The sequence below is a fragment of the Paenibacillus sp. P4_A9 genome (assembly GCF_056402415.1).
Genome location: NZ_JBFUHL010000012.1, coordinates 57,672 through 113,090, shown reverse-complemented (window position 1 = coordinate 113,090; position 55,419 = coordinate 57,672). Strand labels below are relative to the sequence as shown.

The window sequence follows — 55,419 nt, the reverse complement described above, 5'->3', positions numbered from 1 at the left end:
GTACCCTTGGGATTGCAATTGTTGTTTAATTTTCTCAATCCTTGCTTCCATATGCCTCCCCCTCAGAAAGGTGGGCATCCTAGCCCATTTTTAGCCACTCTTTTCATTATAGGGGGAGCGAACTTACAAAGTCAAACAGAAACACAATTCATTTCATTACCCATAAAGCCCCACCAGCATTGGGGTTACCCATTTCATCATGTATTGGGAGAAGTAACCCTCTAATAACGCTGCCGCAAGCAGGAAGCCCCCCATGGCTAAAGTGATCGTTGTATATCTCATGAAAGGTTGGTAAATGTTACCACTCCGACTCATGATTCTATGCTTGATCATATAAATGGAGAATGACATCGCCGCTACGCTGCAAAATAATATGGCTGGAATCACAATTAAATTCTGAGGAACTACGGCCACAAGCGCAAAAAGCATACCTTTCCACGACATCTGACCAACAAGGTATCCGACTGTGAAGCCAATCAGCACCCCTTTTAGAAAATCTAATACTAAGATCAGAGGCAAGCCTATTATCGACAAGCCAAATAGCCAGATCAATAAGATCCACTTCATATGCATGCCAAAAGCTTGACTAAACGATTGCTGGCTGTCAATTTCAACGCCATTATTAATTTCATGAAAAAAGCTTCCTAAATGGCGGGTCATTTCGGTCCTCTGTTCAAAAGAAAGGGCGTTAACCATGACGGCACCGAAAACAACGCCAATAACGAAGAGCACAGCGACGAATATAAATAACGGCAAATTATCCTTCATATATTGTTTCATCGTTAAGTTCCTATTCACACTCGCCGCTCCCTTCTTTGTACAACCTCTACAAAGACAAGCTTATGAGCGAAAAGAAGAAATTATGAATGATTTTTCACTTTGCCATACTTTCCGCCGCCCCCAACTTCAAGCGTTAAAGACCCTTCTCGTGCTTTCACAATGTATGCTGCAATTTCTTCTCCAACCGTTGCAGCCAACTCTTCAGGCGTCGCGCGATGTATGACATGCATCTCAGTTCCGAACCGGTTTAGGAGCTGTTCCAGCTTCTTAGATCCTAAACCAGGGATGTACTCTAATGGGATTTGAAAATGGTAAGGAGGACGATGCGCTGGTTGATAGGATTGATCGCGATCCGCGATCGCCATGATGCGATCCATGACACCACGAACAATTTTGGGACTGCCGCAATTCACGCAGCGCTCGACAGCCGAATCGCAGTCGTCCAGTACTGCTTCGCACAAACTGCAATACGTACGATGATATTTGCCTAATCGCGAATTCAAACCATAGTTGGCTGTGACACCACGTCCTTCTAGGCGCTGAAGCGCTTTGACCAGTTCCTCGTATGTCGGTGCAGCAAGCCTTATTTGGTTGTATTCGCGACCTATTTTCGCTAAGGAATGTGCGTCTGAATTTGTCACGTAGGTGAAATCATCCAACTCCGAAATGTATCCAGCCATGTCGGAATCCGCACTTAAACCAAGCTCTACTGCCGGGATTTGCTTCACATCCAGCAGATCGTTCATGCAACTAACTGCACTGCCGTACACGCTTTTGTGCGGCGTAAAGATGTGCGCAGGGATAAGAATGCCTCCCCTACCTATAACCTCTTCCTGAAGCGTACGCGCAGGCACATAAATACGTTGTGAGCTTAGCTCCACATTTTTCATATACCGCTTCATCCATGTCGTAAACTCCTGCATGACCTTCAGTGTAGGCATATAAGCAAGCAAGTGCGCAGGACCCATCCCAGGGTCTCTCACTTCGATTTCGCTGCCTAGGATGATCGACGTATCCCGATAGCGAATTCCCCCGCCTTCGAGCTCCACCATGTCTCCCTTTTCCAAATACATCATAATCTCCTCTTGGACAGAAGGAGAATGGGTATCGATGATGGAGATCATCTCCATCCCTTTCCGGTTCGCAGCTTCATGAGCAATATTGAAAAATGTGAGATTGTTGGCTGCGCTAATTTTCACAGCTTGACCTTTCTCCGTTCGGCCAATGTGAATATGAAGATCAACATAATATTCCTTCAACATCTAGATTTGACCAGTTAATTTATATAGCTGCCACGCATAAACGGCCATAATCGTTTTGGCATCACTGATGAGCCCATCACGCATATACTGCTGCGCTTGCTCCAACGTAATAGCTTCACAGTCCAAGAATTCGTCTTCGTCTAGATTCGCAGTTCCCTTTACTAAATCCTCCGCGATATACATGTGGATAATCTCATCAGCGAATCCCGGTGATGTATAAAAAGAACTCACCAAACGGATGTTATCTGTCCGATAGCCTGTCTCTTCCTCAAGCTCACGTAAGGCCGCTTTCAATGGCTCCTCACCGCTGTCTAGCTTACCAGCAGGGATTTCTACCTGGCTCTTCTCGAGCGGCTTACGGTACTGCTCAACAACGATCATTTTGTCACCTAGAAGCGGGATAACTGCTACCGCACCGGGATGCTTAACGATCTCTCGAGAAGCTGTCCCTCCATTCGGCAACGTCACTTGATCCACTTGCAGGGAAATGATCTTCCCTTTGAAAATCATCTCACTACTCGTTGTCACTTCTTCAAATTTCTTATGGTCTGTCATTTGAGCACCTCGTCTTCATTTAAGTTGGTCTAACTTGTCCACCTCTCGCATATCGTTGATTATATCAAATATTTCCTGAAAAGAGGGTCTCCGATATGAAGAGCTATATGAGCGATAAGCAAATTCGACTTGTGGGCAAAGCCTGGGAGGTCAGACATCAGCTTCAGCAAATGCTTCAGCAAGCCGGTCCATCGGTCACTGTCGCTGACTATTTAGCTGGCCTGAACACCCCTATGAAGTCTATAGCACACGGATCACATAGGCATTCAGCTCGAATCCTCGCTTTTCCAATGGCAGCAATCTAAATCCATTAAACGAAGCAGCTCAAATACAACGAAAACCGATTAGCCGCGCCATGAGGCGGACGAATCGGTTTTTTTAATGTGTTCGAAGGCTTACACCTTCGCTGCTTCTTTCACAAGCGCAACAACGAGTTCTGCCGTTTTGACGAGATCACTAATCGCGATACGCTCTTTGACCGTATGAATTTCTAGATATCCAACAGCCAAATTCACAGTAGGAATGTCCATTCCGTTGAAAATATTTGCGTCACTTCCGCCACCGGAGTGGAAGGTATTCGCTGTTAGACCTATTGTGCTCATCGCGCGAGATGTCAATTGAACGATCGGCGCTGAATCATCGTGCATGTACGAGGCATACACAATATCCGCATGGAACTCACAGGTTGTGCCAGCATCGGCTGCAGCTGATTCACATGCCTGTTTCATCGCTTCAATCTGCGCTTCCAGCTTATGCTGTACAATACTGCGCGCTTCCGCTTCCATCTTCACCTTATCGCATACCACGTTTAGCGGTCCTACACCAGAAAAGCTTCCGATGTTTGCAGTCGTTTCATTATCAATTCTGCCCAATGACATCCGCGAAACGGCTTTGCTTGCCACTTGGATGGCCGAGATGCCATCTTCCGGATTCACACCAGCATGCGCTGATTTGCCATGGAAAATGATTTCAATTTCTGCACGTCCAGGTGCTGCTGTTGCAATAGCGCCTAGGTTACCGTTAGAATCTAGCGCGAAGCCATATTCCGCTTCCATGCTGCTGCGTTCCATCGCGCGCGCGCCTTTTAAGCCGCTTTCTTCACCTGCGGTAATGACGAACTGAATGCGACCATGAGGAATGTTTTGCTCTTTCAAAACTCGAATCCCTTCAAGCATTGCAGCGATTCCTGCTTTGTCATCGCTGCCAAGGATCGTGGTTCCATCCGAGCGAATGTAGCCATCTTCGCCTATTTGCGGCTTGATGCCATTCCCAGGAGCAACCGTGTCCATATGTGATGTGAAGAAAATGGTTGGGATCGCTGGGTTGCTGTCCGTAGCTTCTAACGTACAGATGAGATTCCCTGCTCCATGACCGCTTTTGGCCATTGACTCATCCTCAACAACTTTCAAACCAAGCTGTCTGAACTTTTCTTGAAGAACAACTGAGATGTCTTGTTCAAATCGCGTCTCACTATCCACCTTAACGAGGGTGATGAACTCTTGGATTAAACGATCTTGTTGAATCATGTACTTTCCTCCGATACACACTTTGAGTTACAATAAAACGGTACAAGCTTAGACGAAAAAGGAGTGAATCCCGTGCTACAGAATAAAAAATGGTTTAAAGTCGTTATTTACATTATGCTCTTCGTTATGCTGTTATCCAGCTTATTGTTTACAGCCGGATTATTTTTCACCTCATAAGAGCCTTTAGTAAATTTTAGTATCCGCGTTGTAGCTTTCTAAATTTTCTTTCACTCTTTGTAGGAACCTTCCACAGATTACACCATCGAGAATACGGTGATCCAACGATAAACAAAGGTTAACCATAGAGCGTACCGCTATCATATCTTGAATCACGACAGGCCTCTTCACGATCGATTCGAACGACACAATCGCCGCTTGCGGGTAGTTAATGATTGGGTTGGAGAGAATCGAACCGAAGGAGCCTGTATTATTTACGGTAAACGTACCACCAACCATATCGTTCAGCGATAGCTTCCCCGCACGTGTCTTCTTCGACAACTCATCAATTTCTCTAGCTAGGCCTGCGATATTTTTTTGATCGGCTTTCTTAATTACTGGTGTCATGACGGAGTCTTCCGTCCCGACGGACAAGGAAATATTAATATCACGTTTCACGATAATCTTATCAACAGCCCAAACCGAGTTAATAATTGGATAGTCTTTGATTGCGTTGACGACAGCCTTCAGCATAAACGCCAAGTATGTCAAGTTAATGCCCTCGCGGCGCATGAACTCGTCCTTCACCTTGTTACGTAGAACAACAAGATTCGTCACATCAACTTCGATCATGGTCCAAGCATGCGGAATTTCAGTCACGCTTTGACGCATCTTCGAAGCAATCGCATTTCGCATTGGGGTTACATCAATGAAATGTTCATTTTGCGCATCAAGATTGTGCCCTTCCGCTTCAATTAGCGGTGTTTGAGGGCTTGATGACAAATGAATGCCAGAGCTGCGTACAGGCTGATTCTCTGGTTCTTCAGCGGTTACAATCGCTGCTGGTGCTGCTACTGGCGGTACCGTCGCTTGTACGGCCGCTGGTGCCGCATTAGCACCACCGGATGCGATAAAGATCTCCACATCCTTGCGGGTAATCCGCCCGCCAAGGCCTGTCCCTGCAACGCGTGCCAAATCCACACGGTTATCTTGGGCAAGCTTATGGACCGCAGGTGAGAAGCGGCCACGCATACTTTGATCTGTGTCTTCAGAGTCAGCCGACACAATTGGAGCAGCGATAGGTGTCGCTGCAGCGTCTGCCGAAGAGCCAGCTGGCTCTTCAATGACACAAATCGCTTCGCCAACGGCCGCTGTTTGGCCGTCGCCGACTATAATTTTGATAAGTCTACCTTCAATAGGGCTAGGCATTTCTGTATTTACTTTCTCTGTGAACATCTCACAAAGAACGTCATATTGTTCAATATAATCGCCTGGCTTCTTCAGCCATTTGCCAATTGTAGCCGAAACGAGACTTTCCGCCAAATGCGGAACAGTTACCTCGGTGAGGCGGCCGGTTGTGTTCATACAAGTACCTCCTAATTTCGGAAAAGATCAACGGATAAGAACTATTTAGAACAAAGCAAGCTGGCGCATAGCTTCCTTCAGCTTATCAGCATTCAGTAAGAAGAACTTCTCCATCGGTGGATTGGAGCCAACTGCAGGAACATCAGGGCCGCACAGTCTGGCGATTGGCGCATCCAGTTCAAATAGCATCTCTTCTGCAATGATCGCGGATACTTCCGCACCGACGCCGCCCGTTTTGTTATCTTCATGCGTTATAAGCACTTTGCCTGTTTTTCTAGCGGCTTCTAGAATCGCATCGCGATCCAGCGGTTGCAAGGTACGCAAATCAAGTACGTGTGCCGAAATGCCTTCCTTGGCCAATTCCTCGGCTGCTTGAAGCACAAAATTCACAACCATGCCATAAGCGATGACCGTAATATCCGTACCTTGACGCTTCACATCAGCTTTGCCGATTGGAACGATATAATCTTCTTCCGGAACTTCGGCGGATAAGGCCAGATAGCATTTCTTATGTTCAAAATAAAGCACAGGATCCCCATCGCGTATGGCTGCTTTTAATAATCCCTTGGCATCATACGGATTCGATGGTGCTACGATCTTCAGACCTGGCGTGCCGAAGAATACCGATTCTGGACACTGTGAATGGTATAAGGCACCTGCGCCAGTTGCACCATATGGAGCACGAATGACAATCGGGCAGCTCCAGTCATTGTTCGAACGATAGCGAATTTTCGCTGCTTCGCTTAGAATTTGATTCGTTGCCGGGAAAATAAAGTCGGCAAATTGAATTTCAGCGATCGGCTTCATGCCATACATCGCCGCGCCGATAGCTACACCAACGATCGCCGATTCTGCTAGAGGCGTATCCAACACGCGTTCTTCGCCAAATAGATCGCGAAGTCCTTTGGTCGTGTTGAGAACGCCGCCTTTTCCTACGTCCTCACCTAGGACGAATACATTGTCGTCCTTTTGCATTTCCTCCTGCATCGCAGAACGGATTGCTTCCAAATACGTAATCACTGCCATATTTATTTGCCATCTCCTTCCGCATAAACATGAAGAAGCGTATCTTCCGGCTTCGGATAAGGGGCAAGATCAGCATACTTCGTTGCTTCATTGACTTCTTGCTTCTGACGCTCCTGCAGTTCTTTATCTTTGTCCTCGCTCCAGAGATCACAAGCGATTAAATATTCTTTAAATTTCAAAATACCGTCCTTTTGACGATTCTCTTCAACTTCTTCCTTCGTCCGGTACAGCATGTCATCATCCGAAGTGGAATGCGGCATAATGCGATAGCACACCATTTCGATCAATGTTGGACCTTCCCCAAGAACAGCTCTTTCTCTTGCTTCTTTCGTTACGCGGTACATTTCCAAGACATCGGTGCCATCGACTTGAACGCCTGGGAAACCGTATCCAATCGCCCGATCAGCGATTTTGCCCGCTACTTGCTTATGAAGTGGTACCGAAATTGCGTATTGATTATTTTCACAAACGAAAATTACCGGCAGCTTATGTACACCCGCAAAATTACAGCCTTCATGGAAATCCCCCTGATTGCTGGAGCCTTCTCCGAAGGAGACATATGTAACGAAATCTTGCTTTTTCATCTTCGCGGCTAACGCAAAACCTGTTGCATGCGGAACTTGCGTAGTAACCGGGGATGACCCTGTTACGATATGATTTTTATGATCACCGAAATGACCAGCCATTTGTCTGCCGCCGCTATTAACGTCTTCAGCTTTACAGAATATGGAAAGCATAAGATCTCTGACCGTCATCCCAACCGAAAGAACGAAAGCATAATCACGATAATAAGGTAAAAAGTAATCCTTTTGTGCTTGCATAGCGAATGCAATTCCTACTTGCCCTGCATATTGCCCCATCCCTGAAACATGGAATGGAATTTTACCTGCGCGTTGAAGCATGAATGCTCGCTCATCAAATTTAGCAGTAAGGCTCATAACCGTATACATACGTAGGGCTTCTTCATCAGTTAATCCTAAACTTCTGTGCTTATATAGCTGACCAATGGACATGGAGTTTGCCTCCTTAGTGAGATTTAATAAAGACTAAAACTTATTACCTGGTCCTAGTACTTGACTCTATAAGCATATTATAAACGCAAATGTTTATGATTACAATTTTTATCCGCTAATTGCTATCCCATCAACGGCTAGCATAGCCTCACCTAATGCCTCCGAAAGTGTTGGATGCGGATGGATCGTTTGTCCAACTTCCCATGGTGTTGCATTGAGCACTTGGGCCAGAGCAGCCTCCGTGATACTGTTTGTTACTTGAGGACCAATCATATGAACACCCAGAATATCATTCGTGTCCTTATCTGCAATGACCTTAACGAAGCCGTCTGAATCCCCATAAACTAGAGCTTTCCCTATTCCTTTGAAACTAAATTTGCCAACTTTCACTTGGTGACCTTTTTCGATTGCTTGCTGCTGGGTCCAACCAACACTGGCAATTTCAGGTCTAGTATATGTGCATTTGGAAACAAGATGCGTTTGCAGCTCATCTGGCTGATGGCCAGCAATATGCTCCGCTGCGACAATGCCTTCGTGGCCTGCCATATGCGCCAACATCAGTCCGCCGATGACATCTCCAACTGCGTAAATATGCGATTCCGTCGTTTGCATAAAGCGATTGACGCGAATGACACCTTTATCGATTTTGATATCTGTATTCTCCAGCCCCATAGCTTCAACATTCGCCATGCGACCAACTGAAACAAGAACTCGCTCCGCGGATAGCTCCTGCACCTCACCCTGCTTGTCCACTTGCATAGTAACCATGCCATCTGTCACCTTAACAGACTCCGGAAGCAGCTTCGTACCTGTCTCCAGCTTAATGCCACGTTTCTTGAATAAACGCTCCAACTCTTTGGAAACATCCTCGTCTTCCAGGCTGACTAGACGCTTATCAACTTCTACGATCGTTACTTCCACGCCAAAATCATGCAACATCGATGCCCATTCTACGCCAATAACGCCACCGCCAACAATGATAATGGACTTCGGTAGACTTTCCATCCGCAGCGCATCTTCACTTGTGATTATGGAAGTACCATCGATTTCTAAATCTGGCAAGCTGCGAGGTCTAGAACCCGTTGCAATGATTAAATTACTTGAGAGAAGCGTTTCGATATCGCCGTCTTCCTTCTCAACTGAAACAGCACCGCTGCGTGGCGAGAAAATGGATGGTCCGATGATTCGTCCATTCCCATGGTGAATCGTAATCTTATTCTTTTTCATCAGAAACTGAAGTCCTTGATGTAATTGATCAACAATGCGCTGCTTACGACCTAAAACCTGATCAAAATTCAACGTGATTGACTGTGCCGAAATGCCATAATCCTCACTATGCTTCATCGCGGCATAAACTTCTGCACTGCGCAGCAAGGCTTTACTTGGTATACAGCCTTGATGTAAACATGTACCGCCCATTTTATCACGTTCGACGATTGCCACCGTTTTACCTAGCTGTGCAGCCCTAATAGCAGCGGTGTAGCCACCAATGCCTCCACCTAATACCACAACATCATATCTATGTTCACTCATGCATGGGTAGCCTCCTGTAGCAACAATTACTTGTTATATGTATACGTGCGTCTCTATTATATTACCCTTTTTTGGGATCAAAGTCATAGTCTTATTTGTGAATTAGACACGCTAGCAGATTCAGAGTATGATGTAGAATAAACGGTTACACCGTCCTTTTAGGACAGGTGCGTTTGTCCAGATAAAGTTAGGTAAGGAGTTAGTATGAAAGCACCCTTTTATCGATTTATTGCCATTCTTCTTCTCGTTATTCCTGGTATTACCGCTACTTATGGTTTTCTCGCGATGAAAGATGCCTTTTTCGCTCAATTCGATACGGCTACCAATAGCGGTATGTTATGGGGGAAATTCTTCTTAGGCTTGATTTTGTTTCTGATCGGTGTTGCCTTTATTGGTGGGTGGACCTTTTTCAGAGATCGTAAGCGGAACTACCTCGCCCCCAGATTTAAACCTAAACGCAACAAATAGACCGGACAATGCGTCCGGTCCTTTTTCATTCCATAGCCTTCATTCTGCCCCAACAAGCTTCCATACAACATGTGCCGCGCGCTTCACGATCCAATGAAGTTGGAAAAGACTAAGCCCGATAAAAACACACGAAAGAACAAGAGTGGATACCGCTTCTTTTCGCCTTTGATTGGGCTGAATAGTCAAAGCTTGTAAGCTTTTTATATCCACAAGACGTGCACCGATCTTCATTCGTACAAGAAGCGCGCTCCCCATATCCTCACTTCCTTTAGCGAGAAAATCACTCATATGCGATTGTACGCCAACCGTAATAAGCCATTCCCCGCCCTTTTCATAAGCTAACAATAAAGCTGCATCCTCACTATTCCCAATACATGGTAAGACGTGATGTGTTTCGCGTCCACAAGACTCAAGCTCCTCAATGATACCTTGATCGCCCGGATACGTATGGATAATAATTTCCGCACCGCTATGCCATACTCGATTCGAAATTTGATTTGCATCACCCATGACAATATCCGGTTGATAGCCACATGCTAGCAGCGCATCCGCCCCTTCACCAACCCCGAGTAGAATCGGCTTAAACGCAGTAATAACCCCGCTCGCAGCTTGTAAATCCTTCTTAAACCCTTTCCCAGCAGAAACCACCAAGATGTGTCTACCTTCTAGTTGGGTACGCAGCATTACGTTAGGTAACGGCTCTTTAACAGCTTGCTTTTCTCGCATAGCAACAGCTAATGTGTGTTCAATGAACGGCTCCCATCGCTCCGTGGCCCGCTCATTCGCAGCCCGCTGTGCTAGCAGCCAGTCTTCACGTGTAAACATTCTACAGGGCACAGTTTGCCCAGACATTTGGATGGTATCCTGATAAATGTTCATCTCTGCTTCAGGTATAAAGTTCTCGAAATGACCTGGATTTAGTTCACATATCTGGATATGATGCTGTAAAAGTAAGAGCGGACCTTGTGTCGGAATTTCACCACTCATAGCTTGTCCACAATGAACCACAGCCCTCACTCTTCGATCTATAAGCTCCTGTGCATATTCTTCATCGATGTCACCCTGTTTGAGCACAACAATGCGACTATGCGGGAGCTGATGAAATGTCTCATATGTACCTGTTACGATAGCAATTTTTCCTTTGCAGAGCAGGTTAGGCTTCGCGGCAAATAATGATAATGATGACCAAATCATAGTTAGACACCTGACTTTCCTAACAACGTCTCATGGCCTACCTAATTTGCCCGATTCCACAAAATTCTATGTATATTTTAAGTCCTGAATGGCAAGCATTGGTTTATATTCTTAAAAGAAAGGAGGAGGAAACATCTATGGAGCTAAACATGAGCGCAGACGAAGTGTTAGGCCAAATTGTGCAGCTTCACAGCACAGGGKAGTCACTAGCCAAAAAAAATGTGAAGAAGCTGCATCCTGATCTTATGAAAAACGCCCTGTATTACTACCCAAGTTGGGAACATGCTTTACAGAGGACAGGAGTTAACACCATTGTTCACTAAACATACATAGGTTGTACAATGATGCTCCGTTGGGTATACCCCTTCGGAGCCGTTTTTATGACTTGGACTTTCCGCTTATTCGTCGATAACTTCCCACTCCACTTGAACCATTCGATCTACCCAGGTTCGGATGTTCACTTCGATGGCTTGTTCGATCTCTTCATCCGTCATTTCGCCAAGCTTATGCTCTGCTATTTCGAGCACATCCGTCTTCTTCGTTTCGCCATCTATCGCTAATTGGATTTGTATGCGCAACCCGATCACCCTTTTTCATTTTATAAAAACTTTCCATTGCCTCTTCCCCAACACCTGATGAGAAAAACTTTCATCGGAGTAATTCGAAGAAGAGCGACCGCGTTTTAGTTGTAGTTTTTATCGCCAATAAGAATTTGTTTTTCCGATTGATTACAGTAAACTTTTAAATTCTTATGTGGTAAAATAGAAGTAGAAACTAATATTGAAATGAGGGAATCAACATGTCACGATCTCAAGCTCAAAAGTTGCGTCAACGCTGTTTACGTGAAGGAAAACTAGATCCCGCTATGAATCGTTTGCATTGGTTCGGAACGAACCCTGTCACCAAGACAACACCTACACGTATAGAACTGCAAACCAAACAACAGAATAAACACAAGTCAAGGAATTTGAACCATTCTGTATATGGCGATAATTCCTTTTCTATTTCTCATTCATTCCTCTCGTGAATGGTAATCCCCTGTAGAGCCGCGTAATGAATCATTTCTTCTTTTTCCGATGGGCGAAAGTTATATTTGCAATCAAAACCGTTGAAGAATAATTGCCAACTCTTGACAACCCCTAGAACGTCCACCTCTAGCTCCGCTACGTATAAAGAATCAGGCTCATCCTCAAACTGCAGACCGATGTGTATAAGCGTCTGATCCTCCGATATTTCCTGTTCACAATAGTCCATGATCATGTCTAGATGACCTCCTATTGAATTAAATCTTTTTTATTTATATAATATACTAATGCAACTGAGCAAACAAAGTGAAAAGCATGTTAATTTATGAATTTGCGATGTAGTACGTTTTGCTGAGCAAACTCTTAGGAGGAAATACATATGGCCTACGATCCGCAGGTAGTTGATGCAACAATAGTTAGTGATAATAAAAAGAATGGTCTATTCGAAGTTGTTGTTTCCTTGAAAGACCGCAACAAATGTCGCCTTTTCTTCGAAAGAGATGCTGAAACTGGCATTGGACGCGTAACAGATTTGAACCGATTGATGAAAGAGCCTTGCCCAATTTGCCGCAAAGATTATCTTTGCAATTGCCTTGATCGCTACAAGTTCTCCATCGCTGATCAAGCATTAACATTTATTAAGTAATTAGATACACATGACGAAACCCCTTAGCCACATCGGCTGAGGGGTTTCGTCATGTGTATGGGTAACTCGTTAGTTATTCATAGATAGCTCGATAGAGCCCTTCTAGTAAGCTCTGGTAATTCCTCGGATCATAGGCAATCTCTGCAAAAGATACATGGATGACCTTATTACTGGTTTTGACAATAAAAAAGCTATCCAAACTATTTTCTGCATCAATATAGGTATAACACTCCAACTGATTGCTACCTGTTTGCTTACGTAGAAATGTCGTCGCTTCCTCACTCGCATTCGCGAACTTTGGCATACCGCCCACCTCCCAACCACAATTCACTCGTTAGACTTTTTCCTCTTGAGCGCTACATATCCGCCTAAGAGTGCCACTGGCACGATAGCAACTAATCCGACCAACTCATACCATAATGGGATAACATCTTGTGTTAATATCGAATCAAATCCGATCCCTGCCCCGATGACCCCAATGATCGCTGCATTGAAAAGTTCTGCACGTTTGGCCACCTTAGCTGTGAAATAACTGCCTAGAAACGTCCAGAACAAGCCAACGACCAGAAATAATAGCAAAAGAGCTGCGTTCGAATATATCGCATTTAGATCTTGATCCTGCGTGGGACGGTTTGCAAAATACAAGCTGCCAATCAAACCTGATGATAACATCGTCCCGATATTATCAATAGCTACTCCCAGCACAACGGCCAGAAAATGAAATTTCCGCACTTTTTTTTGTTCCGACATCGCTCTTCTTCTCTCCTGATCACTTCCATTTATGAACCTTATTCATAATAACATGTGGAAACCCTTGTAGCCAGTTCAGCTCGAACTAACACTGTACCCACCAATCCGCATTCCGGTAGCTCATAACATCTGACCCTTTCAAGGTAATGGTTTGTCCGATTGGCGGAGTGATCATCATTACCCCTTTCAACTTTGCTGCCTTCGCGGCACGAGCAACAGGATCATTCCAATCATGAATAGCTAACGTGAATGCGCCCCAATGAATGGGCAGCATAACCTTCCCTCTCACATCGAGATGTGCTTGAACCGTTTCTTCGGGCATCAAATGGATATCTGCCCAACGCTCGTCATATTGACCACATTCCATCAATGTCAGGTCGAAAGGTCCGTATTTATCACCAATTTGCTTAAAATGAGGCGTATACCCGCTATCGCCGCTGAAGAAGACGCTAGACTGCTTTCCTTTGATCACCCAAGAGCACCATAAGGTTGCTCCGCGATCATTGACACTACGCCCAGAGAAATGGTTAGCAGGCGTACAAGCCAGTTGCAGTCCTTCGAACGTAAGTTCTTCCCACCAGTCGTGCTCCTCAATCGTGGCTTCTGGAACCCCCCAACGGATTAAGTGAGCGCCAACGCCAAGCGGCACGATAAACCTATTCACTTTGTGTTTAATTTTCAAAATTGAGCCATAGTCCAAATGATCATAATGATCATGGGATAAAATGACGGCATCGATCCGCGGGAGCTCTTCGATCTCAAAAGGTATGCCGCCGCTGTATCTGTTTTTCCCCAACCAAGGAAAGGGAGAAGGCGTTCTTCCAAACATCGGATCAAGCAGCAAGGCTTTTCCATCGATCGTCAGCAAACTCGCCGAGTGTCCAAACCACGTAACACTTGTGTCCCCATCTATCCTGAACTGGGTCGTTTCCATCGGTAAGTTGGATGCTGGACGACGATGAGGGCTTCCCTTGATCATATCACGCAAGATTCCTAGCGTTGTAGTAAAGCTCATATTCATCATCGCTGGAACTGGATTGTCGAACTTATCCTGAGCATACTGGGGAGACTTGATAAACCTCTTCCTATCATCCTTGGAAGGTCTTCGTCCGAATACCGGATACACATTCATAAATAGAAAATAAACACCAACCACAACCACTACAATCCCTAACGTCAGTAACATCCTCATTGCCTCCATGCGATCTCTTAGTTCTGCCTATACATACTTACCTTAGAAAGAATAAGCTACTTTGTAATAACGTAACAAACTCATCCTTGGTTCCAAGTTTTCAAGAAGCACCTTACATGACACAAAATTATTTAAACGGACAGGGACAGTAGCACAATCAGTCGTTTCGCCCAAACATTCCACAGAAATAGTCATAAGCTATCTCGAAACACAAACCATATATCTAATGGAGGTTGATTCGAATGAGTTGTGGAACAGGTTATGGAACTTCTGCAGCAGCTGTGTTGGTACTTTTCATCTTATTGGTTATTATCACTAGCGCTTTTGTTTGGTAATTCAAAACAATACAGAGGGACTACCTAGACCTTCTAGGTAGTCTTTCTGCTTCCTAGGCATGCGATGCAGCTGGTGAAAACAAAAAAAGAACGCTCTCTATGAGAAGCGTCCTTTTTTCTATACGTTTACAAAGATACTAACCGTCTCAAGAAACCTTATGCTCGATACGCAATTTATCCGCGACCATGGCAATAAATTCGCTATTTGTCGGCTTTGACTTGGAGATGTTAATCGTATATCCGAAAATAAAGGAAATGCTGTCGATGTTGCCGCGCGTCCATGCGACTTCAATCGCGTGACGGATGGCGCGTTCGACGCGGCTAGGCGTTGTTTTGTATTTCTCAGCAATAGCCGGGTAGAGCGTTTTGGTGATTGCGCCAAGAATTTCGATGTTATTATAAACCATCGTAATGGCTTCACGCAAATATTGATAACCTTTAATATGTGCAGGTACGCCGATTTCATGAATGATACTCGTGATATTAGCATCCAAATTTTTACCTTTTGGCATGTGCACAACATTAGCGCGAGGCGATGATGTTGTAGTAGTTGTTGATGACGAATTGCCAGCAAGCTGACGAATTCGATTCGTAAGGGTTTCCATATCAAATGGTTTTAATATGTAATAAGAAGCACCAAGCTGCACGGCTTTTTGTGTAATATTTTCCTGACCAAAAGCTGTAAGCATAATGATTTTGGGCTGTGAAGGAAGATTCATTTCGCGCATTTTTTCCAGAACACCAAGGCCATCAAGATGAGGCATAATAATATCTAAAATTAGAACGTCAGGCAGTTCACGCTGTTGCTCCAGAAAACGAAGGACCTCGTTTCCATTATACGCAACACCCATAATTTCCATATCCTCTTGCTCACCAATGAACTCTGACAATAAGTGGGTAAACTCTCGATTATCGTCTGCAAGTAATACCTGAATTTTTTGCAACTGAATTTCCTCCTTTAGCTACTAAAACAAGATGGTATTTTCTCTCTTAAGTAAAGGTATTCGACAGCTACTTTTAAAATCCTTCTGTCGAATATTATTTTTCTTTTCTTTTGTTTGACTTTCTTATATAATATAATATTTATCTTCTGATTCCAACATTTTTCGACATGAAGTCACTAAACTCGCTATTCTTATGTAAAATGAGGTTAAAAAGAAACAAAGAACTAAAGGCTATTAACTCGCCTTTAGTTCTTTGTTCGTGTTTCCTGTTGTAGGACGAAGGATAATTCCAGAGTCCTGCAACATCCATTCAATGAAGCAGCCATAGCCGCTTGTCGGGTCATTCACAAAAACATGCGTGACGGCCCCGATCAATTTACCATTCTGGATAATTGGACTACCGCTCATCCCCTGAACAATGCCACCTGTTTTATCTAATAAACGTGGATCCGTGATTTTGATAACCATACCTTTCGTTCCCGGAACGTCTTGTTTGGATACGTGAACGACTTGGATATCAAATTTTTCCACCTTCTGCCCTTCGAGCACCGTATAGATTTGCGCCGGCCCTTCCTTCACTTCTTCCGCGAAAGCAACGGGAATCGCCTCTTTATATAAGCTATGATCCGGGGCTGCATACATTTTCCCGAATATACCAAATGCCGTATTACGTTCAATATTGCCAATCACCTTACTGTCCTTGTAAAGGGTCGCATGCTTCTCGCCAGGATCTCCGTTATGACTTTTCGAAATCGAAGTCACATTCGAATATACAATGTCTCCATCGCCTACAATAATGGGTGTCTGAGTGTCCATATCCGTTATGACATGTCCCAGAGCCCCATAGACGCCTTGATCGGGTGCGTAGAAGGTTAATGTCCCMACACCTGCCGCGGAGTCACGAATGTACAGCCCTAAACGGTAAGACTTATCTACAACGTCATAGACCGGCTGCAGCTTTACAGTGAGTTCTTGATTATTTCGTAAAATTTGCAGTACAAGCGGATTCTTACTTTCGCCTGATTTGGCTACTAGCTCTGCTACCTTGCTAACATCCTTAGAATCCTTGCCATTGATTTTGGTAATTAAATCGCCAACTTGAATTTTGGCTTCTTCCCCCGGTGAAACTTTTTGTTCAGAGGCAACCGTCACCAAATGATGACCTACCACCAAAATACCGGCAGACTTAATTTTCACACCGATCGTCTGGCCTCCTGGGATTACTCTTAAGTCTGGTACGACATTCACTTTGACAGTCTTAATTGGAATGGCTCCGAATAGTTTGAGCTTCATTTCCGTTTGTCCGGAATGATCGGATTGCAGAGAAATAGGTTCGTTCAAATTAACTTGAAATGAGTGCTCGGCGTTGCCATTTACCTTCACAATATCCGTATCCTTGACCGTCACTTGGGCATTGACCGGCATTGTTAACTGAAGCTGCTTCCCTTGTCCGCTGAATAAGCGGAGTTCTTGTGGAAAGGAGGCAAAGCTCTGAAAAGGCGGGGACACACTGACCAAGCAAACGAAGAAGACGAGCAAAAGTCCGAACAATCTTTTTCTTTTGTTGGATTGCACTATCAACACGCTCCTTCAAGATTCCTTGAGCCCTGACGAATAACCTCGTCAATTGCGTACCTATAAGTTAACCCCAGTCCCCTTCTTTTATAACTGTAAATGATGACTATCTATACTTTCATACCCTTGCTTTCTTATTTTTTGCCATGGTAAGCATTTCTCCGGCATGATGCAGCGTTGTTTCTGTCACTTCTACACCGCCAAGCATCCTCGCAAGCTCTTCAATCCGGCCAGCATCTGGCATATCTTGAACCCGCGTGAACGTGCGCTCATGATCCACTTCTTTCCGAATAAAGAAATGAACATCAGCGAAGCTGGCAACCTGTGGTAAATGCGTAATGGAGAATACTTGACAGCTTTGCGAAAGTACGGACATCTTCTCAGCAATCGCTTGCGCCGCGCGTCCGCTAACCCCCGTATCGACCTCATCAAAAACAAGCACAGGAATTTGATCGATGCGTGCAAAAATAGCTTTCATTGCGAGCATAATACGAGAGAGCTCTCCGCCTGAGGCAATTTTGCTAAGTCCGCGCAACGGCTCACCAGGATTAGGCGCCATCAGGAATTCAACCTGATCAATCCCTTGTCTGTTAAAACGTACCTTATTTCCATCCACCTCTACGCCGCGATCATCGATGATGTGCGCGATTTGAACACGGAATTGTGTCCGTTCCATTTGAAGATCACGTAATTCATGTTCGATTTGTGCAGAGAGATCACTCGCAATACCTTTACGCAGGTTGGACAGATCCAACGCATGAACACCAACTTGCTTCTCAGCAAGTACTAGCTTTTCTTCTAATTTACGAATAATTTCATCTTTATTTTCAATCGTATCGACTTCATTCTTGATCTTCTCTAAATAGCTCAGAATCTCTTTAATATTCTCCCCATATTTTCGACGAAGAGACGTGATGGTATCTAGTCTTTGTTCAATAAAATCAAGACGGGATGAATTGAACTCGATGCCATCGCGATAATCTCTGATTTGGTAAGCTGCATCTTCTAACTGATAGAAGGCCGATTGCGCTTGTTCCAGTATCGGACTTAGATTCGTCGGATCCAACTGGACGATATCCTGAAGGCGCGAGACTGCTTTGCCTGCTGCATCGAGTCCCCGATTCGTAGCATAGAGAAAATCATAAGCTTCCGTCGAGTTCTGATACAGCTTTTCAGCATTCGCTAGCTTGCGCTTTTCCTCAGCTAAGGTCTCATCTTCGCCAATTTTGAGCTTGGCAGCTGATATTTCATCGATCTGAAAACGATACAAATCTAACATTTGCAGCGCCTGCTTACTCGTCTCTTGCAGATCGTTAAGCTCCTTTTGGAGCTTCATATACTGATCGAAGCTAGCTTGATACACCGACTTCGCTGCGTCAATCTCAGCATCTCCGAACAAATCAAGCGAATGAATATGCTCGTCCACATGAAGTAGAGATTGATGTTCATGTTGGCCATGAATATTAACGAGCCATTCTCCTGTTTTACGCAGCATGGTCATATTCACTAGCTGCCCATTAATCCGACTTGAGCTTTTACCCGTAGCCGTAATTTCTCTACGAATGATGAGATGCTCGGAAGCATCTGATTCAATCCCAAGCTCTGTAAGCGTATGCCAAACCGGATGCGAAGCAGGTAAGTCAAACATGGCTTCAATCTCCGCTTTATCTGCACCATAACGAACCAATTCCGATGAACCCCTACCGCCGACAATGAGTGTTAACGCATCTATGATGATCGATTTCCCAGCGCCTGTTTCCCCTGTCAAAACGTGAAAACCAGCCTTAAACCGAATATGAACATGTTCAATAACAGCTAAATTACGAATTGAAAGCTCTGTAAGCATGAACGCCTCCTGATATTATGATAATAAGGACATCACTTCATTTACAAAAGTTACGCTATTCTCTTTCCCGCGGCAAATCACAAGGATCGTATCATCTCCGCAGATCGTGCCCATGACGCCATGCCACTCCAAATTATCAATCAAAGCGCAAATCGTATTCGCTGTGCCTGGCAAGCATTTCATGACAACCAAATTATCCGTATAATCGATACTTACAAAATGGTCACTTAATGCTCTGCGAAGCCGCTGCATAGGATTAAAACGCTGATCAGCCGGCATGGAATACTTATATCTACCGTCATCAAGGGGCACTTTTATTAAGTGCAGCTCTTTAATATCTCGGGAGACCGTCGCTTGTGTCACGTGAAATCCAGCCGCGCGAAGTGCCTCAACTAATTCATCCTGTGTTTCAATCTCATGATTCGTAATGATTTCTCTGATTTTTACATGCCTTTGACCCTTCATCCTTACACCTCTATGTGAAATGTGATTTTTTTGATTTTGTTAACGGTCATATCAACGTAAAGGATACCCTGTGCCTCAGGATAAATGAGGGTGTAGGGCAGCAGCATGTCACGCACAGCGCTCCCTGTCATCTCAAGTGGTTTACGATCTTTCGCCACTTTCACAAGATAAACATCATCTTCCTTTTGCACAAAATAATCGATAAATAAGCGACTTTCTAAGTGATCTCTCTCGCCTACGGTCATGGAGATAGGGATTTTGGTCTTACCTGCAAGCACTTCGAAGCCGGCAGCTTCAAGAAGCTCAACAACATCGTCTTCGGGAATATTCGCATGCCTAGGAATCCGACCTCTTCTTCGACTTGAACCCGCAATCCACTTCGGAAATCGCCAAATGACGATACTTACAATACCGATCAGGATTAACAAAATGACTTTAACATCGCCTTGTTCCATGTCCTTCACCTCGCCATAGTATTCGCGAATTCGGAAGGAAAATCCTTTCTCTTAAGTGAAAAAACCCATCTCAGGGCCGCAAAAGGCGTTCTCAAAGATGAGTTTATTTTCCATGTAATTTCTGAGACTCTTTTACCGTCTCTGCAATAAGAGCTTTGATCGAGGCAGGCGCTGCTAGCGACTCATCCCCACCATTACTTGTCCAGAAGGCAAGGAATTCAATATTGCCTTCTCCACCCGTTATAGGAGAGTAGGTCAGACCCTTCAAGCGAAAGCCGAGCTCCTCAGCAAATGACAGCACCGTTGTCAGCACGTCAATGTGTACATCGGAATCACGCACAACTCCTGACTTACCAACTTTCTCTCGACCTGCTTCGAATTGCGGCTTTATCAGAGCTACAACATGACCTTGATCCCCTAAGATTTCCTTGAGCGGGGGCAAAATAATACGAAGTGAAATGAACGAAACGTCGATACTGGCAAAGGTAGGTCTCGGACCGTTCAAATCCTCCAATTTCGTGTAACGGAAATTCGTTCTCTCCATCACATGTACACGTTCATCATTGCGAAGTGACCAATCCAATTGGTTATAGCCAACATCGACAGCGTATACGGAAGCAGCGCCGTTTTGCAGCGCACAATCTGTAAATCCGCCCGTGGAAGCCCCAATATCTAACATAACAGCACCATGTAAGTCGATTTCAAATTGCTTTAACGCCTTTTCAAGCTTAAGTCCACCACGGCTCACGTAAGGATGAAGCGCACCTTTTACTTTGAGCACGGCTTTCCTGCTTATTTTCATACCCGCTTTATCAACGGGCTCTTCATCCGCAAAAACAAGGCCTGCCATAATGGCGGCCTTTGCCTTTTCTCTGCTTTCGAAATATCCCTGCTCTAGTAGCAATAAGTCTAACCGTTCTTTATCCGATGACATATATGATGTGTTGCTCCTATTCAAATCGGTTACTAGACCTTAGCCCGAAGGACCTTACGAGGTACTAGCTTCTTCACTTCTGTAATAAGGTGATGGACCGTTAAACCGACTTCTTCACGCTGCTCTGGCACACTGCCATGCTCAACGAAGTAATCTTGGATCCCCATTAGCTCTACTTGTAAACCTACAATACGTTTCTCCGCATAAAACTCCAATACGGCACTTCCGAAGCCACCTTGGATCGATCCTTCTTCCATAGTGATTACCGGCATCGATTCCTTTGCTAACTGCAGCAAATAAGCTTCATCCATAGGCTTAATAAATCGCGCGTTCACGACGCGAAGCTCGATGCCCTCTTGCGCCAACTGAGCTGCTGCCTCTTCGGCAATCTGAACCATAGGTCCAACAGCGAGTACAGCGGCATAATCGCCATCACGTACAGTTTCCCATGTACCAAGCGGAATAGCTTTAGGAGCCTCATCAATATTAGCCCCTGTGCCATTAATGCGCGGATAACGATAAGCAATCGGGCCGTCATTATATTCAAGAGCCGTTTGCATCATGTCACGCAGCTCTTTCTCATCCTTCGGCATCATGAGAACCATGTTCGGAATTGTCCGCAAAAATGAAATATCATAAACCCCTTGATGTGTTTCACCATCCGGGCCAACGAAGCCTGAACGGTCGATCGCAAAGGTAACATTTAATTTAGGGCGACAAATGTCATGAACAACCTGATCATAGGCACGTTGCAGGAATGTTGAGTAGACGGCAAATACGGGCTTTAAGCCTTCGCTTGCTAAGCCAGCACATAACGTAGCCGCATGCTGCTCCGCAATACCTACATCAATCATTCGATTCGGAAATTGCTTCGCAAATTTCAACAAACCGGATCCACCTGGCATCGCAGGTGTAACTGCAACTACACGTGAGTCCTTCTCACCAAGTTCTATTAAGGTATCACCAAATACCGTCGTATACATCGGCGGTCCAGAAGACTTAAGAACTTGCCCCGACTCCATTTTGTATGGCCCTAGACCATGCCAAGTATGTGAATCGTTCTCAGCAGGCTTATAGCCTTTACCCTTGGTCGTAACGACATGAATAAGCACAGGACCTGCAACCTTCTCAGCCTGTTTCAGCGTTTCCATAAGGACATGTAAGTTATGTCCATCCACAGGTCCGATATACGTAAAGCCTAGTTCTTCAAACCAAACACCATTTAACACAAAATATTTAAGACTATCCTTCAGCTTCTCCGCGGTTTTGGCCAGCGTTCCGCCGATGGCAGGAATTTTCTTCAGTAAGTATTCGACTTCTTCTTTGGCTTTCAGATAATGACGATCCGAACGAATTTTACTTAAATAATTATGAAGAGCCCCAACGTTGGGCGCAATAGACATTTCATTGTCATTCAGAATGACCGTAATATTTTTCTTCTCGTGACCGATATGATTCATGGCTTCAAGCGCCATGCCGCCTGTAAGCGCACCATCACCAATGATGGCAACAACCTTATTATGTTCACCTTTGAGATCACGCGCCATCGCCATACCCATGGCAGCTGAAAGCGATGTACTGCTATGTCCTGCTTCCCAGACATCATGTTCGCTTTCGGATCGCTTAATAAAACCGCAGAGACCCTTATATTTACGCAACGTATCAAACTTGTCTTTGCGTCCAGTCAGAATTTTGTGCACATACGCCTGGTGACCCACATCAAAAATCAGTTTATCATACGGGCTGTGAAACATGGTGTGTAAGGCAATTGTGAGTTCAACCACGCCTAAATTCGGGGCCAGATGTCCACCCGTAACGGAAAGCTTCTCAATTAAAAATTGACGGACTTCTCCTGCCAATTCTTCGAGCTCCGTCAAGGATAACCGCTTCAAATCTGCAGGCCGATTGATTTGTTCGAGCAGCACGCTTGTTTCCTCACTTTCAATGTGAAAATACTAAGATTTCACCATTATATCATAGAATTGGTTATTTCGTGTAAAACGCCATGGATTGACGGTTGCGCCCCCCTATAGAACGTTACGTCAGCCATGACAATAAGTTTCATTTTGGATATAAATGCGTGTTCAAAAAGTCTGGTTTGCTACCTCTACTCTCGATAAACGGTCACTTAGTGATCTCTTTTCATCAAGTAATCTGCGATCTGCAGCAACCGCTCTGGGTTTCCTATATTGGATCTTACTAAGGCTTCTTTCGCTTGGTTCGTCAGCTCCTGCACCTTCTGTTCAGAAGCTTCCATGCCGATAAAATAAGGGAATGTCACCTTTTGCTGCTTCTCATCGCTCCTCACTGGTTTGCCTAACTTAGCTTCATCACCGATAATATCCAAAATATCATCTTGAATTTGAAAAGCAAGTCCCAGTGCGTGACCGAATTCACTGAGCGCTTCCAGTTGAGCTTCGGTCGCCCCCGCAATATGTCCACCCGCACGCAAGGAAAATACGATAAGGTCGCTTGTCTTGTGCGTATGAATGTAGGTAAGCTCTTCTAGCTTCGTCAGCCCTTGTTCTCCAAGCATATCAGCTGCTTGCCCGCCAACCATTCCGCGAGCACCTGCAAGAACGGCAAGCTCTTCCGTAATCGCTAGCACACGATCGGCAGGAACACCGAACTTTTTGTGCGCTTGCGCAACACTGAAGAAGGCGTGCGTAAGCAGCGCGTCGCCAGCTAGAATAGCCATCGCCTCGCCGTATACTTTATGATTGGTTAACTTCCCTCTACGATAATCATCATTATCCATCGCTGGAAGATCATCATGCACTAAGGAATACGTGTGCACTAATTCAATGGCTAGTGCAACAGGCATCGCAGCTTCCAATGAGCCCCCAAGTGCCTCAGCAGCAGCCAGAACCATAATAGGGCGCAATCGTTTGCCGCCTGCCATCAGGGAATAATCCATGGACTCACGTAGAGACGCAGGAACATCCCACGCAGTAGGCAACGATTGACGTAATGCGGCTTCGACCATTTCAGCATGGGAAGCGATGTAGGTATGAATATTAGACGTCGTGTTATTCAAACTAATTCCCCTTATCTTCCAAGACAGGCTGGAAAGGCTTCCTTGTTACCCCAGCTTCCCCTTCAACCAGCATCTCAATTTTCTTCTCCACTTGCTCTAGTTTAACACCGCATAAATGGGAGAGTCTTACGCCTTCTTGATACAGTTCAATGGCTTTCTCTAAAGGTACATCGCCGCTTTCTAACTGGCTGACAATGCGTTCTAGCTGCTCGATTGCCACTTCAAAGCTTACTTCTGTTTCACTCGTTGACATCAATGTTCGCCTCCATCCCCGAAACTTGACATTGTATTTTACCGTCCTTAAGACGTAAGGATAATCGATCACCAATGTTCACTTGACTAATCGAACGAATAAGCTGCTTTTCTTGTTCGTCATAGGCAAGGCTGTAACCCCGCTGCATAACCTTCAGCGGGCTGAGGGCGTCCAAATGGCGGACGCCTGATTGCCACTCCTGCTTCTTCGAACGCAGGAGTGTCTGCATGGCCGTGAGCATCTGGCGTTTGGAAGCATCCAAACGCTGCCTCGCGATCACGGCCTGCTCGGTCGGATTGAAGCTGGATAAGCGACGCTCCAGCTTCAATCTGCGCTGCGCCAACTCCGTTAGGCGCTGACGCATGCGGTAACCGAGCTGCTCCGCCAGCCGGTCGAGTCGCTCCGCAGGCTGCATGAGCAGCTGCCTGCGGGGGTTCGTCAGGAGCGGCGAGCGCTTCGCGCGCTCCAGCCGTTCCTGCTTGCGGCGCAGCTGCTGCAGCAGCCCGTAATGCAGGCGCTGTGCCTGCTGCGATAGCTGCTGCTTCAGCTCGAGGTGATGCGGCACCGCGAGCTCGGCCGCCGCCGTAGGCGTCGGCGCTCTCAGATCGGCGACGAAGTCGGCGATCGTGAAGTCCGTCTCGTGGCCAACGGCCGAGATGATCGGAATCGCGGAGGCTGCGATAGCCCGCGCCACGATTTCCTCGTTGAAGGCCCACAGCTCTTCCAGTGAGCCGCCGCCGCGGCCCACGATGAGCACGTCAGCTTCACCGAGTCGATTCATGGCTTCGATCGCCTTGACGATCGAAGGCGCCGCCTGAGTACCCTGTACGAGGACAGGGTACAGCAAGATCGGGATCGACGGGAAACGCCGCTGCAGCGTGATGATGACATCACGAATCGCGGCCCCCGTCGGGGACGTGATCACGCCAATGGCGCGTGGAAACCGAGGAATCGGTTTCTTGCGCTCTGGCGCGAATAGCCCTTCGCCTTCGAGCTTCTTTTTCAATTGCTCGAACGCCAAATACAAGCTGCCAATGCCATCAGGTTGCATCGCCGTCACATAGAATTGATAAGCACCGTCTCGCTCATAAACAGAAATATTCCCGCGAGCAATCACTTTCGTGCCCTCTTTCGGGATAAATCCTAGCTTCTGGTTATGCGAAGCAAACATGATGCTTTTCAGCCGACCGTCTGCATCCTTCAATGTAAAATACATATGACCGCTAGAGTGATGCGTGAAGTTGGAAATTTCGCCTCGCACCCACACATCCTGGAGACGCGAGTCTCCTTCCAGCAAAAGCTTAATATAACGGTTTAGGTCTTTAACCGATAAAATCTTAGTTTCGTTTCTCGCCATAAGGTGATTATACGCTCACATTCGCTTTAGCTGCACGGCTCGCCGCATCAACTGTGTTGCGAAGCAGCATTGTAATCGTCATAGGTCCAACAACGCCTGGAACTGGCGTGATCGTACTTGCAACTTCTTTGACAGCTTCGAAATCAACATCCCCCGTCACTTTACCATCTGCATTTCGGTTAATACCTACGTCAATCACAACAGCGCCTGGCTTCACGTGGTGCGTTTTAATGAAATTAGCCTTACCTACGGCTGAAACCAATATATCCGCTTGTTTCGTAATCTCTTCCATATTCGGTGTACGTGAATGTACAACCGTAACAGTCGCATGCTCACGCAACAACAACATAGCCATCGGTTTTCCGACGATATTGCTTCTGCCAACAACGACAGCATGCTTACCTGCGATTTCCACACCTGTCCGCTTGAGGATTTCAATAACACCATGCGGGGTACAAGGCTTCATACCATCTTTACCAATCATCAGGTTCCCGACATTGATCGGATGGAAACAATCCACATCCTTAGCAGGATCAATTTCATCCACAACCTCTTCTTCGTTGATATGCTTCGGCAATGGTGATTGAACAAGTATGCCGTTGATCCGATTATTGTTATTAAAACCATGGATGAGTGCGATTAATTCTGCTTGCGTCGTTTGCTCAGGCAGGCGGTGTACTTCGGAATAGATGCCTACATCATCACAGGCTTTCGCTTTGTTTCTAACATATACTTGCGAAGCTGCATCTTCACCCACAATAACAACGACAAGACCTGGTTGATTTCCTTGCGCGGTTAGTGCCGCTGCGTCAGATCTGATTTCCTCACGAATGGAGCTCACGAGTTCTTTCCCATTAATTACTTGTGCTGACATGTTATTTCCCCCTTAACTTGTTAAGCCCTACGCGATATAAAAGTTACTTACACTTGGATTATTGTGTACGAAGTACTTTTTCTTTCAGCTCGTCGATTTCCTTGATCATCTTCCCGAGCACTCCGTTTACGAATTTCCCTGATTCCTCTGTGCCATAATGCTTAGCCAAATCGATGGCTTCATTGACAACAACCTTCGGTGGAACATCATCGCGATACAGCATCTCATAAGCACCTAGGCGCAGTACTTCCCGATCAATACGAGACAGCCTGTCCATAGCCCAGCCTTTCAGATACTCCTCCAACAACTCGTCGATGCTTACCTTGTTCTTGTAAGTCCCCTCAACAAGCTCAATAATGTAGACTGGATCTATCTTATCTCCGGAGAAATCCAACTGCGATTCATTATCATGTTCAGCTTCATGAATCGCGGTTTGAACAGCCTCCTGAGGAGTAGCCTCATTCATTTGGATTTGGTATAAGCTTTGTATAGCAATTTCGCGTGCAATTCTGCGTTTCATTCTGTTCCTCCTAAGCGTTTCGCTCCAGCAAAACGACCTTCTCCTAAAAACTCTTTCTCCTAGTATACGTCAAATTAGATCCAATCCAAACAAAAAAATCCATGGTTGAACCAGGGATTTTAGCGAAACATTCTCCATTTTTGTGTGAGATAGCGCCAAATGTCTTCTAGCATGACGAAACTTTCCTTACGATCCAGCTTATTACCAACATAAAAACCTACGAGTACGATAAATCCGAAGATCAACATATCCCAAAAACCAAAAAATAAATAAATAAAACCGAAGAATATACCCGCTGTCACTCCGATTACTTTGCCCCTATGGAAATTCCATAGTTCATTCCACATATGTGGATTCACCTCTATTCGACTCGGCTTTTAAACGTTGGGGCAGATTGCACGATGTTCGCTACGAATACGGTTACGGAAGCTACAGGAATACCGGTAATTTCTTCTATGTAACTTTTCACTGTACCTTGCATGTCTTCAGTCAGTTCCGGAATCGAGCTTTCGCCATCTACGATGGTTCTAATTGTAATTTCCAGACCGGATTGATTCACTCTAACTCGTGCACGCAGATCCTTTGCACCTTTCGTGCGACCCGCTGCTTTCAGCGAGAGATTCTCAACAGTTTCGATAGAGATACGGATATCGCCAAAATCGGTGCGTTGATCAATTGATGGCGCCTGGGAACGTCCGCGACGAAGCGTTACGATTAGGAAACGTACGGAGATCAGCAGCATGATCAAACTAATGATAATGCCCGGATACGCGTAGCTCTTCTCGTAATAAAAATGACTTAGCGTTTGACTTGCTTGATCGAGTGGGATCCAGCTAGATGCTGTGAACAATACAACGATCGATGCGACGAAAATAATCAGGCTATAGAAAAGTAGCAAGAGCCTGTCCACAATTTTACCCACTACGCTTGTCCCCTTCCTAAATTAGAGGAAACCCCCTGTAACCTGTAGGGGGTTTCAATTGATCCATATGGCTCAGCTTTACCGCTTATTTCACACGATGGGCAGCCGCTGGTTCTTCGTCAACCTGTTTATCCGCCTGCTTAAAATGAACATCATGAATATGTACGTTTACTTCAACGACATTTAACCCAGTCATTGATTCAATCGCCTGCTTCACATTGTTTTGAATATCACTTGCAACTTCAGGAATACGGTTCCCATATTCGATAATGATGGAGACGTCAATGGCAGCTTCACGTTGTCCGACCTCTACCTTTACGCCTTTGGACAAATTCTTGCGTCCAAGTAATTCAGCAATGCCGCCAGCTAATCCGCCACTCATCCCCGCTACACCTTGCACTTCCACCGTTGCCAAACCGGCAATGATTTCGATAACCTCGGGGGCAATCTGGATGCTGCCCATGTCTGTCTTGACGTAATCCGGAGCGATTGTGCTCATTGTGGCACCTCCTAAAAAATTTGTGGAGCAAATTTACTTCGTAAGCTTAAGCTAAAAAGTTTTGCGCCAGCAAAACTGGCTTCGATTCAAATGGGATAAGCCATCTTAATTTATTAGTATAACATTTTGGCAAAAATATGACAAATGTTTATCTACGATTCTGGATCGTTCACATCGTGCTCTTCCAAGAACTTAATATCATGGTCGCCCTTGATAAATTTCTTGTGTTCAAGCAGCTTCAGATGAAAAGGAATCGTCGTGTTCACACCGTCCACCGCGAACTCATTGAGAGCTCTTTTCATACGGTTAATAGCCTCTTCACGCGTGCTTCCCCAAACGATTAGCTTCGCGATCATCGAATCATAGTGTGGCGGGATCGTATACCCTGGATAAACCGCACTGTCAACACGTACGCCGAATCCACCTGGCGGCAAGTAGAATTTCACTTGTCCTGGGGACGGCATGAAGTTCCGATTCGGATCTTCTGCATTCACGCGGCATTCGATCGCCCAACCGTTGATTCGGACATCTTCTTGTCTAAACGACAGTGGATTTCCTTCTGCGACACGAATCATTTCTTGAATAATATCGATACCTGTAATCATTTCAGTTACCGGGTGTTCAACTTGGATCCGCGTGTTCATTTCCATAAAGTAAAAATTACCATCTGGACCTAACAAGAATTCAAGTGTTCCCGCGCCTGAATAATTCACAGCCTTCGCTGCACGAACAGCTGCTTGACCCATCGCTTTACGCGTTTCCTCTGTTAGAACCGGACAAGGCGCTTCTTCAACAAGCTTCTGTCTGCGACGCTGTACGGAGCAATCACGTTCGCCTAGGTGAACAACATTGCCATGCTTATCCGCAATGATTTGGATCTCAACATGCTTCATGCCTGTTAAGTATTTCTCTAAGTAAATCCCTGCATTACCGAATGCATTCTGGGCTTCTTGCTGAGCAGCCGTAATTTGCTGAACTAGCGTTTCCTCGTTCTCTGCAATACGGATACCCTTACCGCCGCCGCCTGCTGTCGCTTTAATAATAATCGGATACCCGATATCGCGAGCGATAACCACGGCATCATCAATATCCTCAACCAAGCCGTCGGAGCCCGGAATAATCGGAACTCTCGCTTCCTTCATCGTTTGTTTGGCAACTGCCTTATCGCCCATCCGGGAGATCGCGTCAGGTGAAGGACCGATGAAAGTGATGTTGCAGCTCTCGCAAATTTCTGCGAAGTCAGCATTTTCGGCTAGGAAGCCGTACCCTGGATGAATAGCATCGCATTCCGTCAATGTTGCAACGCTCATCAAGTTGGTGAAGTTCAAATAGCTGTCTTTGGACGCTGTTGGTCCAATGCAATAAGCTTCATCCGCCAGACGAACATGCAAGGCATCTCGATCTGCTTCCGAGTACACAGCAACCGTATAAATGCCAAGCTCACGGCATGCTCGGATAATACGAACCGCAATTTCCCCGCGGTTCGCAATTAGAATTTTATTAAATTTCATGATTTGCCCTCCTAAGAGCTCTTCGTGAGAAAAGCTTGCGTTGACAGCATAAGCCTACAAACGCAACTACTCCGGTCTAACCAAAAATAAAGGTTGTCCATACTCTACTAGCTGTCCGTTCTCAACGAGAATTTCAACGATCTCGCCTTTCACTTCAGCTTCTATTTCGTTCATTAATTTCATGGCTTCAACAATACAAACGACAGTCTTGTCACTCACTTTAGAGCCAACGCTTACGAAAGGCGCTGAACCTGGGGACGCGGATTGATAGAAAGTCCCGACCATCGGAGATACGATCTTATGTAAAGATGAATCCTCTTGTTTGGCTTGTCYGTTAGCAAGTACTGGTGCTTCGAGTGCAGCTGCAGCTGCCGGATTAGCATAGTTAGGTTGAGCAATCGGTGCATATGTGTGCTGAACTGGTGCAGATACATAGACAGGTTCCGATTTATTCGGCTTACGAATAGAAAGGCGTGCACCTTCATTTTCAATTTCTAGCTCTTGTAAAGAGGATTGATCGACGAGTTTAATTAACTCTTTGATTTCACTCAATTTAAACATTCAAGTCACTCCTTTAGACGTTGGTGAACCATTAAAAATGCGTTTTCATAGCCGCAACGTATGTATTATACCCATAAACGCACGAAATGGAAAGAGTCCAGTTTATCCGGACCCTTTCCACTATCATTTTGAGAAGCCAAAACTTTGCTCAAATCCTATGGGCGTACGTACTGGATCTTGATATTTTCAGGAGTTGCACCCAGTTCTTTCACAACCATATCTACGATGGACACACCTTGACTTTTTTCCAATTTATCTGCTTGAACTGTCACTTTCCACTTAGCGCCATCTTGATTAATGACCGCTTGCGGGAAATCTTGAATGAGCAGATCTTGTAGATTTTCAATTTTTTCTTGCAGGTCTGACAATGCAGACAAATCGTTCGTTGCTTTTGCTACCGCTTCAGGAGATTTCTTACCATCCAAAATGATCGTCATCAAATCCGTAGAAACTTTGCTGAAGTAATTATTTTGTTTCACTTGTTCATTCGTGAAATAGTCGTTGGCCGACGTTGTTTTGGCTTGCTCCTCCACTTGCTTCAAGACTTGTTCATCTGTTTTGGATGTTGTTTTGGACGCATCTTTTGTCGTAGTTTTGGAGGTATCTTGTGTCGTTGTCGCTTTAGCATCTTTTTTTGTAGAAGTTTGCGGCGTTGTCGTTTTCGAGTCGATTTGTGCGCCTGTTCCTGTTGTTGCTTTCACATCAGTTTTCGCACCTGTTACTGGATCCACTTGGGTCATATCAATTTTCACTTCTTGCGATTGCGTGATGGCATCTGTCGTTGCCAGATCCAACTTGTTGACATCCTCTGTGAAAAGATAATAAGCGGACAGCACCACCATCAAGCTAAGCATCGATACGAGCCATATTGTTTGTCTTTTTGCATTCATTGTTTATTCCTCCTTAGAATAGTTGAATGATTTCCTAATTTTATTCCCCTGTTTTGCGCGGTAAAATCGAAATTTTACTTGCTTGGACGTCCATTCCTCGCTCAACGGCTTCCATGATCATTTTTTTCACCGTGAGATTTTCTGCGCCTTTCGCAACAACAATGACACCTCTAATTTTGGGTTTAATGTATTTGAGCACGAGCGGCTTCTGGTCACCTGACACTTGATAAATTACGACTTCACCGCTCCGCGTTACCTGGGATATATTGCGTGTTGCTCCACCATTGTCGCGTTCAGTCGTCATGGTCTGATTGTCGTTATAATTTTTGTCAACAGTCATTTCTTCCGTCGATTCAATCGTAACGAGCACTTCCACCTCGCCAACACCGACAATTTGTTGCAGGATTTTTTTCAACTGGTCGCCATAAGCTTGTTCGTAATCATGAAAGCTTGTGTTTTCCTTGGAAGAACCTCCTGCAAAGGTTTCTTGACTCACGGGTGGAGGGGAAGCTCTGCCTGTGTTGATGGGATCCAGATCTTTAACAGTTATAAATGCGTTTATGATCATTAGCGCTGCTCCTAAGAGTCCAACCATGATGACCCAAAGTAACGTATTTTTACGTTTTGGTCCACCTGGTCCGCCGCCGAACTTGTGCTCCATCCATTGCAGCAATGTTCCCATCGATTCACCTCGCCATCCATCCTTTGCTTTGCGCTGCTCCGATCTCGATTTTGGCAGGATCTACAAGCCAATTCCTTGAAATCACTTGCTTGAGTCGGTCCATCTCTTGCACACCAGGCACATTTTCTTTGGTTGACTGGGTATCATTCTGTGTGCTTGACATGCGATCTTGCACTGTCGCGGTAGACCCGATTTTGATAGGATCTACTGGTTTGACTGGCTCCATGGCAGCAATGCTTTTACTAGTCGTTACCAGTTGCTTCTTCGCTTCTATATCATCAAGGGTCACCTTCACGCTTGAAATGGTGGGCTTCCCGTTATTGTCTACCTGTACTTGCACTTGTACCGCTTCAATTGGCCATTCCGTTTGTTTCTGTAAGTCCTCTTTCATCAATCCTGCCAATTGCGATTGCACCAATTCTTGTGTTTTTTTATGTTCAGCATCTTGAATCTTGTTGGCATCCTTCGTAATAGCTTCCAGAGACTTCATTTGTGATTGATTTCCAAAACCTCCAGCAAGCATGGTTTTCTCATTCTGTTCTTTCTCCGCTTGACTAAGCAGCTGGTCCATATTCCAATCCTTCTGGAACAGCTGAAGCACTGGGGTAAGCAGCGTCAGTAGAATAAAGAGACTCAAAACCGTCTTCACATACCGCTGCATCGTATTGCTTGGAAGTAGAAGATCAACAAACGTCGCAAGCATTATGACCATAATGACGGTTTTCAGCCATCCTGCTAACCAATCCATCGCCTAGCTCCTTTCACCTCATCATGACGGAGACATTGCTAATTGTGATCATGATGGTCAGGGCAAGAAAAAACATCAAGCTTACTGCCGCTAGCGCTGCAAACACATAAATCAAGCTTTTGCCGATTGTCTGTAGACAAGCAATGATTGGACTATCGCCCAGTGGCTGCATCAGCGCCGCTGAGAGGTTGTAAATGAAAGCCAGCGTTAAAATTTTGATCGCTGGGAACGCACACAGGAGCACGAGGATGACAACACCAACGAGTCCTATCGCATTTTTGACTAGTAAGGATGCCCCGATCACGGTTTCTGTTGCATCCGAGAATAGTCGTCCGACAACAGGCACGAAATTCCCCGTAATGTACTTAGCCGTTCGAATCGCAACGCCATCTCTTACAGCGCCGGCCGTGCCTTGGATGGAAATGACCCCGAGGAACACTGTCACGAACACGCCCAGCATGCTTAAACTTACGGTGCGCAGCAGATTAGCTAACTGTGTGACTTTAAACTTATCGCTGAGTGAGCTTACGATGTGCAGCACCGCCGAGAAGAACAAGAGCGGAAAGACAAACACATAAATGGCCGTACCCACAGAGTGGATCATGAACACAATCAGTGGATGAAGAATGGCAACCGAAGTGACATTTCCCATGGACGCTAGTAACGTGAGTAACAATGGCATGATCGCTATCATGAATTGAATCATGGACGAAATGGCTGTCTTCGCATACCCGATCGCAACGCTGAAGCTATTGATCGCAATGATGATGAGCACCATATAGGTGATGGTGTAGCCTAGCTTGCTTACCGTGTTTCTTTCAAACGAGCTTTGCAGCGTCTCAAGAATCATGCTAAAGACGGTCAAAACAACAATTGAAGCCAGTAATTTGCCATTGATGATAATTTCATGAAAAACATAGCTCAGAAGCCCTTTGAAGATACTCTTCATACTAATGCCCTTGGTCCCAAGGAGAAGTTCCATGAAGGTTGGCGGCTTGCTTTCTGGGAAATAACCTCCATATTCCTTCATCAGCTTATCCCAATATTGCTCGACCGGCTCCGTATTCAAGCGGTTCGCTTGCTCTTTGATCATGACATCCGTTGGCGATTCAGCAGTTAACGAGCCCGACAATCCAAGCCATAAGCCCATGCTCAAAATAAACAATAAGATCCACCGGTTGTTCAGCTTCTGGTGCGAATAAAGTAGGTGCATGCGTGTCACTCCTTAGGTGAATCTGCTAAGCAGGGAGTAGTTTAACCACGGTCTCGATGATGACTGTAATGATCGGAATGGCCATGACCATAATAAGAACCTTTCCTGATAGCTCAATTTTGGAGGCAATGGAATCTTGGCCAGCATCGCGGACAATCTGTGCGCCAAACTCGGCGATGTAAGCAACGCCTATAATCTTCAGAATCGTTTTGAGGAAAACGATGTTCACGTTAGACTTTACAGCTAGATCCTCAAGGACTTGGATGACCGAAGAAATTTTGCCTATTAAGAACAAGAAAATCACGATGCCCGTAAAAGCGGCTAATAAAAAAGCGAACATCGGCTTCTGCTCCTTAATAATGAGCGTCAAGATCGTGACGATGAGTCCTAGTCCTACGATTTGGATGATTTCCATCAGACCACCTCATTGGAATAGGAAAATAGTTTTAATTTCTTTGAACAAGTTATCCAGCATACTGACGACCATAAAAAGCACGACTACGAAGCCGATGACCGTGACCCAGTGTGCCATATCCTCTTTTCCCATCTGTTTCAGCACAGAATGGATCATAGCAATAATGATTCCGATGCCGGCGATTTGGAAAATGGCATTCACATCAACATTCATTCCTGGCACCTCACTCTGCCTGCAAGAAACTTGTCATACAACATGGTTAAATGATCCCCGCTAATACATTAAAATCACGACTAGCGCACCGATTAAGACACCCAGGCTTTTCCACATTTTCTCGTAGCGCTGCTGTTCATCTCTGGCATCCGTTTCTTCCGATTGAAGTTGGCTAATCGCAAGCCGTAGATGCTTGATTTGGTCACTTCGATCCGAAAGCCCAAGCACAGGTCCCAGTTGGAGAATCACTTCTTGCTCAGCTTGCCTCATCGAGGTTCTTGCCCAGACTTCCTTGACGGTCATTTGCCATAGATCTTTGGTTGACTCACCATTACTTCCGAGCAACCGTTCTGACATTAAGCGAAATAAGGAAGAAAGTGGATCTGCGACCTGCTTACTTAGCGAAGCAAATGCCTCCGGAAGGGGCGTGAGTGCATAGGCAATTTCCGTCTCCATTCGGCCTAGCGCGTTGATTAGTCCGCGAATTTGCTTTGGTCGTCTAACATAGTGAGCAGCCTGTAGAAAGCCATACATCGAAGCTGCACCGAAGATCAGAACTCCACCAACAAATTTCAGCATCTTCATCGTCCTTTGCGTTCGTCATACATCTCCATAACCTTGCCTTCTTGATCCAGGATCCGAAAGGAAGCAGGAGCACCTTTTCTCCGCTGGAGGATGACATATTTCATAAACACCCTTTCCTCCATCAATTGCCTGAGTACGGGCCGTCTACGTACATCCTCATAGCTCGCTCCATGAGCCGTAGCTAGTACACGAATTCCCGTGTGAACAGCCTCATGAATCGCATCAGCATCCTCAGTTCGACCGATCTCATCAACGATGAGGACCTCGGGTGAGAGAGAACGGATCATCATCATCATGCCTTCTGCCTTTGGACATCCATCTAGCACATCTGTGCGTGGCCCTAAGTCAAATCTCGGTACCCCTTTGACACAAGCAGCAAGCTCTGAGCGTTCGTCTACGATCCCTACTTTTTTACCCGATAGAGAGCTGTTTCTAGCCCCCCATTCGCCTCGGCTAATGAGTCTAGCCAGATCGCGAATTAATGTGGTCTTCCCTTGCTGCGGCGGGGAAATGATAAGCGTGTGATGAATATTTCCCATACTCTGTTCGACGAGATACGGTAAAATCTCCTGACCCACACCMTGAATTTCGCGCGCGATCCGAATATTAAAGGAACTCACATCGCGAATTTGCTTCACTTGACCTTGGTCGAGGATCGTACGCCCAGCTAGTCCTACGCGATGACCGCCAGAAACCGTGATATACCCTCTTCGCAGTTCTTCCTCAAAGGTGTACAACGAGTGATTCGTTAGAATCTCGAGCAGTGTTAGACAATCTTGCCTAGTCGGTTTGTAAGCCAAGGCTTCCTGAGTGATCATTTGCCCACGCTCACTAATGAAGGCATAGCGGTCGGCCCAGCTAATTTCAAGGGGACGCGACTCTCTCACCCTGATTTCTTCCACGCTAGCTTGTACGTTCGGTGGAAGCTCACTAAGCATGAATCGGATGTTCTGGGGCAACAAGTGTGTAATACTCGCTAGCATCGGGAGACAGCCCTCCAAGTTGTCCAGTCTTCTATATTCATTTCTATGCTTACTAGAAAGAAATATGACCGATTACTTTTTAATAATCCCAATAAACAGACAACTGACCCCTGCAATGACCCACAACATCTTTCCATATGATAGTTTTTCAGCTATGCCTACTAAACCAATCGTTGTGGTAGTTAATAGTACTAGAGGACCTACTAGTGCTAGAGCTGAATTCACCATCAGCGCTTTCTCAATTGTTGCTAGTCTAATCATGAGAATAGCTGCAATAATTTCGATACTCCCAGACATCATCCGTAAGGAAGCCATCGTTAGTACGATCTTATTCATGAGTAGCAACACCTCCTTTTTCCCTACCTTATGCGAGCTCGTCTCATTTTAGGCATGCTGGGCACCTCCATTTGTGCTGATGCATATGCTGTACACATAATTGATCCTTCGAAGGACAGTGAGGAGAAAGACCGATGGAAGTAACCTCTCAATTGAAATGGAACCCCGTTTTAGCCGACCCTACAGGACAGAGGCAGATGAAACCAAGAACGTTGGGGAAAACAATGGTGATGGATAAGGGGCTCGGATTGCTTGCCTTTCAAGACTTACTCCACACCGCAAGTAGCCACGTGGATATGATCAAGCTTGGTTTCGGCACATCGCCGCTTTATCCGCAAGCCGTGCTGCGAAGCAAAATAAACCTGGCCAAAGAGAATAACATTCTCATCTACCCAGGAGGGACATTTCTGGAAGTGGCTGTACAACAGCATGCCGTAGATTCTTTTTTTGACATGATACTTGCACTCGGCTTTAATGGCGTTGAAATTTCCGACGGTACCATTCAAATGGATCGCAGACTGCGAAATGAGCTGATAGCTAGAGGTTTAGATGAAGGGTTAGAAGTCGTTACGGAGTATGGAAAAAAAGGATGGGGCTCCTCTATTGAGTTAGCAGAATTAATTGAGACGGTCTTCATCGATTCGGAATTAGGTGCATCCCTAGTCACAATAGAAGCGCGTGAGTCTGGCATGGGTGTTGGCATTTTTGATGGGAATGGAAAATGTAAGGATGAGGAGTTGCACAGTGTGCTTGCTTCCGTCTCAGGAGATCAGCTTTTATGGGAGGCGCCTCTAAAGACCCAGCAGGTGCATTTGATTAAGTCCTTGGGTCCTGAAATTCATTTGGGCAATATTTCACCAGATGAAGTCATTTCGTTAGAAGCTTTGAGGAGAGGACTCCGTTCTGACACGTTGTCCTTAGGTACCAGAAAGGAATAGCACATGCATATCGAGGTGATCGCCAACATCGGCGAAGCTAGAAGTGACGAGTTTCTCCATAAAACCGTCATTGTCGTTGATGTTTTACGTGCAACCAGCACGATCATCACCGCATTGATGAATGGCAGCAAGGGAGTAGTCCCTGTTGATACGGTTATGAAAGCGAAAGAATTGGCTCGCATTGGCGATTTACTCGGTGGAGAACGCTATTGCAAAAAAATTCCAGGCTTTGATTTTGGCAATTCTCCACTCGAGTACACGCGCGAAGCTGTGCAAGGCAAACGCGTCATTTTGACGACCACAAATGGCACGAGAGGGATTCAGAAGGCAATAAAAGCCGATCGTGTGCTTGCGGGAGCAATCATTAACGGCAGAGCGTCTGCGATGGCAGCAATCGATCTTAAACGGGACACGGTGATCGTATGTGCAGGGACGCAGGATGTATTTTCCTTAGAGGATGGCCTCTGTGCCGGCTTCATATCGGACGAAATTGCGGCCTTGCTTGGCGAGAGTCTCATGATAACGAATGACTTCGGCTTGGCAATGCGCGGCTGCTATCTCGAAGCTAAGGATCGGTTATTAGAGACTATACTTGCCTGCAGCAACGGTAAAAAAATGAAAAAGTCCGGCTTCCTCGCGGACGTCGAACTTTGTTCCAAAGTGAATATAACGGATTGCGTTCCTGTTCTCGAAAATGATCAGATGGTCCCCTTTGGGCGATAGCTCTCATCACCATGCGTTCTAAATACAAGCCCTTTTCATAAACTAAAATGACGACGAAGAGGACGAGGGGTTCTGTGAATGAATGGTGATCTGCTCTTAGTTATTCTTATTTTGATTGGGCTTGTTGGCCGTACGCCGATTATTACAACTGCAGCTTGTCTTTTACTTGCCATTAAATTAATTGGTCTCGATCGCTATTTCCCTACCATGGAGCGCAGAGGGCTGGAGCTTGGCTTGCTGTGCCTTACAATTGGTGTATTAGTACCATTTGCAAGTGACCGCATTTCCATGAAAGATATCCTTTCTGTCTTTACGACTTGGCCTGGGATCATTGCCCTGCTAGGCGGAGCGATTGCCACTTATATGAATGGAAAAGGTTTAGAGTTACTAAAAGTAGACCCACAATTAATTGTGGGTCTCGTAATTGGTTCTATATTTGGCATCGTATTTATGCGCGGCATTCCGGTAGGTCCATTAATGGCTGCCGGAATAACGGCATTTTTATTGAAGTTTGCTTATTTTATTGCGGACAAACTCCATTAAGTTTCCAACATTATCTACGATCTTCCGGCCCACCAACGAAGGCTTGCACCGCAGTATCCAAGCCGTATGCTGTGTGTAGTGCACTGATGACATCTGTTAATTTCGTATTGTCGATGACGCAAGACATTTTGATCTCAGAAGTGCTTACCAAGGAAATGGTAATACCAAGATCTGAAATGACTTTGAACATCGTCGCTGCAACACCTGGTGAGCTAACCATACCAGCACCAACAATCGATACTTTCACAAGATCAACTTCGGAGGTCACTTCACGGTAGCCAACTTCCGCACGAAGTTGCTCAAGAACATCAAGCGCTTTCTCGCGATCCGCCAGCGTTGTTGTGAAAGAGAAATCGGCAGATCCGTTGATCACACCGCTTTGAACGATAATGTCTACGTCAATTTGCACTTCAGCAAGTGCTAGGAAAACCTTCGCAAGTTGACCTGGCTTCTCAGGAACACCCAGAATACTAATTCTTGCCACATTTTTGTCATAAGCGATGCCACGAACGACGATTCCTTGCTCCATCACTGCTTCCTCCTTCACGTTGGTACCTTCATTGTAATTGAAGCTTGAACGTACCACGAGGGTCACGTTGTAATTTTTCGCATACTCAACAGCTCTTGGATGAAGTACCGCTGCTCCAAGGTTTGCAAGCTCCAGCATCTCATCATAGGAAATCTCAGCAAGCTTTCTCGCTACTTTCACGATACGAGGATCTGTTGAATAAATACCATCAACATCGGTATAAATTTCACAGAGATCCGCTTTGATCGCTGCAGCAAGTGCAACTGCTGTTGTATCTGAACCGCCGCGGCCCAAGGTAGTAATTTCGCCTGCTTCCGTCATCCCTTGGAAACCAGCTACGATTACCACATTCCCTTGCTCAATCGCATTCAGAACACGCTGAGGTTTAATATCTGTAATTCTCGCTTTACCATGTACTGGCTCCGTATAAATGCCACTTTGCCATCCGGTGTACGAAACCGCTTGTTCACCAAGATTATGTATGGCCATCGATAACAGTGCTACGGAAACTTGTTCGCCCGTCGTCAACAACATATCCATTTCACGAGCCGGTGGGGCTCCATCGTAAATTTGCTGAGACAAGTCGATCAATTCATCCGTTGTATCACCCATCGCAGATACGACAACAACACAGCTGTGACCAGCTTGTTTACGCTCAACGATTCTTTTTGCAACTCGTTTCATTCGCTCCGCATCACCGACAGAGCTTCCGCCAAATTTCATCACTATAAGAGACAAAGCTGACCCACTCCTAACGCATACTAGTGCATAACAATTCAATATTATAGCATATAAATGAGGAACTGTGGTAAGAAAAGAAAAAAAGCCTTTCGGACTCTTGTGAGTCAGAAAGGCTTATCTGTTTAGTTGCTCGCGCGTGAAAGGTATTTGCCGTCATCTGTGTCAACGGAAAGAATATCGCCTTCGTTGATGAACAGCGGCACCATCACATTAAGACCTGTTTCCACTTTCGCATTTTTCAAAGCACCTTGAGCTGTGTTACCTTTGACGCTTGCATCGGTTTCAACAACCTTCAAGTCAACGCTCTTCGGAAGGTTAATCCCGAGGATTTCACCTTGATAGCTCATGATCTTGATGTTCATGTTTTCTTTCAGGAAGTTCAATTCCCATTTCAATTGTTCGTGGGAAAGGGAAATCTGATCGTAAGTCTCCGTATCCATGAATGTGTAATCGTCGCCAGCTGCGTACAAGTATTGCATTTCACGGTTTTCGATGTGGGCACGACCAACGTTTTCACCAGCACGGAATGTACGCTCAACGGTGTTGCCGTTACGAAGGTTTTTCAACTTGGAGCGCACGAATGCAGCGCCTTTACCTGGTTTAACGTGTTGGAAATCTAGAACTGTAAAAATATCATGCTCAACTTCAATCGTAAGACCTGTTTTAAAATCGTTTACTGATATCACTTGTAAATCCCTCCGCTAGTCAATGATAAGAAAATCTTTGGTAGAATGTGTAAGTATTTTAATGCCGGTCTCAGTAATTACTACGTCATCCTCAATTCGAACTCCGCCAAAATCAGGGAGATAAATACCAGGCTCAACGGTAACAACCATACCAGGAGTTAAAATCATATCTTCGGTTTTCGACACGCGGGGTGATTCGTGAACCTCCATCCCCAACCCATGTCCGGTCCCGTGACCGAAATAATCGCCATAGCCGCGCTTCACGATGACATCGCGGGCGAAAGCATCGCCTTCTCTGCCTGTAATACCAGGTTTAAGGTTTGCCAAGCAATTCATTTGTGCTTCCAAAACAATATCATAAATTTCTTTATGCTTGTCTGTCGGCTTTCCTAGCATAACCGTTCTTGTGATGTCAGAGCAATAACCTTTATAATACGCTCCAAAATCCAATTTGACAAATTCGTTTAATTGGAGAACACGGTCACTTGCTTTACCATGCGGTAACGCAGAACGCTCTCCAGATGCCACGATCGTCTCGAAGGACGTAGAGGTCCCTCCATTTTTGCGAATAAACACTTCAATTTCAAGTGCGATGTCTAACTCTTTGACACCTGGTTTAATGAAATTAAGGATGTGTGAAAAGGTTTGATCGGCCAAATCAGCCGCTTCCTGCATTACTTGGATCTCCGCTTCATCTTTTACGATTCGAATCAATTCAACAAGACGTGAAGTTGGCACAAACTCGATGCCTGGAAGTCCTTGTTGAAAGTTTACAAAATCCCCATAAGATACGTCGCTTTGTTCGAAACCAAGCTTCTTGATCCCTTGTTGCTGCAAGAGTTCTGTTACGGTCTCGATCGCCTTAGCTTTATGTTCAACCACTTCAAACAATTTGGCTTGCTGCGGCGCTTGCGTCATATAACGAAAGTCAGTTAATAAAATGGCACGGTCAAGCGTAATAAGTACATAGCCAGAGGAACCAGTGAATCCAGATACATATGTACGGTTATATGCGTTCGTGATGAGTAGTGCTGGTAAATCCTGTTGTTGCATAGCCTCGCGAAGACGTTGAATACGTTTCTCCTGCATCCAAATCACCATTCCTTCTTAAAGTTTTGCTTTAGCAAAACGATCTTCGTAAGCATATGCTTACAGATGGGGTAGTAAAGCCCTTAAACCAAGCGCGTAGCTCTCTGCGCCAAATCCACAAATTTGACCAATCACGACAGGTGCGATGACCGAATGATGACGAAATTCCTCACGTTTATGAATATTCGAAATATGAACCTCTACCGTTGGCAATTGTACCGTAGATAGCGCATCGCGAATCGCATAGCTGTAATGTGTGAAGGCGCCAGGATTAATGAGAATCCCGTCCTTCGTACCATAAGCCTCGTGGATTTTATCAATAATTTCGCCCTCATGGTTAGATTGAAAGCTCTCCAATTGGACCGAAAGCTCTGTTCCCAGCTCATGTAAACCCTCGATAATGGTGGAAAGTGTTACGGTTCCATACACGCCAGGTTCACGTATGCCAAGCATATTCAAATTCGGACCATTCAAAACAAGAACCCTTTTCAATTGGATATCCTCCCGCACAATCGTCATTGGCCATTAGCAAATTGACGCTAATTAACCTTTGATATTTTACCATAACTTTCATGTCTTGGGTATAGCCTCTGTCGTTCTTGCGCTTGTATATTCAATTGCAATCGAGTAACCAATAAACATCCCCCATACGAGGAATAAACAAACATCACTAATAATCGTATTTAACTCTAATTCCCATATCCAATACACCATACCCGTAATCGGTCCTATAAAAAGGTAAATAATCGCCCACCACAAGGCGCCATAACCTATCCCCCAAAAAGGGCTGCGCAGCTTCCACATGGTGACCATGTAGATGAAGGCAGCAAATATCGAGAACAGAGCGAACACGATCCATCCAATAAATAACCCCGTCCACGTGTTAAAAAAATCATGTTTGAAAAAAGGTTCAACGAGAAAACCAATTCCTATGGTCGTAAATTTGAAGTAATTTTCGACTATTTTGAGGGCACCCCATATCAGCCCAGCAAAAAAACCGATATATAGCACAAACACCCAGCGATTTGTCTTCTTTTTCTCCGCGGTATGAGCACTCGTCATCTGCATTCTTCCTTTCTCTACCGTTAAGGCTTGTCTTTTCATTGGCAATCATAGTATGTTCTGTCGCAATCGGTAGCATTCAACACCTGAATCCGTTACAATAAGAAAGTGAATAACTGAATTTGAGAAAGATGAGAAGGTGAATCTAGTGGCAGAACAAAACAGTATATACGGAGGACAAGCCGTCATCGAGGGCGTCATGTTCGCAGGAAGAAATGTGCATGTAACTGCTGTGCGCAAAAAAGACGGTTCCCTTGATTTTTTGGAAGTACCGAAGAAAGTGATTCCGTGGGTTCAAGCACTTAAGAAAATTCCTTTTGTTCGGGGAATTGTAGGCATTATTGAGTCCAGCGCCAAAGGTGCGCAGCATCTGAATTTCTCGGCCGAATCGTTCGCTGAGCAAGAAGGTGAAGATAACACTGCGAAGAAGGAAGAAAAAACAGGCATCTTCTCCAACATTTCCATGTTTTTAGGCGTTGCCGTCGTTGGTGTCCTTTCATTTTTGTTTGGGAAATTCATTTTCACTTTAGTTCCAGCTATTATTGAACAGTTTTTGTTTCAAAATGTATTTAGCAATCAAATTCTTCATAATCTTATAGAAGGTGTGATCAAAATCATTTTGCTGGTGGGGTATATTTACTTCATCTCACTTACACCTATGATTCGGAGATTGTTTCAATATCATGGCGCAGAGCATAAAGTCATTAGCGCCTATGAAGCTGGTATGGAATTAACCGTAAGCAATGTCCAAAAGTTCAACACACTTCATTACCGTTGCGGCAGCAGTTTTATCGTATTCACCGTTCTGATCGGTGTCGTCATCTACTCATTCCTTCACTATGACGGTTTAGTCGAGCGTATTGTGCAGCGTTTAATTTTGTTGCCACTGGTCATCGGTGTTTCTTATGAAGTATTGCGTTTTACGAATTCGCTTCGTGAAGTACCTGTTCTTCGTTATTTAGGCTATCCAGGGCTTTGGCTTCAACTGCTTACAACCAAAGAACCAGAAGACAGTCAAGTTGAGGTGTCCATTGCATCATTTAACCGTATGCTAGAAGCGGAAAAACGAATTATGGAGGGACGGGCATGAGAAGAAAATTTTCCCCGATTGAGATTGCCATAGGAATATTGATTGCCATCGGCTTGCTCTCGTTAGGTTTGCGTCTGGTCATTCCTATTCTTGTACTTGGGGCGATTTTTCTACTTTATAAATTCCCACCTTCCCGTTGGAAAAAAACCTCGATGCCTCGAGGTTCTGCAAAAGGCAAAACGAAGAACGCGAAATTTCGCGTAATCAACGGAACGAAAGATTCGGATAAGGATGATTTTCCGAAGTATCACTAAGTCGAGGACTTATTTGGTGGTCGCATCACAAATTTCTCATAATTTTCTTCATAGGTACTGGCTGACCAACTACTGAAGTACGCTTTGCTTGCAAGAAAGCCTGACTCGTACAGTGACATGCTTAACTCTTTGGAAATGGTGAACTGCGTGTTACCAACGCCTAGTGTAGGAATTTTAACGGTTCGGAAGCGATTTTTTTGCTCAATGTAGCGTTCATCATGCGCACTCAGCATGGTGCTGAAGAGCGCTTCTAACATCGTAATTGGCCCTCGAATGGTATGCATTGGCATATCGCTCTTCCCGACAAGTTGGAAGCCAATGACGGGTATGAGATTAGCCCGCGGCATTTCGTTGTCGAACACCCAAAGCGGGAAGTTGCTTAACAAACCGCCATCCACGATATAATTAAACTGCTCTGTGAATGGCTTAGCCTTCGCAGAGCTTTTTATATTACGACGAATTCGGACCGGATCAAAGAAATAAGGGATGCTCGTGCTCATTCTCACGGCTTTGGCAACAGAAAGCTTTCCTGGCTCGATGCCGTACTGGGCAATATCATTGGGCAGTACCAATAGTTTGCCCTGTGTAATATCAGAAGCAATAATACGGAGCTGATTCGGCTTGAGATCTCCAAAGGTACGAACGCCTCTAGCTGCTAGTTGTTTATTGACCCAATGTTCCAAAGCTTCACCGGAATAAAGTCCTTTTTTGAGCAAAAGGCGAGCCGCGGGGCCAATGATCTTCGTATTGAAAATAGGAGAACGCTGCATAAACGATTTAAAAGGCGCTTTGAGTATCAAATCCCTCATCTCTTCCCCCGTATAGCCTGCCGCCAACAAAGCCGCCACAATCGAGCCAGAGCTTGTACCTGCGACTTGATGAAAGGTATATCCTTGTTCGATGGCTGCGCTCACGCCACCAGCCAAGGCAATCCCTTTGACGCCTCCACCTTCAAACACGCCGTTAATCTTCATACCCAGCACCCTCCCCAAGACCTAATTCATAGGGCTTCTTAGGTATGTATGCGTGAGCAGTTTGTTTCTATACCAAAAAAAAAGACAGAGCACCGTAAACGGTCTCTGCCTAATTCTCTGCCTCTAATTCTTTTCGAACATTCATAAGTTCATCTGCTCGACTCGGATCTCTCCGAAAATATTCCAATAAGGTTTCAATGCAAGTAATAGAATCCCAGCTCAAGTGGTGCTCAATACCTTCGACATCCTTATATATATTGTCCTCATGGACACCTATTGTCGTTAAAAAGTTTTCCAAAAGCTCATGTCGATCCATCAAACGCTTGCCCATCTTCTTCCCTTTAGGTGTTAGGATGAGACCACGATATTTTTCATAGATTAAATAATTATCTTTATCTAATTTTTGAATCATTTTAGTCACGGAGGAGGGGTGCACTTCAAGCCCTTCAGCAATGTCGGAAACACGAGCGTAACCTTTCTCATCGATAAGCTTGTATATTCTCTCCAAATAATCTTCCATACTTGGCGTAGCCATTGCTATATTTCCCCCTGCTGTGCGTATTTCTTACCCATACTGCTTTCCTATCATAATCCATCTACCCAGATGCGGTCAAATCTCGCTAAATTTCAAAATATCCCTTCAAGCGAAGATTAAATATTTCACCAGATCCCTTAAAATTTCAAGAAATCTGGTGTAATGGAGTTCAACCAAAGGGTGATTTGCGTCATTTTTCCCGTATATAGAAGAACAGCGATCACAATCATCAAGCCGCCCCCAATTTTCATGATGGTATTGGAATAGCGTAAAATCCATTTGGTTGAACCGATAAAAAAGGAAAGTACGAAGAAAGGTATCGCAAACCCAAGTGAATATGAAGTTGTTAACTGAAACCATGTACCAGGCTCTGTTGCCGCTAATGCCAGAATAGCTGACAGAATTGGCCCGACACAAGGTGACCAGCCTGCTGCAAAGCCCATACCTACAAAGACAGAGCCAACATAACCAGCAGGACGAAATTTAATCGACAGTTTGCGTTCTTTCATTAGCCATTGCGGTTGAAATATACCTAATAGAAAAAGTCCCATTACAAATATTAACAGAGCAGCGATTTGTCTGAGTAAGTCACGATAGTCAATAAAGAAGCTTCCTACAAAGCCTGCCGTTAGCCCTAAAGCGTAAAAAATGATGGAAAAGCCCACGATGAAGCTTAATGTATGGAGCATCGTTTGACGCCGTACTTGAGCGGTTGTTTGCCCTGACTTGAGCTCACTGACCGAAATTCCAGTTATGTAGGATAAGAACGATGGATATAAAGGCAAACAACAAGGTGAAATGAAGGAAGCAATTCCCGCCCAGAGGGCGATCCATAAATTAACTGAATCCATGATTTATATCCTCAATCCTCTTTTCAAAATAATCCCTATCAAAATAGCGATGAGACTTAGTACAACCGTCCCGCCTGGTGCCAGATCCCATATTCCAGCTACAACAAGACCGACGATTACGGCAATTTCCGAGAATAAAATCGCTAAGAAAACGGAGTGTTTAAAACTGCGTGCGATTAACAAGCTGCATGCGACTGGGATCGTTAGTAACGAAGAAACGAGTAATGCACCGACAATTTTGATAGCCACTGAAATGACAAGTGCAGTCAGCATTGTAATCATCATATTATAAAATTTCAAAGGAAGTCCACTAACACTTGCTGCATCCTCGTCAAAGAACATCAAGAAAAACTCTTTAAAATGAAACGCAATAACACCGATAACAAGCAAACACACAACTAATACCACCCATAGATCCGTGGTGTCAAGTGTATATATGCTGCCAAAAAGGTAACTCATAACATTCATGTTAAAGCCTTTACCTAATGTGAAAAGAAGCGTTGCCAGCGCTACACCGCCTGACATGATGATAGCGATTGAAAGCTCAGCGTAGGTTTTATACGCCTTACGCAGTCGCTCTATAGCAAACGAGGCAAGCAGAGCAAATACAAGGCCTACTCCTAATGGGTATACATTGATCAAAAAGCCAAGTGCTACACCAGCAATCGAAACATGTGCTAATGTGTCCCCGATCATGGATAGCCGCCTTAGAACAAGAAAAACGCCCATTAATGGCGCTGCAAGCCCAATCAACAAACCACCTATTAATGCACGCTGAAAAAAGTACTCTGTAAATATGTCCAAAATGCCCGCTCCTTACTGAACTCCAATCATCTCTCGAATCCGGCCGAGTGAATGTGTTAAATTCGTCTCACGGCAATCCTCGGGATCATGGGTATGCTTCACATAAAACTTGATGCCGCCGCTTACTTGCTGCGGCTCTGTTCCAAGATAAGATTGAATCATGTCCATATCATGGGAAACCATGATGAAGGTCATATGATGATGCTGATGCATATGCTTGATCATTTTAAAGAAGCCAATTTGCGTTTCGGCATCAATACCTACCGTAGGCTCATCGAGAATGAGCAGTTCTGGATTGTTAACAATGGCACGAGCTAAGAAGGCTCGCTGCTGCTGACCGCCAGAAAGCTGACCGATACGTCGATCGGCTAAATCCTCGATGCGCATGGCAAGCATCGCGTCTTCTGCTTTTTGCTGCTCCGCTTTGGATAATCGGCGATATACATTCTTTTTGTTATACATGCCAGAAAGCACAACTTCCCTAACCGTTGCCGGGAATAAAGGATTGAAGGCATTTTTTTGAGGCACATAGCCGATCCTTTCCCAATCCTTGAACTGATTTAATGGTCGATCAAATAATCGGATTTCCCCATTTGTTGGTTTCAATAGGCCAACTAACATTTTCAAAAGCGTAGTTTTCCCTGCACCATTGGAACCAATCACACCAACAAAATCGCGCTCAAACACATTAAACTGAAGATTGTTAATGACTGTCTTATTTTCGTATGAAAATGAAATTTGATCAATTGACACGATTTTCTGATGGCATAACACTTTCTCACTATTCTCCATCTGTTTACCCCTGACTAAGAATGGTCCTACTCCCTTTATTGTAACGCGAGGACTAGGTTTTTCAAATTTTTGTCCATTATAGATATATAATCTTCGCCTGCATCTAGCTGTTCTTTCGAGAGACCCTCGAGCGGATTAAGTACTAATGTGTCTACTTTCGCATCTTTGGCTAACGTCTTTGCCAACTTATCCGAAACAAGCTCCTCGAAGAAAATATACTTCAACTTATGGTCTCTAATAAAAGCGTTGATTTGCTTTAGGTCCTGTGCCGTTGGCTCTGCGTCCGGAGATAATCCCATGATGGACATCTGAGTCAAGCCGTAGTCTCTACATAGATATGCAAAAGCATGATGAGATACAGCAATTTCTTTTTTAGCAGTCTGAGCAAGTTCCTTTTTATATCTAGCGTCTAAGTCCGTTAATTTAGCATAATATTTCTGATAGTTTTGCTCGTATGCATCCTTATGTGTTGGATCCGCTTCAATCAATGCTGTTTTAATATTATTAGCCATTTTCTGTGCATTTAACGGACTTAACCACGCATGAGGATCAAATTCTTCTTTTTTATCATCAGTTGTGATCAAATTAGCCCCTTTACTAGCTTCGACGACACGAACAGTCGATTTACTTGATAGACTTCCAAGAAAATCTTTGACCCAACCTTCAAAGCCTGCACCTTGATACACGAAGATTTGTGATCCAGACATATTCTTAATATCCCTGCTTTTAGGAGACCAATCATGAGGCTCAACACCAGCTGGGACAAGATTAATGACATTCACATAATCGCCGCCAATTTGCTTCGTGAAATCATATAAGGGATAAAAGCTAGTAACCACATTCACTTTTCCTTCTACTAATCCCGCTTTCGTGCTCCCACAGCCCGCAATACAAAAAGCAACAATCATCAATAAACCTATGTAGATAAATCGTTTAGCATGTCTTGTCATTTTTCGAACACCCACTCTAAATCGTAATTTTTTTTATTAACGATTTGATTATACGAGGTGGATTTATCGAAGTCAATATATCTAGGGTGGAAAGTCAAAAAAGCCAGCTGCTTTGTTCACAGCATGGCCATTTCTAAACTTGCTCAGTTATTTCTTAGAAATTACTAAAATTCAACAGGGTATTATTCTTCCTCGGAGGCTCCGGAATCGCCAGAATCATCAGACCCACCAGAGCTTTCTGAATCACCAGCGCCTTCTTCCGCCCCTTTTTCTTCTTTGGCTTTCTGTTTTTCCTCGCTGCTGCCTTTCGTGGGTTTGTCCGATTCTTCTTTTAGCTTTTTATAATGTTCTTCCGACTCTTTAATAAATTTAGCATCCTGCTCTTTTTGATATTCAATCACCTCGTTGAACATCTGATACTGTTTTTGCAGTTCTTGATCGATCACACTTTCTTTACTTTTCGCTTGTTCTTCTTTTTTAGCTTCTTGCTTTTTCTTCTCGCCTCCGCCGAACAACGAACAAGCAGTCAAAGTGATGATCAATATCGCTACGGTTATCCCTTTTCCTATACGCCTAATAAACATCTCATTCACTCCGTGGTTAGTTTCCTATAGCTTGCCCTTTGTTATCAAAAATACCCGAACGCCAAAGACCCAATCCCTGAAAGTTCAGGGATTGGGTACTTCGCGTTGAGGCTATTATTTCACGATCGCACCGTTCGGCATCGAATCCGGAACGGTCGCTAGCGTGAGCTGATCGCCGTGTGAAGCGGCGAGAATCATACCTTGGGACAGCTCGCCGCGCAGCTTGGCAGGCTTCAAATTCGTGACGCAAATGACCTTGCGTCCAACAAGATCATCGGGCGTGTAGAACTTCGCGATGCCCGAAACTACTTGGCGCTGCTCGTAGCCGAGATCAAGCTGCAGCTTGAGAAGCTTGTCGGCGCCTTTCACAGGCTCCGCTGAAATCACTTGTGCGACGCGCAGCTCCACCTTGGCGAAATCGTCGATACTGATTTCTTCCTTTGGCTCTGGCGCTGGTACAGCTTCAGTAGCAGCGGACGCGGTAGCTGCTATTGCTTTAGACTCCTCGGTGCTCGCAGAAGCACCGCCACCCATTGCCTCGACGATGAAGGCGACTTCTGCCGCTACGTCGAGTCTTGGGAACATTGGCTCACCCTTTTGCACCTTGGTACCAGAAGGGAGATGCCCGAAGGACTGTACGCTCTCCCACGCAGTCAAGCGCGGTAGATCTTCAGCAGCTAAACCAAGCTGCGCCCAGATCAGTTCCGGCGTCTTCGTCAAGAAAGGACGAAGAAGTACGGAAGATATACGTTGGGATTCCGCCAACACATACATGACAGAGCCAAGTGTTTCACGCTTTGCCTCATCCTTGACCATCGACCAAGGCTGTGTTTCGTCGATATATTTATTCGTCCGGCTAATCAACTGCCACACCGCGGAGAGCGCGATTGAAAACTCCATTCTCTCCATCGATTCCTCGTACTTAGCTACGGTTGTACGAACGGTCTCCAGAAGACTTTCGTCAAATTCAGTAGCGCCAGAAATATAGGCTGGGATTGTACCTGCAAAATACTTATCGATCATCACGATTGTACGATTCAATAAATTACCCAAATCATTCGCGAGATCATGATTCACACGCTCAATGAAGCTCTCTGGAGTAAATGTTCCGTCCGCTCCAAATGGTACTTCGCGCATGAGGTAATAGCGAAGAGCATCCAAACCATAACGGTCGATAAGCGTAACAGGATCCACAACATTGCCTTTTGACTTGGACATTTTGCCATCCTTCATGAGCAACCAGCCGTGCGCGAAAACCTTTTTGGGCAATGGCAAATCTAGTGCCATCAACATAATCGGCCAATAAATCGTATGGAAACGTACAATTTCCTTACTCATTAAGTGCACATCTGCCGGCCAATATGTCTTGAAAATTGTCTCATCGTCAGACCCATAGCCAAGCGCCGTAATATAATTGGAAAGCGCATCGATCCAAACATAAATAACATGCTTCGGATCACCAGGAACTTTGATTCCCCAGTCAAAGGTCGTTCTCGAAACAGCCAAATCCTCTAAGCCGGGCTTAATGAAGTTATTCAGCATCTCATTCTTACGAGATTCTGGCTGGATGAACTCAGGGTTTTCTTCATAGTATTGGACGAGACGATCCGCGTACTTACTCATCCGGAAGAAATACGTTTGTTCCTTCATTTTCTCTACAKGGCGTCCGCAATCGGGACATTTCCCATCGACTAGCTTACTCTCAAGGAAAAAGGATTCATCTGGAATACAGTACCAACCTTCATATTCGCCTAAATAAATATCCCCCTGATCAAGTAAACGCTGAAAAATCTTAGAAACTGCATCCTTATGACGATCCTCCGTCGTACGAATAAAATCATCATAGGAAATGTCCAGCTTCGCCCAAAGCTCTTTAATCCCTGAAACAATATTGTCTACAAATTCTTGGGGTGTCGTTCCTTTTTCTTGTGCTTTGCGCTCAATTTTCTGTCCATGCTCATCTGTACCTGTCAAATACCTAACATCATAACCTTGTAGTCTTTTGTAGCGCGCCATAGCGTCTCCAGCAACAGTCGAATACGCGTGGCCAATATGCAGCTTATCACTTGGATAATAAATCGGCGTGGTAATGTAAAATGTTTTTGATTGTTCGGACATGATTCATTCCTCCATTAGCGGATAGTAGAAAACACAAATAACCCTCATCCATCTTGGGACGAGAGTTGAACTCACGCGGTACCACCCAGGTTCCCCCGCATTTCACAAGCTCGGGGCTCAGTAAGTCTATTACGACTTGCCCATTAACGCTGGGACACGAGACCAGCTTACTCTCCGCCGTGGTTTGTGTAAATAGCGCTTGCTATACACACCCTGTGCTGAGAAGCTCGAAGGCCTATTCTCCGGGACCATATTCCAAACATTCTCCTATACCGGCTTTCACCTAACCCGGCTCTCTGTTCATAGGCATCCGATTGTACTTATCCGTTCATCGAAATCTACAATATTTAGCATCTTTAAGCACAATATATCGAAAAAAACAGCCGCATGTCAAGCGGACAGATTCCTCTAAATTAATTTATCTTCTTTGCGGGCACGTGGTCCACACCACCAGGGTGAAAAGGGTGGCATTTGCAGATTCGTTTCGCGGATAACCAAGAACCTTTCATAGGTCCGTGAACTTCTATCGCCTCTAGCGCATATTGCGAGCACGTTGGATAAAATCGGCATGTAGGTGGCTTCAGAGGCGAAATAAACCTCCGATAAAAATGGATGGGTGCTAGAACAACCCTTTTCATTAGTAATCTCCTAATTCTCAGTAAAGTAGTAACCTCTACTAACCATCTTGCCTGAAAATAGAAATCACGTCAAATACAACGATATTCCCACCCCTTTTCACACCTTCATAACTGAAAACACTTCAAAAACCTTGAATATAAATGAATGGACACAAAGGTTTTCATCAGCGATTTCTCACTTAGCTTGGGTACTTTAGATTCCATGTAGGTATTGAGATCAAACAGCTCCCACAAGTTTTCGTTAATTCTAGGCGTAGCAATCTTAGGTTTAATTGATTTAGAACGGGAAGCTTTCAATTTACGAAATGCCAGTAAACGACTTTCCTCAACCTTGCATGCAAAACAAATTTTTTGAAGCAATTGCTTTGCACTTCTATAGTTAATATGTAATAGCTCAGATAATCCATAAGCAGTAACTTCTGATCCTTGCTCAAATAAAGTCTGGATTGCTCTGAACCAGGTAAGTAAGGGTAGTTTAGATTTATGCATGATTGTACCAGCTGTAATAGAAACTTGCATTCTACACTCTTTGCACTCTAATAATTTGCGGGAACGAATTTGAAAAGCTTCATGGTGATCGCATCCAGGACAATGAAATCCATTTGACCAACGCAAGTTCATGAGAAAATCCTCACATGCCTCTTCAGTTTGACAAGATGAAGCTTTACTAGCGATTGATCCAAGATTCATCCCCTCTCACCCCCAAAATAAAAAATAGAACTTATGTTCTCATTTGATTATAACAAACAAATGTTCTCATGTAAACATTTTATTATAAATTTTCCAAGAAACCCCTACTTGGAGTTAGCCGATATATTCGGTTAAAAACAAATTCTGTTATACATACAAGTCGTAAAACTTCAACTATTTTCAAAAAACATGCTTCTGTATCTCTGTTGAAGTTTTGGCTGAATCGGACTTTGATTAGAAGTACCTACTTGGTGGTATTTAGTAGAAGTTAGCTTCGCGAAATCAATCCCAAAAGTTATACTCAGGGATATCTACTAGATTTCGATGAGACAGAACTCTCTAGAATCAGGATTCGGCAGGAGCTCCGGAGTGTGAAGATTGTGATAGGTTGGTTCAAGAGTGTACGACTTGTAGTTACCACATAATTTAGATTTTGACGAAGTAGGTACTAGGCGACGGTTATGGGTTGGGTTGGGTTGGGTTGGGTTGGGTTGGGTTGGGTATCAGGTGGTTCCTACATGGTGACATTAAGCTGGTTTGGGTTATAATGTTGAATGGAGATGAGATGAATCGAGGATTTCGGACATTTTTTATATTTTTTTGAATGAAGGAGTTTATTCGTTATGTTGATTGAGATATTTCAAGATTTAGTGTGTCCCTGGTGTCGGATTGGAAAGAAGAATTTGATGGATGCCTTAGCAGATTTTACAGCTGAACCTGTTGAGATTCACTATCGTGCTTATCAGCTTGATCCATCAACACCTGTGGATGGTGTGCCTTTTGAAACGCTGATGCGTAATAAATTTAAGGCTGATGAGAGTAAATTACAATCTATGCTCCAACAAGTAACTCAGGCTGGGCAAGCATCGGGTTTGAATTTTAATTTTTCTCAAGTAGAGAAAATGCCTAATACTCTAATAGCGCATCGACTCATTGCTATCACACCAGATGAGGTAAAAAAGCAGCTTGTAGATGTCTTGTTTAAGGCTTATTTCGAGGACGGAAAAGATATTGGTCACGTGGAATTCCTACTTGAAGCTGCGAGCCAACTTGATATGGATCCGCAGCAGACGCTCACTCGACTGAATGCCAAAGAAGGGTTGGAGCAGGTTGAAGATGATCTTGCTTTTGCCAGTCAGGCCGGCGTTACAGGTGTACCGTTTTTCGTTATTAACCGTAAGTATGCGCTAACAGGTGCTCAACCAGCGGCTACTTTTCTACAAGCTCTTCAGCAAATTAGTGCAGAGGGCTCGGACGAAGCTTGAACCCAAGATAATTAACGCCCGGCGTCTCCAATATGGGGAGTCGGGTTTTTATAAGCTGATAAAAATAGGAGATTTATGAATGACTACTTTACTTAAGGCACTTAAGCAGCTGCCTACTCGCGCAATGATTGTAATTCTACCTTTTGTTCTGATGTGTATGGTTGAATATTTGGAGAGGGGCTCTTATAAGGAGCTTCATCATTGGATCACGTCTTATCCATTAGCCATGGTACTTGCTTATTTCGTAGTCGGTGCTTTGTATTTGTTCCTTATTGCTGTGACTGGTCGTACCCGGCTTTCGTTTTGGCTCCTTTGTGTCGTTTTATTGCCACTAGGGGCTATTAGCGGCAGTAAATTAAAGGCGATAGGTTCGCCTTATTATCCATGGGATCTTTATTTTAATAATCAACTTATGGAGTATAAGAAGTTTTTAAGCGGCTATTTAAATAATTCTATTATTGGCTATATGTTGCTTTTTCTGGTCGTTGTGGCTTGTCTGTTTCATCTCATTTTACGCAAGCGTAAAATCCGGTTCAACTGGATCGAACGCAGTGTTTACGGTGTAATCGCTATTGTTTTGGCGACAAGTTTGTACTGGGATAAACCAATTGCATTCACAAAAATATATGGAGTGTACACGGTACCATGGGACCAAACGATTACTTACGATGAGAACGGTTATTTGTACTCTTCGGTTCAGATGCTTAACTTTTTGAATGTCGAGAAGCCTGATGGATATAGTAAAAAAGCAATCACAACCCTGCTGGAACAAATCCCTGAAAAACCAGCTATAAGTGAGAAAAAACCGAATATTATTGTTTTGTTGGGGGAGTCATTTTTCGATCCAACTCTTATGAAAAACGTAACATTCAGTCGCGACCCTATCCCTCATTTGCATGAGTTGCAGAAAAAATTCACT

General features: G+C 44.7%; 69 protein-coding genes (2 of these 69 running past the window's edge). 13 read left to right on the top strand and 56 right to left on the bottom strand.

Features of this window, described 5'->3' with window-relative positions; genetic code table 11:
• The 4 genes from fur to AC1DVJ_RS11880 form a co-directional block, all read right to left on the bottom strand.
• Positions 1-51 carry the 5' portion of a ferric iron uptake transcriptional regulator gene (gene fur, locus AC1DVJ_RS11895; RefSeq protein WP_477590905.1) on the bottom strand. Its footprint begins 420 nt before the window's first position, so 51 of the gene's 471 nt are visible here — the first part of the coding sequence; its start codon is at positions 49-51; its stop codon lies beyond the left edge, outside the window.
• Positions 52-156: 105 nt separating this feature from the next.
• The gene (spoIIM, locus tag AC1DVJ_RS11890) at positions 157-780 is read right to left on the bottom strand and encodes a stage II sporulation protein M (protein WP_477590904.1); all 624 of its coding nucleotides are present in this window, start codon (positions 778-780) and stop codon (positions 157-159) included.
• 80 nt (positions 781-860) lie between these two features.
• A complete protein-coding gene (locus tag AC1DVJ_RS11885; RefSeq protein ID WP_477590902.1) occupies positions 861-2,042 on the bottom strand; it encodes an endonuclease Q family protein in 1,182 nt (393 codons plus the stop codon).
• Positions 2,043-2,597 (bottom strand): NUDIX hydrolase, encoded by a 555-nt coding sequence (locus AC1DVJ_RS11880; protein WP_477590900.1) that lies wholly within the window; start codon positions 2,595-2,597, stop codon positions 2,043-2,045.
• 95 nt (positions 2,598-2,692) lie between these two features.
• Here AC1DVJ_RS11880 and mciZ point away from each other — a divergent pair, with 95 nt between their 5' ends.
• On the top strand, positions 2,693-2,902 hold the full coding sequence (gene mciZ, locus AC1DVJ_RS11875) for a Z-ring formation inhibitor MciZ (protein WP_477590899.1): 210 nt from the start codon (positions 2,693-2,695) through the stop codon (positions 2,900-2,902).
• A 90-nt stretch (positions 2,903-2,992) separates the two neighbouring features.
• Here the strand turns inward: mciZ and AC1DVJ_RS11870 are convergent, their stop codons facing one another.
• The gene (locus AC1DVJ_RS11870) at positions 2,993-4,123 is read right to left on the bottom strand and encodes a M20/M25/M40 family metallo-hydrolase (RefSeq protein ID WP_477590897.1); all 1,131 of its coding nucleotides are present in this window, start codon (positions 4,121-4,123) and stop codon (positions 2,993-2,995) included.
• A 72-nt stretch (positions 4,124-4,195) separates the two neighbouring features.
• Between AC1DVJ_RS11870 and prli42 the strand changes: the two genes are divergently transcribed.
• Positions 4,196-4,300 (top strand): stressosome-associated protein Prli42, encoded by a 105-nt coding sequence (gene prli42 / locus AC1DVJ_RS11865; RefSeq protein ID WP_157256922.1) that lies wholly within the window; start codon positions 4,196-4,198, stop codon positions 4,298-4,300.
• A 6-nt stretch (positions 4,301-4,306) separates the two neighbouring features.
• Here the strand turns inward: prli42 and AC1DVJ_RS11860 are convergent, their stop codons facing one another.
• The 4 genes from AC1DVJ_RS11860 to lpdA all read right to left on the bottom strand — a co-directional run bounded on the left by AC1DVJ_RS11860 (position 4,307) and on the right by lpdA (position 9,216).
• On the bottom strand, positions 4,307-5,644 hold the full coding sequence (locus AC1DVJ_RS11860; RefSeq protein ID WP_477590895.1) for a dihydrolipoamide acetyltransferase family protein: 1,338 nt from the start codon (positions 5,642-5,644) through the stop codon (positions 4,307-4,309).
• 45 nt (positions 5,645-5,689) lie between these two features.
• The gene (locus AC1DVJ_RS11855; RefSeq protein WP_477590893.1) at positions 5,690-6,670 is read right to left on the bottom strand and encodes an alpha-ketoacid dehydrogenase subunit beta; all 981 of its coding nucleotides are present in this window, start codon (positions 6,668-6,670) and stop codon (positions 5,690-5,692) included.
• A gap of 2 nt (positions 6,671-6,672) precedes the next feature.
• Complete coding sequence (locus AC1DVJ_RS11850; protein ID WP_477590891.1) at positions 6,673-7,683, bottom strand: thiamine pyrophosphate-dependent dehydrogenase E1 component subunit alpha; 1,011 nt, start codon at positions 7,681-7,683, stop codon at positions 6,673-6,675.
• Positions 7,684-7,791: 108 nt separating this feature from the next.
• Positions 7,792-9,216, bottom strand: a complete 1,425-nt coding sequence (gene lpdA, locus AC1DVJ_RS11845; RefSeq protein WP_477590890.1) for a dihydrolipoyl dehydrogenase — start codon at positions 9,214-9,216, stop codon at positions 7,792-7,794.
• A 204-nt stretch (positions 9,217-9,420) separates the two neighbouring features.
• On the opposite strand from lpdA, the gene AC1DVJ_RS11840 reads away from it, so the two are divergent.
• A complete protein-coding gene (locus AC1DVJ_RS11840) occupies positions 9,421-9,684 on the top strand; it encodes a DUF2627 domain-containing protein (RefSeq protein WP_477590888.1) in 264 nt (87 codons plus the stop codon).
• A gap of 39 nt (positions 9,685-9,723) precedes the next feature.
• Here the strand turns inward: AC1DVJ_RS11840 and steA are convergent, their stop codons facing one another.
• Positions 9,724-10,878, bottom strand: a complete 1,155-nt coding sequence (gene steA, locus AC1DVJ_RS11835; protein ID WP_477590886.1) for a putative cytokinetic ring protein SteA — start codon at positions 10,876-10,878, stop codon at positions 9,724-9,726.
• 137 nt (positions 10,879-11,015) lie between these two features.
• Here steA and AC1DVJ_RS11830 point away from each other — a divergent pair, with 137 nt between their 5' ends.
• Positions 11,016-11,201: a hypothetical protein gene (locus AC1DVJ_RS11830; RefSeq protein ID WP_477590885.1), complete on the top strand. Its 186-nt coding sequence runs from the start codon at positions 11,016-11,018 to the stop codon at positions 11,199-11,201.
• Positions 11,202-11,276: 75 nt separating this feature from the next.
• On the opposite strand, the gene AC1DVJ_RS11825 is transcribed toward AC1DVJ_RS11830, so the two are convergent.
• Both AC1DVJ_RS11825 and AC1DVJ_RS11820 read right to left on the bottom strand, forming a co-directional pair.
• Complete coding sequence (locus tag AC1DVJ_RS11825; RefSeq protein WP_477590884.1) at positions 11,277-11,456, bottom strand: hypothetical protein; 180 nt, start codon at positions 11,454-11,456, stop codon at positions 11,277-11,279.
• Between the two features lie 430 nt (positions 11,457-11,886).
• Positions 11,887-12,138 carry a hypothetical protein gene (locus AC1DVJ_RS11820; RefSeq protein WP_477590882.1) on the bottom strand — a complete coding sequence of 84 codons (252 nt, stop codon included), beginning with the start codon at positions 12,136-12,138 and terminating at the stop codon, positions 11,887-11,889.
• 144 nt (positions 12,139-12,282) lie between these two features.
• Here AC1DVJ_RS11820 and AC1DVJ_RS11815 point away from each other — a divergent pair, with 144 nt between their 5' ends.
• Complete coding sequence (locus AC1DVJ_RS11815; protein ID WP_028554204.1) at positions 12,283-12,549, top strand: hypothetical protein; 267 nt, start codon at positions 12,283-12,285, stop codon at positions 12,547-12,549.
• A 73-nt stretch (positions 12,550-12,622) separates the two neighbouring features.
• Here the strand turns inward: AC1DVJ_RS11815 and AC1DVJ_RS11810 are convergent, their stop codons facing one another.
• The 3 genes from AC1DVJ_RS11810 to AC1DVJ_RS11800 form a co-directional block, all read right to left on the bottom strand.
• On the bottom strand, positions 12,623-12,853 hold the full coding sequence (locus AC1DVJ_RS11810; protein WP_477590881.1) for a hypothetical protein: 231 nt from the start codon (positions 12,851-12,853) through the stop codon (positions 12,623-12,625).
• A 23-nt stretch (positions 12,854-12,876) separates the two neighbouring features.
• Positions 12,877-13,299, bottom strand: a complete 423-nt coding sequence (locus AC1DVJ_RS11805) for a hypothetical protein (protein WP_477590879.1) — start codon at positions 13,297-13,299, stop codon at positions 12,877-12,879.
• A gap of 85 nt (positions 13,300-13,384) precedes the next feature.
• Entirely contained in the window at positions 13,385-14,323 is a 939-nt protein-coding gene (locus AC1DVJ_RS11800; protein ID WP_477590929.1) for an MBL fold metallo-hydrolase, read from the bottom strand.
• Between the two features lie 410 nt (positions 14,324-14,733).
• On the opposite strand from AC1DVJ_RS11800, the gene AC1DVJ_RS11795 reads away from it, so the two are divergent.
• Entirely contained in the window at positions 14,734-14,826 is a 93-nt protein-coding gene (locus AC1DVJ_RS11795) for a YjcZ family sporulation protein (protein WP_082595420.1), read from the top strand.
• 146 nt (positions 14,827-14,972) lie between these two features.
• Here the strand turns inward: AC1DVJ_RS11795 and spo0A are convergent, their stop codons facing one another.
• The 26 genes from spo0A to AC1DVJ_RS11665 form a co-directional block, all read right to left on the bottom strand.
• A complete protein-coding gene (gene spo0A / locus AC1DVJ_RS11790) occupies positions 14,973-15,770 on the bottom strand; it encodes a sporulation transcription factor Spo0A (RefSeq protein ID WP_477590878.1) in 798 nt (265 codons plus the stop codon).
• A gap of 234 nt (positions 15,771-16,004) precedes the next feature.
• Positions 16,005-17,345 carry a SpoIVB peptidase gene (gene spoIVB / locus AC1DVJ_RS11785; RefSeq protein ID WP_477590877.1) on the bottom strand — a complete coding sequence of 447 codons (1,341 nt, stop codon included), beginning with the start codon at positions 17,343-17,345 and terminating at the stop codon, positions 16,005-16,007.
• 118 nt (positions 17,346-17,463) lie between these two features.
• Positions 17,464-19,191: a DNA repair protein RecN gene (recN, locus tag AC1DVJ_RS11780; RefSeq protein WP_477590876.1), complete on the bottom strand. Its 1,728-nt coding sequence runs from the start codon at positions 19,189-19,191 to the stop codon at positions 17,464-17,466.
• 15 nt (positions 19,192-19,206) lie between these two features.
• On the bottom strand, positions 19,207-19,656 hold the full coding sequence (gene ahrC / locus AC1DVJ_RS11775; RefSeq protein WP_236285558.1) for a transcriptional regulator AhrC/ArgR: 450 nt from the start codon (positions 19,654-19,656) through the stop codon (positions 19,207-19,209).
• A 2-nt stretch (positions 19,657-19,658) separates the two neighbouring features.
• Positions 19,659-20,111, bottom strand: coding sequence for a hypothetical protein (locus AC1DVJ_RS11770; protein ID WP_477590874.1), 453 nt, complete (start codon positions 20,109-20,111; stop codon positions 19,659-19,661).
• Positions 20,112-20,214: 103 nt separating this feature from the next.
• Positions 20,215-21,045 carry a TlyA family RNA methyltransferase gene (locus tag AC1DVJ_RS11765; protein ID WP_477590872.1) on the bottom strand — a complete coding sequence of 277 codons (831 nt, stop codon included), beginning with the start codon at positions 21,043-21,045 and terminating at the stop codon, positions 20,215-20,217.
• A 32-nt stretch (positions 21,046-21,077) separates the two neighbouring features.
• Positions 21,078-22,970, bottom strand: coding sequence for a 1-deoxy-D-xylulose-5-phosphate synthase (dxs, locus tag AC1DVJ_RS11760; RefSeq protein ID WP_477590871.1), 1,893 nt, complete (start codon positions 22,968-22,970; stop codon positions 21,078-21,080).
• Positions 22,971-23,173: 203 nt separating this feature from the next.
• Positions 23,174-24,031 carry a polyprenyl synthetase family protein gene (locus AC1DVJ_RS11755; RefSeq protein ID WP_477590927.1) on the bottom strand — a complete coding sequence of 286 codons (858 nt, stop codon included), beginning with the start codon at positions 24,029-24,031 and terminating at the stop codon, positions 23,174-23,176.
• A 52-nt stretch (positions 24,032-24,083) separates the two neighbouring features.
• A complete protein-coding gene (gene xseB, locus AC1DVJ_RS11750) occupies positions 24,084-24,335 on the bottom strand; it encodes an exodeoxyribonuclease VII small subunit (RefSeq protein ID WP_477590870.1) in 252 nt (83 codons plus the stop codon).
• Entirely contained in the window at positions 24,322-25,692 is a 1,371-nt protein-coding gene (xseA, locus tag AC1DVJ_RS11745) for an exodeoxyribonuclease VII large subunit (protein ID WP_477590868.1), read from the bottom strand. Before xseA ends, xseB begins: the two co-directional genes overlap by 14 nt.
• A 7-nt stretch (positions 25,693-25,699) precedes the next feature.
• Positions 25,700-26,566, bottom strand: a complete 867-nt coding sequence (folD, locus tag AC1DVJ_RS11740; protein ID WP_477590867.1) for a bifunctional methylenetetrahydrofolate dehydrogenase/methenyltetrahydrofolate cyclohydrolase FolD — start codon at positions 26,564-26,566, stop codon at positions 25,700-25,702.
• Positions 26,567-26,624: 58 nt separating this feature from the next.
• Complete coding sequence (gene nusB, locus AC1DVJ_RS11735; protein ID WP_477590865.1) at positions 26,625-27,086, bottom strand: transcription antitermination factor NusB; 462 nt, start codon at positions 27,084-27,086, stop codon at positions 26,625-26,627.
• Positions 27,087-27,205: 119 nt separating this feature from the next.
• A complete protein-coding gene (locus AC1DVJ_RS11730) occupies positions 27,206-27,433 on the bottom strand; it encodes a DUF2273 domain-containing protein (protein ID WP_477590863.1) in 228 nt (75 codons plus the stop codon).
• 14 nt (positions 27,434-27,447) lie between these two features.
• Positions 27,448-28,008, bottom strand: a complete 561-nt coding sequence (gene amaP / locus AC1DVJ_RS11725; protein WP_477590861.1) for an alkaline shock response membrane anchor protein AmaP — start codon at positions 28,006-28,008, stop codon at positions 27,448-27,450.
• 85 nt (positions 28,009-28,093) lie between these two features.
• Complete coding sequence (locus AC1DVJ_RS11720; RefSeq protein WP_477590859.1) at positions 28,094-28,507, bottom strand: Asp23/Gls24 family envelope stress response protein; 414 nt, start codon at positions 28,505-28,507, stop codon at positions 28,094-28,096.
• A 152-nt stretch (positions 28,508-28,659) separates the two neighbouring features.
• Complete coding sequence (gene accC, locus AC1DVJ_RS11715) at positions 28,660-30,018, bottom strand: acetyl-CoA carboxylase biotin carboxylase subunit (protein ID WP_477590857.1); 1,359 nt, start codon at positions 30,016-30,018, stop codon at positions 28,660-28,662.
• A 66-nt stretch (positions 30,019-30,084) separates the two neighbouring features.
• Positions 30,085-30,579: an acetyl-CoA carboxylase biotin carboxyl carrier protein gene (gene accB / locus AC1DVJ_RS11710; RefSeq protein WP_477590855.1), complete on the bottom strand. Its 495-nt coding sequence runs from the start codon at positions 30,577-30,579 to the stop codon at positions 30,085-30,087.
• Positions 30,580-30,734: 155 nt separating this feature from the next.
• Entirely contained in the window at positions 30,735-31,469 is a 735-nt protein-coding gene (locus tag AC1DVJ_RS11705) for a SpoIIIAH-like family protein (protein WP_477590854.1), read from the bottom strand.
• 40 nt (positions 31,470-31,509) lie between these two features.
• On the bottom strand, positions 31,510-32,151 hold the full coding sequence (spoIIIAG, locus tag AC1DVJ_RS11700; protein ID WP_477590852.1) for a stage III sporulation protein AG: 642 nt from the start codon (positions 32,149-32,151) through the stop codon (positions 31,510-31,512).
• A gap of 4 nt (positions 32,152-32,155) precedes the next feature.
• Positions 32,156-32,899, bottom strand: coding sequence for a stage III sporulation protein AF (gene spoIIIAF, locus AC1DVJ_RS11695; protein ID WP_477590851.1), 744 nt, complete (start codon positions 32,897-32,899; stop codon positions 32,156-32,158).
• Positions 32,900-32,912: 13 nt separating this feature from the next.
• The gene (spoIIIAE, locus tag AC1DVJ_RS11690) at positions 32,913-34,112 is read right to left on the bottom strand and encodes a stage III sporulation protein AE (protein WP_477590849.1); all 1,200 of its coding nucleotides are present in this window, start codon (positions 34,110-34,112) and stop codon (positions 32,913-32,915) included.
• A gap of 25 nt (positions 34,113-34,137) precedes the next feature.
• Positions 34,138-34,527: a stage III sporulation protein AD gene (gene spoIIIAD, locus AC1DVJ_RS11685; protein WP_477590847.1), complete on the bottom strand. Its 390-nt coding sequence runs from the start codon at positions 34,525-34,527 to the stop codon at positions 34,138-34,140.
• A 9-nt stretch (positions 34,528-34,536) separates the two neighbouring features.
• Positions 34,537-34,740 (bottom strand): stage III sporulation protein AC, encoded by a 204-nt coding sequence (spoIIIAC, locus tag AC1DVJ_RS11680; RefSeq protein ID WP_056614718.1) that lies wholly within the window; start codon positions 34,738-34,740, stop codon positions 34,537-34,539.
• Positions 34,741-34,800: 60 nt separating this feature from the next.
• A complete protein-coding gene (spoIIIAB, locus tag AC1DVJ_RS11675; protein WP_477590845.1) occupies positions 34,801-35,319 on the bottom strand; it encodes a stage III sporulation protein SpoIIIAB in 519 nt (172 codons plus the stop codon).
• 2 nt (positions 35,320-35,321) lie between these two features.
• On the bottom strand, positions 35,322-36,308 hold the full coding sequence (spoIIIAA, locus tag AC1DVJ_RS11670) for a stage III sporulation protein AA (protein WP_477590843.1): 987 nt from the start codon (positions 36,306-36,308) through the stop codon (positions 35,322-35,324).
• A gap of 72 nt (positions 36,309-36,380) precedes the next feature.
• Positions 36,381-36,644 (bottom strand): YqhV family protein, encoded by a 264-nt coding sequence (locus AC1DVJ_RS11665; protein WP_477590841.1) that lies wholly within the window; start codon positions 36,642-36,644, stop codon positions 36,381-36,383.
• Positions 36,645-36,778: 134 nt separating this feature from the next.
• On the opposite strand from AC1DVJ_RS11665, the gene comA reads away from it, so the two are divergent.
• From comA to AC1DVJ_RS11650, 3 genes are all read left to right on the top strand, one after another.
• Positions 36,779-37,582 carry a phosphosulfolactate synthase gene (comA, locus tag AC1DVJ_RS11660; protein WP_477590839.1) on the top strand — a complete coding sequence of 268 codons (804 nt, stop codon included), beginning with the start codon at positions 36,779-36,781 and terminating at the stop codon, positions 37,580-37,582.
• 3 nt (positions 37,583-37,585) lie between these two features.
• Complete coding sequence (locus AC1DVJ_RS11655; protein ID WP_477590837.1) at positions 37,586-38,305, top strand: 2-phosphosulfolactate phosphatase; 720 nt, start codon at positions 37,586-37,588, stop codon at positions 38,303-38,305.
• Between the two features lie 78 nt (positions 38,306-38,383).
• A complete protein-coding gene (locus AC1DVJ_RS11650; protein ID WP_477590835.1) occupies positions 38,384-38,848 on the top strand; it encodes a DUF441 domain-containing protein in 465 nt (154 codons plus the stop codon).
• Between the two features lie 10 nt (positions 38,849-38,858).
• On the opposite strand, the gene AC1DVJ_RS11645 is transcribed toward AC1DVJ_RS11650, so the two are convergent.
• The 5 genes from AC1DVJ_RS11645 to AC1DVJ_RS11625 form a co-directional block, all read right to left on the bottom strand.
• Positions 38,859-40,115: an aspartate kinase gene (locus AC1DVJ_RS11645; protein ID WP_477590833.1), complete on the bottom strand. Its 1,257-nt coding sequence runs from the start codon at positions 40,113-40,115 to the stop codon at positions 38,859-38,861.
• Between the two features lie 125 nt (positions 40,116-40,240).
• Positions 40,241-40,804 (bottom strand): elongation factor P, encoded by a 564-nt coding sequence (gene efp, locus AC1DVJ_RS11640; RefSeq protein WP_477590831.1) that lies wholly within the window; start codon positions 40,802-40,804, stop codon positions 40,241-40,243.
• 15 nt (positions 40,805-40,819) lie between these two features.
• Positions 40,820-41,893 (bottom strand): M24 family metallopeptidase, encoded by a 1,074-nt coding sequence (locus AC1DVJ_RS11635; protein WP_477590926.1) that lies wholly within the window; start codon positions 41,891-41,893, stop codon positions 40,820-40,822.
• 60 nt (positions 41,894-41,953) lie between these two features.
• The gene (aroQ, locus tag AC1DVJ_RS11630; RefSeq protein ID WP_477590924.1) at positions 41,954-42,385 is read right to left on the bottom strand and encodes a type II 3-dehydroquinate dehydratase; all 432 of its coding nucleotides are present in this window, start codon (positions 42,383-42,385) and stop codon (positions 41,954-41,956) included.
• A gap of 78 nt (positions 42,386-42,463) precedes the next feature.
• A complete protein-coding gene (locus AC1DVJ_RS11625; protein WP_477590830.1) occupies positions 42,464-42,997 on the bottom strand; it encodes a YqhR family membrane protein in 534 nt (177 codons plus the stop codon).
• Positions 42,998-43,154: 157 nt separating this feature from the next.
• On the opposite strand from AC1DVJ_RS11625, the gene AC1DVJ_RS11620 reads away from it, so the two are divergent.
• Both AC1DVJ_RS11620 and AC1DVJ_RS11615 read left to right on the top strand, forming a co-directional pair.
• Positions 43,155-44,045 (top strand): DUF1385 domain-containing protein, encoded by an 891-nt coding sequence (locus AC1DVJ_RS11620; RefSeq protein ID WP_477590922.1) that lies wholly within the window; start codon positions 43,155-43,157, stop codon positions 44,043-44,045.
• Complete coding sequence (locus AC1DVJ_RS11615; RefSeq protein ID WP_477590829.1) at positions 44,042-44,299, top strand: hypothetical protein; 258 nt, start codon at positions 44,042-44,044, stop codon at positions 44,297-44,299. Before AC1DVJ_RS11620 ends, AC1DVJ_RS11615 begins: the two co-directional genes overlap by 4 nt.
• Here AC1DVJ_RS11615 and AC1DVJ_RS11610 read toward each other — a convergent pair.
• The 10 genes from AC1DVJ_RS11610 to AC1DVJ_RS11565 all read right to left on the bottom strand — a co-directional run bounded on the left by AC1DVJ_RS11610 (position 44,296) and on the right by AC1DVJ_RS11565 (position 53,235).
• The gene (locus AC1DVJ_RS11610) at positions 44,296-45,273 is read right to left on the bottom strand and encodes a patatin-like phospholipase family protein (protein WP_477590828.1); all 978 of its coding nucleotides are present in this window, start codon (positions 45,271-45,273) and stop codon (positions 44,296-44,298) included. The two genes, AC1DVJ_RS11615 and AC1DVJ_RS11610, sit on opposite strands and share 4 nt — an antisense overlap.
• Positions 45,274-45,382: 109 nt before the next feature.
• On the bottom strand, positions 45,383-45,808 hold the full coding sequence (mntR, locus tag AC1DVJ_RS11605) for a transcriptional regulator MntR (protein ID WP_056614749.1): 426 nt from the start codon (positions 45,806-45,808) through the stop codon (positions 45,383-45,385).
• A gap of 137 nt (positions 45,809-45,945) precedes the next feature.
• Positions 45,946-46,659 (bottom strand): cytochrome c biogenesis CcdA family protein, encoded by a 714-nt coding sequence (locus AC1DVJ_RS11600; protein WP_477590826.1) that lies wholly within the window; start codon positions 46,657-46,659, stop codon positions 45,946-45,948.
• Positions 46,660-46,662: 3 nt separating this feature from the next.
• Entirely contained in the window at positions 46,663-47,463 is an 801-nt protein-coding gene (locus AC1DVJ_RS11595) for a metal ABC transporter permease (protein ID WP_477590825.1), read from the bottom strand.
• A gap of 12 nt (positions 47,464-47,475) precedes the next feature.
• Positions 47,476-48,255 carry a metal ABC transporter ATP-binding protein gene (locus AC1DVJ_RS11590; protein WP_477590823.1) on the bottom strand — a complete coding sequence of 260 codons (780 nt, stop codon included), beginning with the start codon at positions 48,253-48,255 and terminating at the stop codon, positions 47,476-47,478.
• A gap of 35 nt (positions 48,256-48,290) precedes the next feature.
• The gene (locus AC1DVJ_RS11585; protein WP_477590822.1) at positions 48,291-49,205 is read right to left on the bottom strand and encodes a metal ABC transporter substrate-binding protein; all 915 of its coding nucleotides are present in this window, start codon (positions 49,203-49,205) and stop codon (positions 48,291-48,293) included.
• Between the two features lie 182 nt (positions 49,206-49,387).
• Positions 49,388-49,798, bottom strand: a complete 411-nt coding sequence (locus AC1DVJ_RS11580; protein ID WP_477590820.1) for a hypothetical protein — start codon at positions 49,796-49,798, stop codon at positions 49,388-49,390.
• A gap of 105 nt (positions 49,799-49,903) precedes the next feature.
• Positions 49,904-51,907 (bottom strand): methionine--tRNA ligase, encoded by a 2,004-nt coding sequence (metG, locus tag AC1DVJ_RS11575; RefSeq protein ID WP_477590818.1) that lies wholly within the window; start codon positions 51,905-51,907, stop codon positions 49,904-49,906.
• 413 nt (positions 51,908-52,320) lie between these two features.
• Entirely contained in the window at positions 52,321-52,545 is a 225-nt protein-coding gene (gene yidD, locus AC1DVJ_RS11570) for a membrane protein insertion efficiency factor YidD (protein WP_477590817.1), read from the bottom strand.
• Positions 52,546-52,650: 105 nt separating this feature from the next.
• Positions 52,651-53,235 carry a transposase gene (locus tag AC1DVJ_RS11565; protein ID WP_477590816.1) on the bottom strand — a complete coding sequence of 195 codons (585 nt, stop codon included), beginning with the start codon at positions 53,233-53,235 and terminating at the stop codon, positions 52,651-52,653.
• A gap of 623 nt (positions 53,236-53,858) precedes the next feature.
• Between AC1DVJ_RS11565 and AC1DVJ_RS11560 the strand changes: the two genes are divergently transcribed.
• Together AC1DVJ_RS11560 and AC1DVJ_RS11555 are read left to right on the top strand one after the other, a co-directional pair.
• Positions 53,859-54,500 carry a DsbA family oxidoreductase gene (locus AC1DVJ_RS11560; protein ID WP_477590814.1) on the top strand — a complete coding sequence of 214 codons (642 nt, stop codon included), beginning with the start codon at positions 53,859-53,861 and terminating at the stop codon, positions 54,498-54,500.
• A gap of 79 nt (positions 54,501-54,579) precedes the next feature.
• Positions 54,580-55,419, top strand: the beginning of a protein-coding gene (locus AC1DVJ_RS11555; RefSeq protein WP_477590812.1) for an LTA synthase family protein. The gene runs 1,254 nt beyond the window's last position; the window shows 840 of its 2,094 coding nt (coding positions 1-840); it begins with the start codon at positions 54,580-54,582; the stop codon falls past the right edge of the window.

What these genes read in the sequence shown, in the direction of transcription:
- AC1DVJ_RS11590 (WP_477590823.1), bottom strand. Translation starts at nt 48,255, where the DNA reads ATGGAGAATAGTGAGAAAGTGTTATGCCATCAGAAAATCGTGTCAATT.
- spoIIIAG (WP_477590852.1), bottom strand. Translation starts at nt 32,151, where the DNA reads ATGGGAACATTGCTGCAATGGATGGAGCACAAGTTCGGCGGCGGACCA.
- spoIIM (WP_477590904.1), bottom strand. Translation starts at nt 780, where the DNA reads ATGAAACAATATATGAAGGATAATTTGCCGTTATTTATATTCGTCGCT.
- AC1DVJ_RS11585 (WP_477590822.1), bottom strand. Translation starts at nt 49,205, where the DNA reads ATGACAAGACATGCTAAACGATTTATCTACATAGGTTTATTGATGATT.
- accC (WP_477590857.1), bottom strand. Translation starts at nt 30,018, where the DNA reads ATGAAATTTAATAAAATTCTAATTGCGAACCGCGGGGAAATTGCGGTT.
- recN (WP_477590876.1), bottom strand. Translation starts at nt 19,191, where the DNA reads ATGCTTACAGAGCTTTCAATTCGTAATTTAGCTGTTATTGAACATGTT.
- spoIIIAC (WP_056614718.1), bottom strand. Translation starts at nt 34,740, where the DNA reads ATGAATGTTGATGTGAATGCCATTTTCCAAATCGCCGGCATCGGAATC.
- mciZ (WP_477590899.1), top strand. Translation starts at nt 2,693, where the DNA reads ATGAAGAGCTATATGAGCGATAAGCAAATTCGACTTGTGGGCAAAGCC.
- spoIIIAD (WP_477590847.1), bottom strand. Translation starts at nt 34,527, where the DNA reads ATGGAAATCATCCAAATCGTAGGACTAGGACTCATCGTCACGATCTTG.
- AC1DVJ_RS11650 (WP_477590835.1), top strand. Translation starts at nt 38,384, where the DNA reads ATGAATGGTGATCTGCTCTTAGTTATTCTTATTTTGATTGGGCTTGTT.
- AC1DVJ_RS11635 (WP_477590926.1), bottom strand. Translation starts at nt 41,893, where the DNA reads ATGCAGGAGAAACGTATTCAACGTCTTCGCGAGGCTATGCAACAACAG.
- AC1DVJ_RS11885 (WP_477590902.1), bottom strand. Translation starts at nt 2,042, where the DNA reads ATGTTGAAGGAATATTATGTTGATCTTCATATTCACATTGGCCGAACG.
- AC1DVJ_RS11620 (WP_477590922.1), top strand. Translation starts at nt 43,155, where the DNA reads ATGTTCGCAGGAAGAAATGTGCATGTAACTGCTGTGCGCAAAAAAGAC.
- xseB (WP_477590870.1), bottom strand. Translation starts at nt 24,335, where the DNA reads ATGTCAACGAGTGAAACAGAAGTAAGCTTTGAAGTGGCAATCGAGCAG.
- AC1DVJ_RS11730 (WP_477590863.1), bottom strand. Translation starts at nt 27,433, where the DNA reads ATGTGGAATGAACTATGGAATTTCCATAGGGGCAAAGTAATCGGAGTG.
- AC1DVJ_RS11720 (WP_477590859.1), bottom strand. Translation starts at nt 28,507, where the DNA reads ATGAGCACAATCGCTCCGGATTACGTCAAGACAGACATGGGCAGCATC.
- AC1DVJ_RS11625 (WP_477590830.1), bottom strand. Translation starts at nt 42,997, where the DNA reads ATGAAAAGACAAGCCTTAACGGTAGAGAAAGGAAGAATGCAGATGACG.
- AC1DVJ_RS11770 (WP_477590874.1), bottom strand. Translation starts at nt 20,111, where the DNA reads ATGGAACAAGGCGATGTTAAAGTCATTTTGTTAATCCTGATCGGTATT.
- AC1DVJ_RS11565 (WP_477590816.1), bottom strand. Translation starts at nt 53,235, where the DNA reads ATGAATCTTGGATCAATCGCTAGTAAAGCTTCATCTTGTCAAACTGAA.
- AC1DVJ_RS11600 (WP_477590826.1), bottom strand. Translation starts at nt 46,659, where the DNA reads ATGGATTCAGTTAATTTATGGATCGCCCTCTGGGCGGGAATTGCTTCC.
- AC1DVJ_RS11810 (WP_477590881.1), bottom strand. Translation starts at nt 12,853, where the DNA reads ATGCCAAAGTTCGCGAATGCGAGTGAGGAAGCGACGACATTTCTACGT.
- yidD (WP_477590817.1), bottom strand. Translation starts at nt 52,545, where the DNA reads ATGAAAAGGGTTGTTCTAGCACCCATCCATTTTTATCGGAGGTTTATT.
- AC1DVJ_RS11610 (WP_477590828.1), bottom strand. Translation starts at nt 45,273, where the DNA reads ATGAAGATTAACGGCGTGTTTGAAGGTGGAGGCGTCAAAGGGATTGCC.
- steA (WP_477590886.1), bottom strand. Translation starts at nt 10,878, where the DNA reads ATGATTTGGTCATCATTATCATTATTTGCCGCGAAGCCTAACCTGCTC.
- AC1DVJ_RS11805 (WP_477590879.1), bottom strand. Translation starts at nt 13,299, where the DNA reads ATGTCGGAACAAAAAAAAGTGCGGAAATTTCATTTTCTGGCCGTTGTG.
- folD (WP_477590867.1), bottom strand. Translation starts at nt 26,566, where the DNA reads ATGTCAGCACAAGTAATTAATGGGAAAGAACTCGTGAGCTCCATTCGT.
- AC1DVJ_RS11655 (WP_477590837.1), top strand. Translation starts at nt 37,586, where the DNA reads ATGCATATCGAGGTGATCGCCAACATCGGCGAAGCTAGAAGTGACGAG.
- AC1DVJ_RS11755 (WP_477590927.1), bottom strand. Translation starts at nt 24,031, where the DNA reads ATGGTCGAAGCCGCATTACGTCAATCGTTGCCTACTGCGTGGGATGTT.
- xseA (WP_477590868.1), bottom strand. Translation starts at nt 25,692, where the DNA reads ATGGCGAGAAACGAAACTAAGATTTTATCGGTTAAAGACCTAAACCGT.
- AC1DVJ_RS11795 (WP_082595420.1), top strand. Translation starts at nt 14,734, where the DNA reads ATGAGTTGTGGAACAGGTTATGGAACTTCTGCAGCAGCTGTGTTGGTA.
- AC1DVJ_RS11815 (WP_028554204.1), top strand. Translation starts at nt 12,283, where the DNA reads ATGGCCTACGATCCGCAGGTAGTTGATGCAACAATAGTTAGTGATAAT.
- AC1DVJ_RS11705 (WP_477590854.1), bottom strand. Translation starts at nt 31,469, where the DNA reads ATGAATGCAAAAAGACAAACAATATGGCTCGTATCGATGCTTAGCTTG.
- ahrC (WP_236285558.1), bottom strand. Translation starts at nt 19,656, where the DNA reads ATGAAGGGTCAAAGGCATGTAAAAATCAGAGAAATCATTACGAATCAT.
- AC1DVJ_RS11615 (WP_477590829.1), top strand. Translation starts at nt 44,042, where the DNA reads ATGAGAAGAAAATTTTCCCCGATTGAGATTGCCATAGGAATATTGATT.
- lpdA (WP_477590890.1), bottom strand. Translation starts at nt 9,216, where the DNA reads ATGAGTGAACATAGATATGATGTTGTGGTATTAGGTGGAGGCATTGGT.
- mntR (WP_056614749.1), bottom strand. Translation starts at nt 45,808, where the DNA reads ATGGCTACGCCAAGTATGGAAGATTATTTGGAGAGAATATACAAGCTT.
- AC1DVJ_RS11820 (WP_477590882.1), bottom strand. Translation starts at nt 12,138, where the DNA reads ATGATCATGGACTATTGTGAACAGGAAATATCGGAGGATCAGACGCTT.
- AC1DVJ_RS11800 (WP_477590929.1), bottom strand. Translation starts at nt 14,323, where the DNA reads ATGATGAATATGAGCTTTACTACAACGCTAGGAATCTTGCGTGATATG.
- spoIIIAB (WP_477590845.1), bottom strand. Translation starts at nt 35,319, where the DNA reads ATGCTGAAATTTGTTGGTGGAGTTCTGATCTTCGGTGCAGCTTCGATG.
- AC1DVJ_RS11870 (WP_477590897.1), bottom strand. Translation starts at nt 4,123, where the DNA reads ATGATTCAACAAGATCGTTTAATCCAAGAGTTCATCACCCTCGTTAAG.
- AC1DVJ_RS11840 (WP_477590888.1), top strand. Translation starts at nt 9,421, where the DNA reads ATGAAAGCACCCTTTTATCGATTTATTGCCATTCTTCTTCTCGTTATT.
- spoIIIAE (WP_477590849.1), bottom strand. Translation starts at nt 34,112, where the DNA reads ATGCACCTACTTTATTCGCACCAGAAGCTGAACAACCGGTGGATCTTA.
- AC1DVJ_RS11860 (WP_477590895.1), bottom strand. Translation starts at nt 5,644, where the DNA reads ATGAACACAACCGGCCGCCTCACCGAGGTAACTGTTCCGCATTTGGCG.
- AC1DVJ_RS11665 (WP_477590841.1), bottom strand. Translation starts at nt 36,644, where the DNA reads ATGAATAAGATCGTACTAACGATGGCTTCCTTACGGATGATGTCTGGG.
- AC1DVJ_RS11560 (WP_477590814.1), top strand. Translation starts at nt 53,859, where the DNA reads ATGTTGATTGAGATATTTCAAGATTTAGTGTGTCCCTGGTGTCGGATT.
- AC1DVJ_RS11850 (WP_477590891.1), bottom strand. Translation starts at nt 7,683, where the DNA reads ATGTCCATTGGTCAGCTATATAAGCACAGAAGTTTAGGATTAACTGAT.
- spoIIIAF (WP_477590851.1), bottom strand. Translation starts at nt 32,899, where the DNA reads ATGGATTGGTTAGCAGGATGGCTGAAAACCGTCATTATGGTCATAATG.
- comA (WP_477590839.1), top strand. Translation starts at nt 36,779, where the DNA reads ATGGAAGTAACCTCTCAATTGAAATGGAACCCCGTTTTAGCCGACCCT.
- nusB (WP_477590865.1), bottom strand. Translation starts at nt 27,086, where the DNA reads ATGAAACGCAGAATTGCACGCGAAATTGCTATACAAAGCTTATACCAA.
- AC1DVJ_RS11765 (WP_477590872.1), bottom strand. Translation starts at nt 21,045, where the DNA reads ATGTCATCGGATAAAGAACGGTTAGACTTATTGCTACTAGAGCAGGGA.
- AC1DVJ_RS11880 (WP_477590900.1), bottom strand. Translation starts at nt 2,597, where the DNA reads ATGACAGACCATAAGAAATTTGAAGAAGTGACAACGAGTAGTGAGATG.
- AC1DVJ_RS11855 (WP_477590893.1), bottom strand. Translation starts at nt 6,670, where the DNA reads ATGGCAGTGATTACGTATTTGGAAGCAATCCGTTCTGCGATGCAGGAG.